The organism is Caballeronia sp. PC1 (assembly GCF_021353155.1).
GTDB classification, from domain to species: Bacteria; Pseudomonadota; Gammaproteobacteria; order Burkholderiales; family Burkholderiaceae; genus Caballeronia; species Caballeronia cordobensis.
This window is the reverse complement of record NZ_JAJUBH010000001.1, coordinates 230,687-284,886: the sequence shown is the minus strand read 5'-3', so window position 1 is coordinate 284,886 and position 54,200 is coordinate 230,687. Positions and strand designations below refer to the sequence as shown.

The 54,200-nt window shown below is 64.6% G+C and carries 58 protein-coding genes and 2 tRNA genes (2 of these 60 running past the window's edge); 29 read left to right on the top strand and 31 right to left on the bottom strand.

Going from position 1 to position 54,200, the window contains the following annotated elements; all coding sequences use genetic code 11:
• The 3 genes in view from LY284_RS01340 to LY284_RS01330 are tightly spaced (each overlapping or abutting the next) and all read right to left on the bottom strand, a layout consistent with a single transcriptional unit that may run on beyond the window.
• Positions 1–216 carry the start of an HAD-IA family hydrolase gene (locus LY284_RS01340; RefSeq protein WP_014191971.1) on the bottom strand. The gene continues 444 nt to the left of window position 1, outside the view, so the window shows 216 of its 660 coding nt (coding positions 1–216); its start codon is at positions 214–216; its stop codon lies beyond the left edge, outside the window.
• Positions 217–1,215 carry a 23S rRNA pseudouridine(955/2504/2580) synthase RluC gene (gene rluC / locus LY284_RS01335; RefSeq protein ID WP_041730549.1) on the bottom strand — a complete coding sequence of 333 codons (999 nt, stop codon included), beginning with the start codon at positions 1,213–1,215 and terminating at the stop codon, positions 217–219.
• Positions 1,208–1,741, bottom strand: coding sequence for a hypothetical protein (locus LY284_RS01330; RefSeq protein WP_041730551.1), 534 nt, complete (start codon positions 1,739–1,741; stop codon positions 1,208–1,210). The genes rluC and LY284_RS01330 overlap by 8 nt, the downstream gene beginning before the upstream one ends.
• Before the next feature lie 384 nt (positions 1,742–2,125).
• Between LY284_RS01330 and LY284_RS01325 the strand changes: the two genes are divergently transcribed.
• The 6 genes from LY284_RS01325 (at position 2,126) to LY284_RS01300 (ending at position 9,710) form a co-directional block, all read left to right on the top strand.
• A complete protein-coding gene (locus LY284_RS01325) occupies positions 2,126–5,470 on the top strand; it encodes an Rne/Rng family ribonuclease (RefSeq protein ID WP_014191973.1) in 3,345 nt (1,114 codons plus the stop codon).
• Positions 5,471–5,707: 237 nt separating this feature from the next.
• Entirely contained in the window at positions 5,708–6,814 is a 1,107-nt protein-coding gene (gene moaA, locus LY284_RS01320; protein WP_014191974.1) for a GTP 3',8-cyclase MoaA, read from the top strand.
• Positions 6,815–6,830: 16 nt separating this feature from the next.
• On the top strand, positions 6,831–7,451 hold the full coding sequence (gene mobA, locus LY284_RS01315; protein WP_014191975.1) for a molybdenum cofactor guanylyltransferase MobA: 621 nt from the start codon (positions 6,831–6,833) through the stop codon (positions 7,449–7,451).
• Positions 7,452–7,586: 135 nt separating this feature from the next.
• Positions 7,587–8,894, top strand: a complete 1,308-nt coding sequence (gene glp / locus LY284_RS01310; protein WP_014191976.1) for a gephyrin-like molybdotransferase Glp — start codon at positions 7,587–7,589, stop codon at positions 8,892–8,894.
• 52 nt (positions 8,895–8,946) lie between these two features.
• On the top strand, positions 8,947–9,222 hold the full coding sequence (locus LY284_RS01305) for a hypothetical protein (RefSeq protein ID WP_008342276.1): 276 nt from the start codon (positions 8,947–8,949) through the stop codon (positions 9,220–9,222).
• Between the two features lie 68 nt (positions 9,223–9,290).
• Positions 9,291–9,710 carry a GNAT family N-acetyltransferase gene (locus LY284_RS01300; protein ID WP_050878366.1) on the top strand — a complete coding sequence of 140 codons (420 nt, stop codon included), beginning with the start codon at positions 9,291–9,293 and terminating at the stop codon, positions 9,708–9,710.
• A 1-nt stretch (position 9,711) separates the two neighbouring features.
• Here the strand turns inward: LY284_RS01300 and LY284_RS01295 are convergent, their stop codons facing one another.
• From LY284_RS01295 to pncB, 5 genes are all read right to left on the bottom strand, one after another.
• A complete protein-coding gene (locus LY284_RS01295; RefSeq protein WP_041730553.1) occupies positions 9,712–11,166 on the bottom strand; it encodes a DNA recombination protein RmuC in 1,455 nt (484 codons plus the stop codon).
• Positions 11,163–12,143: a D-glycerate dehydrogenase gene (locus LY284_RS01290; RefSeq protein ID WP_014191979.1), complete on the bottom strand. Its 981-nt coding sequence runs from the start codon at positions 12,141–12,143 to the stop codon at positions 11,163–11,165. The genes LY284_RS01295 and LY284_RS01290 overlap by 4 nt, the downstream gene beginning before the upstream one ends.
• Before the next feature lie 9 nt (positions 12,144–12,152).
• On the bottom strand, positions 12,153–13,556 hold the full coding sequence (locus tag LY284_RS01285; protein ID WP_014191980.1) for a sodium:proton antiporter: 1,404 nt from the start codon (positions 13,554–13,556) through the stop codon (positions 12,153–12,155).
• 5 nt (positions 13,557–13,561) lie between these two features.
• A complete protein-coding gene (locus tag LY284_RS01280) occupies positions 13,562–14,233 on the bottom strand; it encodes a lactate utilization protein C (protein WP_014191981.1) in 672 nt (223 codons plus the stop codon).
• A 134-nt stretch (positions 14,234–14,367) separates the two neighbouring features.
• Positions 14,368–15,558, bottom strand: coding sequence for a nicotinate phosphoribosyltransferase (pncB, locus tag LY284_RS01275; protein ID WP_014191982.1), 1,191 nt, complete (start codon positions 15,556–15,558; stop codon positions 14,368–14,370).
• Positions 15,559–15,825: 267 nt separating this feature from the next.
• On the opposite strand from pncB, the gene fdxA reads away from it, so the two are divergent.
• The 3 genes from fdxA to LY284_RS01260 all read left to right on the top strand — a co-directional run bounded on the left by fdxA (position 15,826) and on the right by LY284_RS01260 (position 16,512).
• Positions 15,826–16,149 carry a ferredoxin FdxA gene (fdxA, locus tag LY284_RS01270; RefSeq protein ID WP_014191983.1) on the top strand — a complete coding sequence of 108 codons (324 nt, stop codon included), beginning with the start codon at positions 15,826–15,828 and terminating at the stop codon, positions 16,147–16,149.
• Between the two features lie 132 nt (positions 16,150–16,281).
• Positions 16,282–16,357: transfer RNA gene (locus LY284_RS01265), tRNA-Asn, on the top strand.
• A 79-nt stretch (positions 16,358–16,436) separates the two neighbouring features.
• Positions 16,437–16,512 (top strand) — tRNA-Asn (locus tag LY284_RS01260).
• Between the two features lie 62 nt (positions 16,513–16,574).
• Here the strand turns inward: LY284_RS01260 and LY284_RS01255 are convergent.
• From LY284_RS01255 to LY284_RS01245, 3 genes are read right to left on the bottom strand one after another with little or no spacing between them, the layout of a single operon-like run.
• Positions 16,575–17,156, bottom strand: coding sequence for an LUD domain-containing protein (locus LY284_RS01255; RefSeq protein ID WP_014191984.1), 582 nt, complete (start codon positions 17,154–17,156; stop codon positions 16,575–16,577).
• The gene (locus tag LY284_RS01250) at positions 17,153–18,544 is read right to left on the bottom strand and encodes a lactate utilization protein B (protein WP_014191985.1); all 1,392 of its coding nucleotides are present in this window, start codon (positions 18,542–18,544) and stop codon (positions 17,153–17,155) included. The genes LY284_RS01255 and LY284_RS01250 overlap by 4 nt, the downstream gene beginning before the upstream one ends.
• The gene (locus LY284_RS01245) at positions 18,541–19,284 is read right to left on the bottom strand and encodes a (Fe-S)-binding protein (protein WP_014191986.1); all 744 of its coding nucleotides are present in this window, start codon (positions 19,282–19,284) and stop codon (positions 18,541–18,543) included. Before LY284_RS01245 ends, LY284_RS01250 begins: the two co-directional genes overlap by 4 nt.
• Positions 19,285–19,401: 117 nt before the next feature.
• On the opposite strand from LY284_RS01245, the gene LY284_RS01240 reads away from it, so the two are divergent.
• From LY284_RS01240 to LY284_RS01215, 6 genes are all read left to right on the top strand, one after another.
• The gene (locus LY284_RS01240) at positions 19,402–20,145 is read left to right on the top strand and encodes a FadR/GntR family transcriptional regulator (RefSeq protein ID WP_014191987.1); all 744 of its coding nucleotides are present in this window, start codon (positions 19,402–19,404) and stop codon (positions 20,143–20,145) included.
• Between the two features lie 313 nt (positions 20,146–20,458).
• Positions 20,459–20,935, top strand: a complete 477-nt coding sequence (locus LY284_RS01235; RefSeq protein WP_014191988.1) for a CreA family protein — start codon at positions 20,459–20,461, stop codon at positions 20,933–20,935.
• A 74-nt stretch (positions 20,936–21,009) separates the two neighbouring features.
• Complete coding sequence (locus LY284_RS01230) at positions 21,010–21,831, top strand: AraC family transcriptional regulator (protein WP_014191989.1); 822 nt, start codon at positions 21,010–21,012, stop codon at positions 21,829–21,831.
• A gap of 142 nt (positions 21,832–21,973) precedes the next feature.
• Complete coding sequence (locus tag LY284_RS01225) at positions 21,974–22,663, top strand: AzlC family ABC transporter permease (protein WP_233387127.1); 690 nt, start codon at positions 21,974–21,976, stop codon at positions 22,661–22,663.
• Positions 22,660–22,983 carry an AzlD domain-containing protein gene (locus LY284_RS01220; protein WP_014191991.1) on the top strand — a complete coding sequence of 108 codons (324 nt, stop codon included), beginning with the start codon at positions 22,660–22,662 and terminating at the stop codon, positions 22,981–22,983. Before LY284_RS01225 ends, LY284_RS01220 begins: the two co-directional genes overlap by 4 nt.
• Before the next feature lie 165 nt (positions 22,984–23,148).
• Positions 23,149–23,913, top strand: coding sequence for a DUF4088 family protein (locus LY284_RS01215; protein WP_014191992.1), 765 nt, complete (start codon positions 23,149–23,151; stop codon positions 23,911–23,913).
• A 14-nt stretch (positions 23,914–23,927) separates the two neighbouring features.
• Here the strand turns inward: LY284_RS01215 and LY284_RS01210 are convergent, their stop codons facing one another.
• From LY284_RS01210 to LY284_RS01200, 3 genes are all read right to left on the bottom strand, one after another.
• The gene (locus LY284_RS01210; protein ID WP_255724206.1) at positions 23,928–26,093 is read right to left on the bottom strand and encodes an ATP-dependent helicase; all 2,166 of its coding nucleotides are present in this window, start codon (positions 26,091–26,093) and stop codon (positions 23,928–23,930) included.
• Positions 26,094–26,196: 103 nt separating this feature from the next.
• The gene (locus tag LY284_RS01205) at positions 26,197–26,454 is read right to left on the bottom strand and encodes a hypothetical protein (protein WP_041730558.1); all 258 of its coding nucleotides are present in this window, start codon (positions 26,452–26,454) and stop codon (positions 26,197–26,199) included.
• A gap of 61 nt (positions 26,455–26,515) precedes the next feature.
• Positions 26,516–26,965, bottom strand: a complete 450-nt coding sequence (locus LY284_RS01200; protein WP_014191994.1) for a hypothetical protein — start codon at positions 26,963–26,965, stop codon at positions 26,516–26,518.
• 300 nt (positions 26,966–27,265) lie between these two features.
• Between LY284_RS01200 and LY284_RS01195 the strand changes: the two genes are divergently transcribed.
• From LY284_RS01195 to fumC, 4 genes are all read left to right on the top strand, one after another.
• A complete protein-coding gene (locus tag LY284_RS01195; RefSeq protein ID WP_014191995.1) occupies positions 27,266–27,487 on the top strand; it encodes an RNA-binding S4 domain-containing protein in 222 nt (73 codons plus the stop codon).
• 228 nt (positions 27,488–27,715) lie between these two features.
• Positions 27,716–29,164, top strand: a complete 1,449-nt coding sequence (locus LY284_RS01190) for an MATE family efflux transporter (protein WP_014191996.1) — start codon at positions 27,716–27,718, stop codon at positions 29,162–29,164.
• Between the two features lie 329 nt (positions 29,165–29,493).
• Positions 29,494–31,155 carry a phospholipase D family protein gene (locus LY284_RS01185; RefSeq protein WP_041730559.1) on the top strand — a complete coding sequence of 554 codons (1,662 nt, stop codon included), beginning with the start codon at positions 29,494–29,496 and terminating at the stop codon, positions 31,153–31,155.
• A gap of 25 nt (positions 31,156–31,180) precedes the next feature.
• Positions 31,181–32,587: a class II fumarate hydratase gene (gene fumC / locus LY284_RS01180; protein WP_014191998.1), complete on the top strand. Its 1,407-nt coding sequence runs from the start codon at positions 31,181–31,183 to the stop codon at positions 32,585–32,587.
• Positions 32,588–32,612: 25 nt separating this feature from the next.
• On the opposite strand, the gene LY284_RS01175 is transcribed toward fumC, so the two are convergent.
• The 4 genes from LY284_RS01175 to LY284_RS01160 form a co-directional block, all read right to left on the bottom strand.
• Positions 32,613–33,041 carry a type II toxin-antitoxin system VapC family toxin gene (locus LY284_RS01175; RefSeq protein ID WP_014191999.1) on the bottom strand — a complete coding sequence of 143 codons (429 nt, stop codon included), beginning with the start codon at positions 33,039–33,041 and terminating at the stop codon, positions 32,613–32,615.
• Positions 33,041–33,295 (bottom strand): type II toxin-antitoxin system Phd/YefM family antitoxin, encoded by a 255-nt coding sequence (locus LY284_RS01170; protein WP_045450894.1) that lies wholly within the window; start codon positions 33,293–33,295, stop codon positions 33,041–33,043. The genes LY284_RS01175 and LY284_RS01170 overlap by 1 nt, the downstream gene beginning before the upstream one ends.
• 55 nt (positions 33,296–33,350) lie before the next feature.
• The gene (locus LY284_RS01165) at positions 33,351–33,872 is read right to left on the bottom strand and encodes an acyl-CoA thioesterase (RefSeq protein ID WP_014192001.1); all 522 of its coding nucleotides are present in this window, start codon (positions 33,870–33,872) and stop codon (positions 33,351–33,353) included.
• Positions 33,873–34,209: 337 nt separating this feature from the next.
• Positions 34,210–34,353: a hypothetical protein gene (locus tag LY284_RS01160; protein ID WP_167350987.1), complete on the bottom strand. Its 144-nt coding sequence runs from the start codon at positions 34,351–34,353 to the stop codon at positions 34,210–34,212.
• 134 nt (positions 34,354–34,487) lie between these two features.
• Here LY284_RS01160 and LY284_RS01155 point away from each other — a divergent pair, with 134 nt between their 5' ends.
• The gene (locus tag LY284_RS01155) at positions 34,488–35,264 is read left to right on the top strand and encodes a helix-turn-helix transcriptional regulator (protein ID WP_014192002.1); all 777 of its coding nucleotides are present in this window, start codon (positions 34,488–34,490) and stop codon (positions 35,262–35,264) included.
• 8 nt (positions 35,265–35,272) lie between these two features.
• On the opposite strand, the gene LY284_RS01150 is transcribed toward LY284_RS01155, so the two are convergent.
• Positions 35,273–36,244 carry a thymidylate synthase gene (locus LY284_RS01150; RefSeq protein WP_014192003.1) on the bottom strand — a complete coding sequence of 324 codons (972 nt, stop codon included), beginning with the start codon at positions 36,242–36,244 and terminating at the stop codon, positions 35,273–35,275.
• Positions 36,245–36,396: 152 nt separating this feature from the next.
• A complete protein-coding gene (locus LY284_RS01145) occupies positions 36,397–37,776 on the bottom strand; it encodes a sigma-54 dependent transcriptional regulator (RefSeq protein WP_014192004.1) in 1,380 nt (459 codons plus the stop codon).
• Positions 37,777–38,429: 653 nt separating this feature from the next.
• On the opposite strand from LY284_RS01145, the gene LY284_RS01140 reads away from it, so the two are divergent.
• A complete protein-coding gene (locus LY284_RS01140; RefSeq protein ID WP_041730562.1) occupies positions 38,430–38,624 on the top strand; it encodes a hypothetical protein in 195 nt (64 codons plus the stop codon).
• Between the two features lie 88 nt (positions 38,625–38,712).
• Positions 38,713–39,204, top strand: coding sequence for a dihydrofolate reductase (locus LY284_RS01135; protein WP_014192005.1), 492 nt, complete (start codon positions 38,713–38,715; stop codon positions 39,202–39,204).
• 61 nt (positions 39,205–39,265) lie between these two features.
• Here LY284_RS01135 and pmbA read toward each other — a convergent pair whose 3' ends face one another.
• A complete protein-coding gene (gene pmbA / locus LY284_RS01130) occupies positions 39,266–40,636 on the bottom strand; it encodes a metalloprotease PmbA (RefSeq protein WP_014192006.1) in 1,371 nt (456 codons plus the stop codon).
• Positions 40,637–40,849: 213 nt separating this feature from the next.
• On the opposite strand from pmbA, the gene yjgA reads away from it, so the two are divergent.
• Positions 40,850–41,458, top strand: a complete 609-nt coding sequence (yjgA, locus tag LY284_RS01125) for a ribosome biogenesis factor YjgA (RefSeq protein WP_014192007.1) — start codon at positions 40,850–40,852, stop codon at positions 41,456–41,458.
• Entirely contained in the window at positions 41,442–42,050 is a 609-nt protein-coding gene (mog, locus tag LY284_RS01120) for a molybdopterin adenylyltransferase (RefSeq protein WP_014192008.1), read from the top strand. Before yjgA ends, mog begins: the two co-directional genes overlap by 17 nt.
• Here mog and orn read toward each other — a convergent pair whose 3' ends face one another.
• Positions 42,051–42,653, bottom strand: coding sequence for an oligoribonuclease (gene orn / locus LY284_RS01115; protein ID WP_014192009.1), 603 nt, complete (start codon positions 42,651–42,653; stop codon positions 42,051–42,053).
• A gap of 111 nt (positions 42,654–42,764) precedes the next feature.
• Between orn and LY284_RS01110 the strand changes: the two genes are divergently transcribed.
• The 3 genes from LY284_RS01110 to LY284_RS01100 are packed head-to-tail and all read left to right on the top strand — an operon-like array spanning position 42,765 to position 45,276.
• Positions 42,765–44,033, top strand: coding sequence for a M48 family metallopeptidase (locus LY284_RS01110; protein WP_014192010.1), 1,269 nt, complete (start codon positions 42,765–42,767; stop codon positions 44,031–44,033).
• Positions 44,030–44,956, top strand: a complete 927-nt coding sequence (rsgA, locus tag LY284_RS01105; protein ID WP_233384176.1) for a ribosome small subunit-dependent GTPase A — start codon at positions 44,030–44,032, stop codon at positions 44,954–44,956. The genes LY284_RS01110 and rsgA overlap by 4 nt, the downstream gene beginning before the upstream one ends.
• Positions 44,953–45,276 carry a DUF2007 domain-containing protein gene (locus LY284_RS01100; RefSeq protein ID WP_014192012.1) on the top strand — a complete coding sequence of 108 codons (324 nt, stop codon included), beginning with the start codon at positions 44,953–44,955 and terminating at the stop codon, positions 45,274–45,276. The genes rsgA and LY284_RS01100 overlap by 4 nt, the downstream gene beginning before the upstream one ends.
• Here the strand turns inward: LY284_RS01100 and LY284_RS01095 are convergent, their stop codons facing one another.
• The 6 genes from LY284_RS01095 to rpsP form a co-directional block, all read right to left on the bottom strand.
• Positions 45,277–46,215, bottom strand: a complete 939-nt coding sequence (locus LY284_RS01095) for a CobD/CbiB family protein (protein ID WP_014192013.1) — start codon at positions 46,213–46,215, stop codon at positions 45,277–45,279.
• Positions 46,216–46,335: 120 nt separating this feature from the next.
• The gene (locus LY284_RS01090; protein WP_233387123.1) at positions 46,336–46,995 is read right to left on the bottom strand and encodes a CoA pyrophosphatase; all 660 of its coding nucleotides are present in this window, start codon (positions 46,993–46,995) and stop codon (positions 46,336–46,338) included.
• 142 nt (positions 46,996–47,137) lie between these two features.
• On the bottom strand, positions 47,138–47,527 hold the full coding sequence (gene rplS, locus LY284_RS01085; protein ID WP_014192015.1) for a 50S ribosomal protein L19: 390 nt from the start codon (positions 47,525–47,527) through the stop codon (positions 47,138–47,140).
• A gap of 129 nt (positions 47,528–47,656) precedes the next feature.
• Positions 47,657–48,427, bottom strand: coding sequence for a tRNA (guanosine(37)-N1)-methyltransferase TrmD (trmD, locus tag LY284_RS01080; RefSeq protein ID WP_014192016.1), 771 nt, complete (start codon positions 48,425–48,427; stop codon positions 47,657–47,659).
• A 27-nt stretch (positions 48,428–48,454) separates the two neighbouring features.
• Positions 48,455–49,171, bottom strand: a complete 717-nt coding sequence (gene rimM, locus LY284_RS01075; protein WP_014192017.1) for a ribosome maturation factor RimM — start codon at positions 49,169–49,171, stop codon at positions 48,455–48,457.
• Positions 49,172–49,225: 54 nt separating this feature from the next.
• Entirely contained in the window at positions 49,226–49,480 is a 255-nt protein-coding gene (gene rpsP, locus LY284_RS01070) for a 30S ribosomal protein S16 (RefSeq protein ID WP_008342343.1), read from the bottom strand.
• A gap of 252 nt (positions 49,481–49,732) precedes the next feature.
• On the opposite strand from rpsP, the gene LY284_RS01065 reads away from it, so the two are divergent.
• The gene (locus tag LY284_RS01065; RefSeq protein ID WP_014192018.1) at positions 49,733–50,236 is read left to right on the top strand and encodes a TM2 domain-containing protein; all 504 of its coding nucleotides are present in this window, start codon (positions 49,733–49,735) and stop codon (positions 50,234–50,236) included.
• 3 nt (positions 50,237–50,239) lie between these two features.
• Here the strand turns inward: LY284_RS01065 and LY284_RS01060 are convergent, their stop codons facing one another.
• Together LY284_RS01060 and LY284_RS01055 are read right to left on the bottom strand one after the other, a co-directional pair.
• Positions 50,240–51,370 carry a PA0069 family radical SAM protein gene (locus LY284_RS01060; protein WP_014192019.1) on the bottom strand — a complete coding sequence of 377 codons (1,131 nt, stop codon included), beginning with the start codon at positions 51,368–51,370 and terminating at the stop codon, positions 50,240–50,242.
• A 67-nt stretch (positions 51,371–51,437) separates the two neighbouring features.
• On the bottom strand, positions 51,438–51,926 hold the full coding sequence (locus LY284_RS01055) for an Lrp/AsnC ligand binding domain-containing protein (protein WP_014192020.1): 489 nt from the start codon (positions 51,924–51,926) through the stop codon (positions 51,438–51,440).
• Positions 51,927–52,058: 132 nt separating this feature from the next.
• Between LY284_RS01055 and LY284_RS01050 the strand changes: the two genes are divergently transcribed.
• Positions 52,059–53,351 carry a D-amino acid dehydrogenase gene (locus LY284_RS01050; protein WP_014192021.1) on the top strand — a complete coding sequence of 431 codons (1,293 nt, stop codon included), beginning with the start codon at positions 52,059–52,061 and terminating at the stop codon, positions 53,349–53,351.
• A gap of 53 nt (positions 53,352–53,404) precedes the next feature.
• On the opposite strand, the gene LY284_RS01045 is transcribed toward LY284_RS01050, so the two are convergent.
• Positions 53,405–54,200, bottom strand: the end of a protein-coding gene (locus LY284_RS01045; protein WP_014192022.1) for an acyl-CoA dehydrogenase. The gene runs 995 nt beyond the window's last position; the window shows 796 of its 1,791 coding nt (coding positions 996–1,791); its start codon lies off the right edge, out of view — the gene reads right to left on this strand; it ends in the stop codon at positions 53,405–53,407.

Below are 54,200 nucleotides of genomic sequence, written 5' to 3'. Positions count from 1 at the left end.
CAGCCGCGGATACTCGGACGGATCGAGCGTCGGCGCGCAGATCTGCAGTGCGTCCTTCAGGCCGAGGCCGATCACGTAGCTCGCGGATTCATCCGCCGGCACCGGCAGCCCGAGGTCGCGGCACGCGGCCTGAATGCTGCGCGTGATGTGGACGGTCGAATCCATCAGCGTGCCGTCCCAGTCGAAAACGATCAAATCGAATTGCTGCCGCGCCATTTACGATGTCTCTTGGTTTTTGAGTTGCTCGATGAAGCGCCGGCATTCCGCCGGCAGCGGCGCTTCCAGTTGCAACGGCTCGCCCGTCGCCGGATGCGTGATTTTCAGCCGGTAAGCATGCAAAAACATGCGCTTGAGCGACGGTTTCGCGCTCGGCCGCGCGAGTTCCTTGTTCAACGCGAAATCGCCGTATTTGGCGTCGCCCGCGATCGGCAGGCCGATGCTCGCCATATGCACGCGAATCTGATGCGTGCGGCCCGTCTTCAGTTCCGCCTCGACCCACACATAGTCGCGCCAGCGCTCGATCAAATTGAAGACCGTATGCGACGGCAGCCCGTTTTCCTGAATGCGCACGCGCCGCTCGCCATCCGCCGCCACGTACTTGTGCAGCGGCGCTTTCACCGCGCGCCGGCGGCCCCAATCGCTCTGCCAATCGCCGTGTCCGACCGCGTAATACCGCTTGTCGACGCGATTTTCGCGGATCTGCTCGTGCAGATGGACGAGCGCGGAACGCTTTTTCGCGAGCATCAGCACGCCGGACGTCTCGCGATCAAGCCGATGCACCAATTCGAGGAATTTCGCGTGCGGCCGCGCATTGCGAAGCTGCTCGATCACGCCGAACGCGACGCCGCTGCCGCCGTGCACCGCGACGCCGGACGGTTTGTCGATGACGATCAGATGGTCGTCCTCAAACAGGATCGGGAATTCGGCGGCAGGCGCGTTCGACGACACCGGCGCTTCGTCCGCCTGCGCGGTGCGGATGGGCGGCACGCGCACGAGATCGCCCAGCGCAAGCCGATACGCGGCGTCGATGCGGCCTTTGTTCACGCGCACTTCGCCGCTGCGCAGAATCCGGTAAATATGGCTTTTCGGGACGCCTTTGCAGACGCGCAACAGAAAATTATCGATTCGCTGACCGGCGGCGGTCTCGTCGACTTCGATCATCGATACCTGTTCGCTTGCGACCTGTTTATGGGATGTTTTGCCTAACTCATTCATTCTGAATATAATTTGCGAGCAGCCTGAAAAAGTCGCAGCTTACGATCAAGCGGCGGCCGTGATTGGTCAGACTGTAAAGGTGCAAGCGATAAACCATCATTTTACTTGCGCCCAAGGTCGGTTGCTCACCCTGAAATCGAAGAGCGACGAGTTGCACGCACGGCGATATCACCGGCAAGGACGGAGCCCACAGGCGCGTTCGGTCGAGTCGATCGCCGCCGGTAACGGATTTTTGGTCAAAAAGAATTTTTTCGGCGAGAAGCGACGGCGCCCGGCGAACCAGCCAAACGCCCGCCCCGATCTGCCCTGCCATCGAGCGGGAGAAAAAGGCAAGTCGCGGCTCGCCGGATTGCGAACCATCGACGACGTGAATCGCTGCTGCGCTGATTGCTGCGAAGCGCGATACGAAACAAAGCGTCGCAACGAGACGAGACACGGTTGAACCGCTGGCGGCTGAGAAGCCCGCGGTCGAGCCGGCGCGGTCGAGCCGCAAGGCTGAGGGTCGGTAGCGCAGCACCGCGAGCATGTCGCGGCCTGCGCGCTTCCGCCCCCGCTTTGCTGCTGCCGTCGGGAGGAATCAGGCTCTGTTGCAAGAGCGCCCTTGCGTCTAGCGCGTCAAATTTGAGACGCGCGACGCCGCGGCGCCGCCGTTCATCCTCCGTCGCGCCAGACAATCGCGTCGGCGTCTTTTCGATTGTTCGCATGTGCCCCACGGCGCGGCCGGCTCGTTCGCCGCGCGCCTGCTTTCGGCAATTCTCCCGCCAGAAGTCCCGCTCCAGCGTGCTTTGTGACAACACACAAAAAAGCGTGGCACGCCCACCTTCCCGCTTCGAGCGCGTGATCGCGATGCGCGATCACCGACGCCGATTCGCATGACGAGGGGAAGCGAAAGCTGCTCTGGAGCCGTTTCATGAAACGCATGCTGTTTAACGCGACGCAGCAAGAAGAATTGCGCGTCGCCATCGTCGATGGGCAGAAGCTCATCGACATCGATATCGAAACTGCCGGGCGCGAACAGCGCAAAGGCAACATCTACAAGGGAGTCGTCACCCGCATCGAGCCGTCGCTCGAAGCCTGCTTCGTCAACTACGGCGAAGATCGCCACGGCTTCCTACCGTTCAAGGAAGTCGCGCGCCAGTATTTCCGCGACGGCGTCGAGATGCGCTCCGCGCGCATTCAGGATGCGCTGCGCGAAGGCCAGGAACTCATCGTTCAGGTCGAGAAGGAAGAGCGCGGCAACAAGGGCGCGGCGCTGACCACGTTCATTTCGCTGGCCGGCCGTTACCTCGTGCTGATGCCGAACAACCCGCGCGGCGGCGGCGTGTCGCGCCGCATCGAGGGCGACGAGCGGCAGGAACTGCGCGAAACCATGGCGCAGCTCGAACTGCCGGAAGGCATGAGCATCATCGCGCGCACGGCGGGCATCGGCCGTTCGGCGGAAGAGCTCCAGTGGGACCTGAACTACCTGATGCAATTGTGGCGCGCGATCGAAGCCGCGTCGCAGAGTGGCGTCGCCGGCCAGCCGATGCTGATTTATCTCGAATCGAGCCTCGTCATCCGCGCGATTCGCGACTACTTCCAGCCGGATATCGGCGAAATCCTCATCGACACGACCGAAATCCATGATCAGGCGCGCGCCTTCATGGATATCGTGATGCCCGACAACCTCTCGAAGGTGAAGCGCTATCACGACGACGTGCCGCTCTTCTCGCGCTTCCAGATCGAGCACCAGATCGAAACGGCGTACTCGCGCACGGTGCCGCTGCCCTCGGGCGGCGCGATCGTGATCGATCACACCGAGGCGCTCGTCGCCATCGACGTGAACTCGGCGCGCGCGACCAAGGGCGCGGACATCGAAGAAACCGCGACGCGCACCAATCTCGAAGCCGCCGACGAAGTCGCGCGCCAGCTTCGCCTGCGCGATCTGGGCGGCCTGATCGTGATCGATTTCATCGACATGGAATCGGCCAAGAGCCAGCGCGAAGTCGAGCAGCGCCTGAAAGACGCGCTCAAGCACGACCGCGCCCGCGTACAAATGGGCAAGATTTCGCGCTTTGGCCTGATGGAACTGTCGCGCCAGCGGCTGCGTCCGGCGCTCTCGGAAGGCAGCCACGTGACGTGCCCGCGCTGCAACGGCACGGGCCATATCCGCGATACCGAATCGTCCGCGCTGCAAGTGCTGCGGATCATTCAGGAAGAAGCGATGAAGGAAAACACCGCGGCGATCCATTGCCAGGTGCCGGTCGAAGTGACCGCCTTCCTGCTGAACGAAAAGCGCTCGGAAATCAACAAGATCGAGTCGCGCTTCAAGGTCAACGTCGTTCTGATCCCGAACAAGCATCTCGAAACGCCGCACTACAAGCTGGAACGTCTGCGTCACGACGATGCGCGTCTGGACGATCCGCGCGCCTCGTGGAAGATGGCCGTCGAAGCGGCGAGCGAGCTGGAATCGGAAACCGGCTACAGCAAGCGCACCGAGGAAGTGAAGCCGAAGCAGGAAGCGGCCGTGAAGGGCATCACGCCCGAAAAGCCCGCACCGAGCGCGCCGGTCAAGCCCGCGCCCGTCGAGGCCGCGCCCGCTGTGGCGCCGGTGGCGGCGAGCGGCGGTTTCATCGCCTGGATCAAGAATCTGTTCGGCATTCAGCCGGCGGCGCAACCCGCACCGGCTCCCGTCGAAGCGCAACCGGCGACGCGCCCGCAGCGTGAGCGCGGCGAGCGCACGGGCGGCGGCGATCGCAACCGTAACCGTCGTAGCGGCGGCGCTCCGCGCGAAGGCGCAGCGGCCGGCGCGACGCCGGCTGGCAATGGCGCGGGCCGTCAAGGCGCGCGTCGGGAAGACCGCGAGGCGCGCGGCGGCCGGGAAGGCCGTGAACTGCGCGAGGTCCGCGAACCGCGTGAAGCGCGCGAGCCGCGGGAAACCCGGGAACCGCGTGAGGCACGCGAGCCGCGTGAAGCGCGTGAACCGCGCGAGGCACGTGAGCCGCGCGATCGCAACGCGGAACGCGCCGCGCGTCCGGAGGCGGGCGAGCGTCAGGAACGCCGCGAGCGTCCGGATCGAGGCGAGCGCGCCGACCGTCCGGAACGCGCTGAACGCGGCGAGCGCCGCAAGCCGCAACCGGAAGCCGCCGTCGAAGCGCTGACCCAGAGCGAAACCGTGGCGTCGGAGATCGTCGAAACGGTGCAAGTCGACGTCGACGCGCAACAGACCGGCTTCGACGCCGCATCCGCCGATCAAGCGGCCGCGCGCGATGGCGAAGAGCGCCGTCGCCGTCGCCGTGGCCGTCGTGGCGGCCGTCGCGATCGCGATGAAGACGGCATGACCGTGAATCACGCAGCCGACGTCGCTGAATCGGAAGGCGCAGCGGAAAGCGTGTCCGCGCAAGCCGGCGTGTTCGACGCCGAAGCCGCGCAGGAAGCGGCGGCCCGTCGCGAGACGCGCCCTGCCGTCCCGCAAGAGGCCGAGCAGCCTGCCGTCGAAGCTGCTGCTCAACCGGTTGCTCAGCCGGTTGCCCAGCCGGTTGCTCAACCCGTCGCCGAGCCGGTCGAAGCGAAGCCGCAAGCAGAAGCGCCCGCCGCCGCCGAAGAAGCGCCGGTTGCGCGTGCCGCCGAAGCCGAGCCGTTCGAACTGAAGGCGCAAACGCCCGAGCCGACGACGTTCGATCTCTTCGCGAAGCCCGCCCCGGCGCCCGAGGTCGAGAATCCGTTCGGCCCGTCGCCGAAGACCGCCGAGCCGCAGATGGCAGACCCGTTCGTGCCCGCCGTCAAGACGGAAGAGCCGAAGCCTGCCGCCGTCGAAGCGCCGGCCGAGCCTGTCGTGCAAGCGCAAGCACCGGCACCCGTCGCCGTGACGGAACCCGCCGAGCCCGCCGAGCCAGTGAAAACCGCCGCGGTCGCGCCGACGCCCGAAGCGACCGCCGTCGAGCCGGTGAAGCCGGTCGAGCGCACGGAAGCGGAAGTGGAAACGCAAGCGAGCGTCGCGGCCAGCGAACCGGTCGCCGTGGTTTCGGAGCCGGTGAAGGCGGCTGCGCCCGCCGCGCCCGCGACTGCGACGCCGATCGCTGTCGCCGCGCTTCAGCCGATGCTGGAGCGCGCGGGCCTCGTCTGGGTCAACACGGACGAAGGCAAGCTGCGCGAAGCGAATGCAGCCGCCGCGCGCGAGCCGGCGCCGGTGCGCGTGCCGCGCGAGCGCAAGCCGCTTCCGCCGGCCGACACCACGCCGATGCAGCAAGTGGAAACCGGCAAGAGCATCCACTGAGCGCGAGGTGCGTAAGCCGGGTCGCGTGCGCGATCCGGCGGCAGTCAGTCAACGCCATCGATTTTCGGATCGATGGCGTTTTTTATTGCACGGGCAAAACCGTATGACACTGCGGGAAAACCGGGACGCCGTGTCACTGGGGGGCCTACTGCCCGGACGGCGCGGTTCCGCTAAAATGGGATGAATCAACCATCCATCGAACAAGGCCATCGCGGCCGAGGCGAGCCCCGAGTCATCATGTCCCGACGCATCATTCCCCTGGCCGATGTCAGCTCGATACCGGACTTTGCCGGCACCGCGACGTCGCCGTCCGGGCTGCTCACGGACACGCTCGCGCGCCCGCTGCGCGACCTGCGCATCTCGGTCACGGATCGCTGCAACTTCCGCTGCGTCTACTGCATGCCGCGCGAAGTGTTCGACAAGGACTACCAGTTTCTTCCGCACGCCGCCCTGCTCTCGTTCGAGGAAATTGAACGGCTCGCGCGCGTGTTCGTCGCGCATGGCGTTGAAAAAATCCGTCTCACGGGCGGCGAGCCGCTTCTGCGCAAGAACATCGAATTCCTGATCGAACGGCTCGCGCTTTTGCGCACGCCCGAAGGCCGTCCGCTCGACCTCACGCTCACGACGAACGGCTCGCTGCTCGCGCGCAAGGCGCGTTCTCTGAGAGACGCGGGCCTCTCGCGCGTCACGGTCAGCCTCGACGCACTCGACGACGCGCTCTTTCGCCGCATGAACGACGCCGATTTCGCCGTCGCGGACGTGTTGGACGGCATCGAAACGGCGCAAGCCGCCGGGCTCGATCCGATCAAGATCAATATGGTCGTGAAGCGCGGCACGAACGACCAGGAAATCGTGCCGATGGCGCGCCACTTCAAAGGCAGCGGCGCGGTGCTGCGTTTCATCGAATACATGGATGTGGGGGCGTCGAACGGCTGGAACATGAGCGAAGTGCTGCCGTCGGCGCAGGTCGTCGAGCGCATCGGCGCGCATTTTCCGCTCGACCCGCTCGAAGCGCACACCGCCGCCGAAACGGCGCAACGCTGGGGCTATCGCGACGGCAGCGGCGAAATCGGCGTGATTTCCAGCGTGACGCGCGCCTTCTGCGGCGATTGCACCCGCGCGCGCCTCTCGACGGAAGGCAAGCTGTATCTGTGTCTCTTCGCGGTATCCGGTCATGATCTGCGCGGCCTGATCCGCAGCGGCGCGAGCGACGACGAAGTCGCAACCGCCATCGCACGCATCTGGCAGGCGCGCGGCGACCGCTATTCGCAACTGCGCGGGAGCGCATCGGCGCCGTCGCGCGAGGATTCGCCTCGCGTCGAAATGTCGTACATCGGCGGCTGAGCCGGGCGGGCCGCTCGTGCTGAACGTCCATTCATCCTCGAATGTCACCGCGCTCGTGCTTGCGGGCGGACGCGGCTCGCGCATGGGCGGCGTCGACAAGGGCATGCAGCTTTTGCACGGCGAGCCGCTGGCGCTGCACGTGCTGCGGCGCGTCGCGCCTCAGGCAGCCGCCGTGCTGATCAGCGCGAATCGTTCCCTCGACGACTACGCGCGCCTGGGCGCTGCCTTCGGCGCGCGCGTCATCGCCGACACGCGTGCGGACTTTCCCGGCCCGCTCGCCGGCATCGCCGCCGCGCTGCATGCCGCGACGACCGAATTCCTGCTGATCGCGCCGTGCGACGCGCCTTTCGTCGACGAACACCTCGGCGCCGCGTTGATGCACGCGCTCGACGCAAAGCGCGCCGACATTGCCTACGCCGCAACGGTCGATGCCTCCGGCGAGGTCAGCGCGCATCCGGTTTTCGCGCTTTTACGCACCGCTCTCGCGGACGATCTCGACGCCTGGCTCGACGCCGGCGAGCGCAAAGTCCGCGCGTGGTACGCGCGCCACACGGCGGCCGAAGTGCGATTTCACGATGAACGCCCGTTTTACAATATCAATGATTTACAGCAACTCGCCGAGCTCGAACGCCATTGATTGCTGTAGTCCGACCGTTGCAACCCGCCTGTTCGCTCGATCCGCCGTAACGGCATCCGGCGTCCGGACGCTCAACCACCGCGCGGCCTCGTGGCTGCTTCTTCGCCGGGCACCGGCCGCGATCCACGCCGATTCATGACCACGTCCAAGGAATTCTCCGCCTGCGTCGCCCATTACGATCCGAACGCGCTGCCCGTTACCGCTGCGCAAGACATCGTGCGTCAATGGGCCGTGCCGCGCACGCGGAACGCGCAGGCCGAGCGCGTGGGTTTGCACGACGCGCTTGGCCGCGTGCTCGCCGAAGACGTGATCTCCCCCATCGACGTACCCGCCTTCGATAATTCCGCCATGGACGGCTACGCCTTCGCCGGCGCGGCGCTCGCGGGCGGCGGCGCGACGCTGGATCTGGCGGTCGCGGGCACGGCGCTCGCCGGAAAGCCGTTCGATGCCGCCCTGCACGCGGGCCAGTGCGTGCGCATCATGACCGGCGCGCTGATTCCGCCGGGCTGCGACACGGTCGTGCCGCAGGAACTCGTCACCCGCGAGGGCGACGCGATCCGCTTCTCCACCTCGGCGATTCGCGCCGGCCAGAACCGCCGCCTGTCGGGCGAAGATCTCGCGAAAGGCAAACCCGCGCTGATCGCGGGCCGCATCGTGCGCGCGTCGGATCTCGGCTTGCTCGCGTCGCTCGGCATCGGCGCAGTGGCCGTGCACAAGCGCCTCACCGTCGCGTTTTTTTCGACGGGCGACGAATTGCGCTCGGTCGGCGAAACGCTGAGCCCAGGCAGCCTTTACGACAGCAATCGCTACACGCTTTTCGCGATGCTGAAGCGGCTGAACGTCGAGACCGTCGATCTCGGCATCGTCCGCGACGACCGTGCGTCGCTCGAAAAAGCGCTGCGCGAGGCGACCGAACGCGCGGACGTCGTCATCAGTTCGGGCGGCGTCTCGGTCGGCGATGCGGACTTCACCCGCGAGCTGATGAATTCGCTCGGCGACGTCGCCTTCTGGAAAATCGCGATGCGCCCCGGACGGCCGCTCGCATTCGGCCGCCTGTGGTCGGGCGAGCGCGCTGGCACGGGCGAATCGGCGCTGTTCTTCGGCTTGCCGGGCAATCCGGTTGCCGTGATGGCCACGTTCTACTTCATCGTGCGCGAGGCGCTTCTGGCGATGTCCGGCGCGGCGCGCCAGCCGCTCACGGCGATTCGCGCGACCAGCGTCGAGCCGATGAAAAAGCGCGCGGGCCGCACCGAGTTCCAGCGCGGCATCGCCACACGTGACGGCGACGACGGCCGCTGGCGCGTCGTCACCACGGGTCCGCAAGGTTCCGGCGTGCTCAGTTCGATGAGCGAAGCGAATTGCTTCATCGTGCTGGAGCACGCGCGCGGCGACATCGACGCCGGCGACGAAGTCGAGATCGTGCCGTTCGACGGCCTGATCTGACCGAACGCCGCCAGACCATACATTCCTACACCGATAGACGGGGCTTTCTTCCATGAAAAAGCAGATTTCATTCATCGCACCGGGACAGACCGCCAAGGCGCTGATCCTCGTGTATCTGACTTTCAGCGTGCCGATCGTGCTGCTCGGCGTGGTGGTCGCGTTCGTGCGCTACGGCTCGGTGGAAGTGAGCACCGTCACGAGCGCGCTGCTGCTGAACGCGATTCTCGGTTTCATCCTGCTGTGGATCGCGTGCCACGCCTATAACTGGGTGGCGTCGCGTTTCGGCGGCATCGAGATCGTGCTGTCCGACGCGCCGGAGGAAGCGTGAGCGCCGCGAACCGCGCCGCAACGATTCGCGCGGCCACGCCCGCCGACGTCCCCGCGATCTTCGGCCTGATGTTCGAGCTCGCGGAGTTCGAAAAGCTCACGCATCTGTTCATCGCGACTGAAGCGGGCGTGCATGAGGCGCTCTTCGGCGCGCGCCCCGCCGCTGAAGCGCTCGTCGCGGAGCACGAAGGCGAAATCGTGAGCTACGCCCTCTTCTTCCAGAACTTCTCGACCTTCCTCGGCAAGCGCGGCCTCTATCTCGAAGACCTGTACGTGCGTCCGTCGATGCGCGGCAGCGGCCTCGGCACGCTGATGCTGAAGCAGCTCGCAGCGCTCGCGGTCGAGCGCCAGTGCGGCCGCTTCGAGTGGTCGGTGCTCGACTGGAATCAGAACGCGATCGACTTCTACCAAAAGATGGGCGCGACCGTGTTGCCCGACTGGCGCATCGTGCGCGTGACGGGCGAACCGCTCGAACGCCTCGCCCGGTAACTCAGATTTCGTCGTCTTCGGGCGACGTCTCGCCGGGCGCATTCCCCAAAAGCCCTGCGGCCTGTTCTCCCGGCAGCGCCTCGACATCGCGCAGGCGCTTGCCCATCTGCCGCGTGCGCGTCTGCGCCGCGTCGATCGAGCGCGCGACGGTTTCGAGCTGCGATTTGGTCTTCGCGAGCACTTCGCCGAACTTGCCGAACTCGGTCTTCACCGCGCCCAGCACCTGCCACACCTCGCTCGAACGCTTTTCGATGGCGAGCGTGCGAAAACCCATTTGCAGGCTGTTGAGAATCGCGGTCAGGGTCGTCGGCCCGGCGACGCTCACGCGATACTCGCGCTGGAGCGCATCGCTCAGGCCCGGACGGCGCAGCACTTCGGCGTAGAGCCCTTCCGTCGGCAGAAAGAGCAGCGCGAAATCCGTTGTGTGAGGCGGCGCGACGTACTTCTGCGCGATCGACTTCGCCTCCGCGCGCAGCCGCCCTTCGAGCGCGCGCGACGCGTCCTCGACTGCGACAGGGTCCGCGCGCTCCTGCGCATCGATCAGACGCTCGTAGTCCTCGCGTGGAAACTTCGCGTCGATAGGCAGCCACACGGGCGTGGCCGCATCGCCCGGCGCGCCTGGCGCGTCGTGCCGGCCGGGCAGCTTGATCGCGAATTCGACGCGTTCGCCCCGGTTCGGCACCGTCGCCACGTTCTTCGCGTACTGATCCGGCGTGAGCAGTTGTTCAAGCAGCGATTCGAGCTGCACTTCGCCCCAGATGCCGCGCGTCTTGACGTTGGTGAGCACCTTCTTCAGATCGCCGACGCCGGCCGCGAGCGTCTGCATTTCGCCGAGCCCGCGATGCACCTGCTCCAGCCGGTCCGACACCAGCTTGAACGATTCACCGAGCCGCTGTTCGAGCGTCGCGTGCAGCTTTTCATCGACGGTTCTGCGCATCTCTTCGAGCTTCGTCGCGTTGTTCGCCTCGATGTCTTTCAGACGCGCTTCGAGCGTCGCGCGCACTTCGCCGAGCCGCCGCTCGTTCGCTTCGGACAACTGCGCGAGATGCAGCGACATCGAATCGGCGAAGCGCTTCAGCGCATTGCCCTGATCCTCGCGCGCCTGCTGGCTCTGCTGCGCGAGTTGTTGCGCGAGCGCGTCGAACTGCGCGTTCTGCACGTTCGATGTATTCGCGAGCTGCGTGGACAGCGTCTGATGAAACTGCGCGAAACCGCCTTGCGATTCCATGCGCGACACGCGCGCGCTCTCCGCGATATCGCCGCGCAAGCCGCGTTCGAGCCGCTCCTGCGCGCGCGCGTGCGCCTCGCCCATGTCGTTCACGCGGTCGGTGAGCGCTTCGAATTCATCGAAGATGAATGCGTTCGAGTTGCGCCGCATCGACATGACGAGCGCGATAAGCGCGGCCACCAGCGCGATCGCCAGCACGGCGAGCGCGCCAACCAACATTTGCGTCATTTCTTCAGTACGTCCGGATTGATCGGGTTCGGGGGATTGCCGGCGCGCGGGCCTTCACCCAGCGCGGCGATGAGATTGTCGGCGGCGAGATTGGCCATCGCGCGGCGCGTGCCCTCGGTCGCGCTCGCGATGTGCGGCGTCAGCACCACGTTGTCGAGCGCGAGGAAATCGCGGTTGAGGTTCGGCTCGCCTTCGAACACGTCGATGCCCGCCGCCGCGATGCGCTTCTCGCGCAATGCAACGATGAGCGCCGCGTCATCGACGATGCCGCCGCGCGCGATATTGGTGAGCGTCGCGGTCGGCTTCATCAGCGCGAGCTCGGCCGCGCCGATCGTGTGATGGCTCTCTTTCGAGTAAGGCACGACGAGCACGACATGATCCGCGCGCCTGAGCAGATCTTCCTTCGACGCATATTCGGCGTTCAGCTCCGCCTCGATCTCCGGCGCGACGCGCGAACGGTTGTGATACATCACGCGCATGTTGAAGCCGGCCGCCCGCCGCGCGAGCGCCTGGCCGATGCGTCCCATGCCGATCACGCCGAGCGTCGAGCCGTGCACGTCCGCGCCGAGGAACGAGTCGAACGACCACTTCTGCCACTTGCCCGCGCGCAAAAAGTGCTCGGACTCGGTGACGCGGCGCGCCGCCGCCATCATCAGCGCCCAGCCGAAATCGGCGGTGGTTTCGTTGAGCACGTTCGGCGTGTTGGTGCCGAGCACGCCGTGCGCGTCGAACGCGTGCATGTCGAAGTTGTTGTAGCCGACCGCCATGTTCGCGACCACTTTCAGATTCGGCGCGCCCGTCAGTTCCTTATCGCCGACCCATTCGCCCGCGGTGAAGGCGCCGTCCTTATCGGCGAGACGGCGCGCGAATTCGTCTTGCGGGAGCACGTCGCCGGGATTCGCATCGACTTCGAAATACTGTTTCAGGCGCTCGATCACATCGGGAAAAGTGGGACGCGCGACAAGGACTTTCTTCATCGATTGCTCCTAGAAAAATAGCCAGCCCAGAACGGCGAAAAGCGGCAGAAGGATCGCGCCCGACCATGCCATATAGCCGAAGAAACTCGGCATGCGCACGCCGCGCGATTCCGCGATCGCCTTCACCATAAAATTCGGCGCATTGCCGATATACGTGTTCGCGCCCATGAACACCGCGCCCGCGGAGATGGCGGCGAGCGTGGTGGCGTCGGTGGTCATGAGCGTGCGGGCGTCGCCGCCCGCGAGATTGAAGAAAACGAGATAGGTCGGCGCGTTGTCGAGAAAGGAAGACAGCAGACCCGTCGCCCAGAAGTAGGCGATGTCGATCGGCTTGCCCTGCGCGTCCGACACCGCGTGCACGATGCCCGCGAACGCGCCCGCCTCGCCCGCGCGCAGGATCGCGATGACCGGCGCGATGGTGATGAAGATGGCCGCGAAGAGCTTGGCGACTTCCTCGATCGGCGCCCAGTCGAACGCGTTGCCCGCGCGCGCGCTTTTCGGCGTGAGCGCGAGCGACGCAAGCAGCACACAGGCAAGCAGCCCGTCGCGCACGAGGTTCTGCAATTGCACGCGCGTGCCGAGCACGTCGAATTCGACGCCGGGCTTCCAGATGCCGCTCATCAGCACGAGCGCGACGATCGCCGCGAGCAGCGCGAAGTTGATCTTGCCGTCGATGCCGAGCGGCGGGGTGTCGGGCGTCGGATCGAGAAACGGGTGCTTCGCGTCGTGCGTGCGCCAGTAATGGCGGTCGAGCGCGTAGAAAATCGCGAGCAGCGCGACGCAAACGAAGAGCATCGGCAGCGCGAGATGCAGCGTCGTCCAGAAGAAGCCGACGCCGTTCAGAAAGCCGAGAAAGAGCGGCGGATCGCCGAGCGGCGTGAGCGAGCCGCCCGCGTTCGCGACGAGAAAGATAAAGAACACGACGACATGCACGGCGTGCTTGCGGTTGTCGTTCGCGCGCAGGAGCGGCCGGATCAGCAGCATGGCCGCGCCCGTCGTGCCCATGATGCTCGCGAGCGCGGCGCCGAGCGCGAGCAGTCCGGTATTGAGATGCGCCGAGCCGTGCAGATTGCCGCGCACGCAAATGCCGCCCGCCACCGTATAGAGCGCGGCGAGCAGAATGATGAACGGCACATACTCTTCGAGCAGCGCGTGGATCAGCACGCCAGTGGCCGTGCCGGCACCGAACGCGAGCGCGAACGGCGCAAGAAACGCGATGGTCCATGCCGCCGCGATCTTGCCGAAGTGGTGGTGCCACAGCTTCGGCGCGACGAGCGGAAACACGGCGATGGACAGCAGAACGCCGATAAAGGGGATGCCCCACGCGGCCGATAACGAAGCGCCGTCGAACGTCGCGGCCGAAGCGCCGGACGCCGCGGTGCACGCCACGACGCCTGCAAGGAAACGCCGCATCGGACTCACGCCCCGCGCACGACGATCACGTGCACGCGATACGGCCCATGCGCGCCGAGCACGATGGTCTGTTCGATATCGCCGGTGCGCGACGGTCCCGAGACGAAGTTCACGGCGCGCGGCAGTTCGCCCCGCTCGGCGCGCATCAGCGCGAACGCGTCTTCGTGGGCCGCGACGATGCGCGAGGCCGGCACGATCGCGATATGCGTCTGCGGCAGCAGCGCGCCGGATGCGGGCGTGTCCGGCCCGGACAGCAGCACGAGCGAACCGGTTTCAGCCGTCGCGCAAAAGCAGCCGGTGATGCCGACGAGATCGGCGTCGGCGGGCTTGCGCAACGCGGCCCGAATGCCCGCCTCGGCCCACGGAAGTTCGGCGAGCGCGGGCCACGCGACGACATCGGCGGAAAGATTCAGCGACTGGAGATAGCGCGCGGCTTCGGCGGGCGCCTCCGCGAGCGATTGCACTTCGGCGACGGTCGTAGCGAGCCGTTCGGCTTCGAGCGTGAACCGCGCGACGAGTTCGTCGGGCGTTCCGGGCAGCGGCGGACGCGGGCCCGCCGGATGCCGCTCGACGTATTCGCGCGCGGCGCTGTATTCGGCGTCCGTCGGCGAGCCACGGCGGCCCTGCGCGCTGCGAATGCGCGCGAGAATATTGCGGCGCGCGGCCGATGTGTCCATGGGTGCCGTCCTCTTGGTTGCGTGCTCTGGGATCGTGCGCGCCGGATCGATCGACGCGTCCGAATTATAGCGAGCGATGTTCGCGCAAGAACCTCGGCCGAACGGCATAGGCCGCATGCACGAACGCGCGAGAATCAGTCGTCGCCCGCCGGCTGCTCGATGCCGAAAACCTGGCGCAGATAGGCGAGATAAGCCTTGTCGTCGCACATGTTCTTGCCGGGAGAATCCGAGAGCTTCGCGACCGGCTGACCGTTGCAGCGAACCATCTTCATGACGATCTGCAGCGGCTGATAGCCAAGGTCGTTGGTGAGATTCGTGCCGACGCCGAACGCAAGCTGGCAGCGTCCGCGAAAACGCTCGTACAACTGCAGCACCTTGGGAATATCGAGCGCGTCGGAGAACACGAGCACCTTGGTGCGCGGATCGCAGCGGTTTTCCTCGTAATGCCGGATGAGGCGCTCGCCCCAGTCGAAGGGATCGCCGGAATCGTGGCGCGCGCCGTCGAAGAGCTTGCAGAAATACATGTCGAAGTCGCGCAGGAACGCCTTCATGCCGTAGACGTCCGACAGCGCGATGCCGAGGTCGCCGCGATATTCCTTCGCCCACATCTCGAAGCCGAAGATCTGCGAGTCGCGCAGGCGCGGACCCAGCGCCTGGCACGCCTGCAGATACTCGTGCGCCATCGTGCCGAGCGGCCGCAAGCCGTGCTTCATCGCATAGAACACGTTGCTCGTGCCCGCGAACTGCGCGCCGAGCTTGTCCTTCAGCGTGAGCACCACTTCCTCGTGCCACTGCCCGGAAAAGCGGCGGCGCGTGCCGTAATCGGCGATCTTGCAGTCGGAATATTCGGGCGGCGTGGCGAGCAGCTTGATCTTGTCGCGCAGGCGCTCGCGGCCGGTTTCGTACTCGGGCTTGCGCTGCGTGTTGCGGAAATACACCTCGTTGACGATCGCGAGCACCGGAATCTCGAAGAGAATCGTATGCAGCCACGGCCCTTCGATTTCGATATCGATCTCGCCGTTTTTCTTCGGCGACGGCGAGATGCGCACGGACTTCTCGTTCAGATGAAAGAGCGCGAGGAAGTCGATGAAATCGCTCTTGATGAAGCGCATGCGCCGCAGGTAATCCAGCTCTTCTTCCTTGAAGCGCAGATTGCACAGTTGCCGCACCTCGTCGCGAATTTCGTCGATGTACGGGACGAGATCCACGTTCGGCGTGCGGCAACGGAACTTGTATTCGACGTGCGCCGCGGGGAAATGATGCAGGACGACCTGCATCATCGTGAACTTGTAGAGGTCGGTATCGAGCAGCGAATTGATGATCATGGTTCTGACTGGAACATCCACCAAAGAGGCCGCGCGGGCCTTCATGCCTTTAGGGCCATGTTACCCGAATGTCCGCCAGCGCATGACCATGCACTGCCCTTTCTCGAAGCCGCGCATACATACATCACGAATCGATATAAAAGGCGCGTCGCGCCGGTCGCGCCCGCTTTTACCGTTACGCTACAATATGCGTTTTGGCAAGCGCACCTTCGGCCTATGCAGCCGTTCAGGGCGCCACCCCCACGAATTCCGCATGCAGGAGCCTGAATGACTCACGTTGTGACCGAAAGCTGCATCAAGTGCAAGTACACCGATTGCGTGGACGTGTGCCCGGTGGATTGCTTCCGCGAAGGTCCCAACTTTCTCGCGATCGATCCCGACGAGTGCATCGACTGCGCCGTGTGCGTCGCCGAATGCCCGGTGAACGCGATCTACGCCGAAGAGGACGTGCCCTCGGACCAGCAGCACTTCACCGAACTGAACGCCGATCTCGCGCGCAACTGGCCGAGCATCACGAAAACCAAGGGATCGCTTCCCGAGGCGGACGAGTTCAAGGACGTCAAAGAGAAGCTGAACCTGCTCGAACGTTGATTCGGGCATGGGCTCGCGCATCGGTGGGCGCAAACCGGCCTCGTTCGATTGCTAAATTGCGTATCGAATGAAGATTGGGCGTTGACACGTTAGCGACAGCACCCTATACTTTCGCTTCTCTGCTGTAGATGTTCCCCGATAGCTCAGTCGGTAGAGCGCCGGACTGTTAATCCGTAGGTCCCTGGTTCGAGCCCAGGTCGGGGAGCCAAAAACTCCAGCAAGTCGGTTTCAAAAAAACCCAGTCAATCGGCTGGGTTTTTTATCTCAGTTGCACCTGTTTCAGTTGTTCCCCGATAGCTCAGTCGGTAGAGCGCCGGACTGTTAATCCGTAGGTCCCTGGTTCGAGCCCAGGTCGGGGAGCCAAGAGCTTCAGTCAAAAAGCCCAGTCACGCGACTGGGCTTTTTGCTTTTGCACGCTGGATTGCTTAGGCGAGCCACACGACGGTCAGCGACCGCACGCCCTGCGCGCCGCGAATCAGCACGCCTTCGATATCCGCCGTCGCCGACGGCCCCGTCACGAGCACCGCATAGCGCGCCGATTTGAAATCGGGCCGCCGGTACACCTGCTGCAAGCCATCGACGAGCGATGCAGGATCGAGCAGCACGACGAGGTGCTGCGCCAGATAGCCGATCGAATTCACGACGTACTCGTCTTCGCTGAACCACACCGAGCCGGTTTCCGCCACGCCGAAGCGCCCTCTCACGACGCCCACGTCGACATCTTCCAGCGACGCGGGAATCGTCTCGGCCGACAACTCACGATTCCCTTCGACGCCCGCCACCGCCGATGCGATCACCTTCGCGTCCGGAAAGCGCGCGGCGATCATCGCCTGCACATCGTCTAGCGAAGCTGCATCGACGCACGTGCCGCCCATCGCGGTGAGCGCGGTCGTGAAACGCGTCTTCGGATCGCCGCCGGGTGACGGAAAAATGGGCACATCGGGACGCGGCCGCGACGCCGGTTGCGCAGCACGGATCTTCGAGAGAAAAGCTTCGCGGGTCGTCATCGGGCGTCCTTCCGGTTTTTGCGATACCACTCGTGAAATGTCTCGACAGGCGCTTCGGGCAAATCGCGCTGACGTCCCCAGATGTTGAGCGGGTTATAGAGCACGAAGTTGGGCAGGCGCTTCAACGCGCCGCCGAGCGATGCGACCGTCGCGCGATAAAGCGTCGGGCTCGCGAGCAGCCGCCCCGCCATCTTCAGGACTTCCTGCTTCACGAACGGCACTTCGTGCTTCTCGGCGATGACCGCGCGCCACTTGTAGATCTGCTCGTGGATGTTCACCTTCACCGGACACACGTTGGTGCAACTGCCGTTCATCGTCGAGGCGAACGGCAGCGCGCTGTAGCGCTTCAGATCGTAGGTCGGGTTGATGATCGCGCCGATCGGCCCCGAATACGTACCGCCGTACGACAGGCCGCCGCTTCGCCGATACACCGGGCACGTGTTCATGCACGCGCCGCAGCGGATGCATTTGAGCGAGAACCAGAAATCGTCCATCGCGAGGCGCTCGGAACGGCCGTTATCGACGAGGATGTAATGCATCTCCGTGCCCTGCCGCGGCTTGCGAAAGTGCGACGTGTATTGCGTGATCGGCGAGCCGAGCGCGCTTCTCGACAGCATGCGCACGAACACGCCGAGATCGGCGATCGTCGGAATGATCTTCTCGATGCCGATCGACGCGATATGCAGCGGCGGCACGTTCGCCGACAAATCCGCGTTGCCCTCGTTCGTGCAGACGACGACCGTGCCCGTTTCCGCCACCGCGAAGTTGCAGCCGGTCATCCCCGCCGTCTTTTCGCGCACGAAATACGGCCGCGTGTTCATGCGCTGGCTTTCGGCGAGATAGTGGATGTCGCTGTTCTTCGGATCGGTGCCGATGGTCTTGCCGAACAGTTCCGCCACGTCCGCGCGCAGCTTGTGCACCGCCGGCACGACCATGTGACTCGGGTCCTGATGATCGAGCTGCTGAATGCGCTCGCCGAGATCGGTTTCCATCACGGTGATGCCGCGCGGCTCCAGATAGTCGCGCATGTAGCACTCATCGGTGAGCATCGACTTGCTCTTCACGAGCGAGGTCATGCCGCGCGCGCTCATCAGCTCGTAGACGAGCGCGTTGTGCTCTTGCGCATTCGCCGCGAAATGTACGACGACGCCGTTCTTCCCGGCCTCATCGACGAATTGCGCGATGTAGTCCGCGAGATTGGAGAGCGTATGCTCCTTGATGCCCGACGCGAGCTCGCGCATCGTCTCCCATTCGGGGATGCCGTGCGCCTGCGCATCGCGCTTCGTGCGCAAGTCCCACAGCCGCTTGTCGTGGAACGCGACGTGATCGGGCTTTTGCAGGAACGCGCCCGCCGCTTTCGCGTGATCGATACGGACGGTTTTGCTCATCCTCTGGCTCCGTTCAGAACCTGCGCGATGTGAATGAACCTCGCGTCGAGCTTCATGCGCTCGGCGCAGCCTTGCTGATGCATGAGACACGACATGTCGCCCGACACGATGTACTGCGCGCCCGCGCCGACGTGATCGCGCACTTTGTCCTGCCCCATGCGCACGGAGACGGCCTCTTCCGTCACGGAGAACGTGCCGCCGAAGCCGCAGCATTCGTCGGGGCGCGCGGGCGAGACGAACTCGATGCCCTTCACGCCTTCGAGCAGCGCGCGCGGTTTCGAAAACGGCGTCGCCGCCACTTCCGAGTTCGATGTCTCGCGCAGATGCCGCACCGCGCTGCAACTGTTGTGCAGCCCGACGCGATGCGGAAACTCGGCCCACGGAAACTCGCGCACCTTCAGCACGTCGTGCAGGAACTCGACCAGCTCGTAAGTATTGCGGCGCACCTTCTGCACCGCGCTCGTCTGCTCGATCGCGGTGAAATGCTCGCGCACGTGATGAACGCAACTCGCCGACGGCCCGACGACGTAATCGTAGTCGGCGAAATTGCGGGCGAACACGCGCTCCGCGCCCGCGGCCTGCTTGTGTGCGCCGCTATTGGCCATCGGCTGGCCGCAGCAGGTCTGGTCCTGCGGATAGTCGACATCGAGCCCGAGCCGCTCCAGCAGCTCCAGCGTGGCGATGCCGACCTGAGGATAAAACGCGTCGATGAAACAGGGGACGAACAAAGCGACTTTCATGGCGCTCCAAACGTGGGGAATTTGGTAAGCTTGGTCTGACCAAGACTTTAAAGAGATGCGCCTTTCGTGTCAAACTCGGGGCACTCCCATGCATTCACCCTGCTTTCGCGCCAAACGATGACTTTCCAGCCTGTCCATGCCCACTCCTACGCCCGCGTGCGTCTCTCCGATATCGTGTCGGGGCAGATTCGCGAGTTGATCTCGAACGGCGCGCTGCTGCCGGGCCAGCGCCTGCCGGCCGAGCGCGATCTGGCGGAGCAGTTGAACGTGTCGCGCCCGTCGCTGCGCGAGGCGCTCATCCGGCTGGAATCGGACGGTTTCATCCGTGCGGCGGGCCGCGGCGGCTTCGTCGTCTCCGATGTGACGGCGCCGCTCGTGTCGCATCCGCTCGCGGCGCTGCTCGAAGCCCAGCCGAACGCCAGCGCCGACGTGCTCGAACTCCGCCACGGCCTGGAGACGCTGTCCACCGCCTACGCCGCCGAGCGCGCGACCGAGGCCGATCTCGCGCGCATCGCCGCCGCGTTCGACGCGCTGCAGAACGCCGTCGCCGAGAAAAGCACGCGTATCGCGGAAAAAGACGCGGCGTTCCATCTGGCGATCGCGGACGCGACGCACAATATCGCGCTCGCGCACGTGATGCACGGGCTCGACGAACTGGTCCGCGAATCGATGCTCACGTCGCACCGCCTCGTCGATTACGACGACGAAGTCGAAGCGAACTTGATGACGCAGCATCGCGCGATCTTCGACGCGATCGTCGCGCGCGATCCGGCGCGGGCGCGCGAGTGCGCGGGCGCGCATCTCGACTACGTGCGCACGCTCTACCGCGACCGGCTGGCGAAGAAGAATCGCGCCGCGTGACCAACGCCCATACGTCCGATCACATTACGAATTTGTAAGCCGCAAGAAAGTGATGATAGGACTTGGCCTACATGGATTTCGGACGCACACGGCTAACGCGCCCCAACCTTCTTCGCGATACTGAAACCGTCAACAACAACACGCGATGGAGGACAACATGCCTTACCTACTCGGATGGCTGCTCGGTGTGCCGGTGATCGTTCTGGTGATTCTGTATCTGATCTTTCATTGACCGGCAGCGCGGCGATGTATCAAAAAGAGCCAGGGGCGTCGATACAATACGACGCCCTTTCTCTTTTTCCGAAGGAAGCCGATGAAACGCTTATTTCTCGCGCTCGCCGCACCGCTCATGATGATTTCCGGCGCGGGACTCGCGCATGCCGAGGAAATCGCCAGCGTCAACACCAACTTCCGCTTCACCGGCTCGGACCGCGTGACCGTCGAGGCCTATGACGATCCGCTGGTGCAAGGCGTGACCTGCTATGTGTCGCGGGCGCGCACGGGCGGCGTCAAAGGCACGCTCGGCATCGCGGAAGATCCGTCCGAAGCGTCCATCGCCTGCCGCCAGGTCGGGCCGATCAAGATCACGCAGCCGCTCAAGCAGAAGACCGACGTGTTTTCGGCCGGCATGTCGTTCATCTTCAAGACGCTGCATGTAGTGCGCATCGTCGATGCGAAGCGCAACACGCTCGTCTACATGACCTACAGCGACCGCATCGCGACCGGCAGCCCGAAGAACAGCGTGACGGCGGTGCCCGTGCCCGAAGGCACGACCATACCGGTGAAGTGACGCGCAACTGTCCGGTGCGGCGCGAAGCAAAGTTGTAAACTAGGCGGTTCCGTCCGTCCCGAAATTCGCGAACCATGAACGCCGCCCGCTTCCGCAATGCCGCACGCTACTGGCGCTCGCCGCTCGTGCCGGACGCGGACATGGTCACGGCCGAATACTACGATCACGAATTCACGCCGCACTGGCATGACGCCTACACGGTGCCCGTGATCGAAGCGGGCGCGGAATGCTACGACTATCGCGGCGCGCATCACGTGGCCGAAGCCGGCTCCGTGCCGGTCATCAATCCGGGCGAACTGCACACGGGCGCGCGGGCGGTCGATGCGGGCTGGCGCTATCGCGTGTTCTATCTGCCGGTGCCGTTCGTCGAAGATCTCGCCCACGCGATGTCGGCGCAGAAGGCCGCGTCGCCGTGGTTTCCGGTCGATATCATTCGGGATCCCGATCTGGCGCGGCGTCTGGTGATCGCGCATCGGCTGCTGGAAAACGGGGCGGACCCGCTCGCCGCGGAACTGGCTCTCGTCGATGCGACGAGCACGCTGCTCGCCCGCCACGCGCTCGAACGTCCGGCCGTCGCGCCGCTCGCCGCCGACGCGCGCCGCGTCGCAACGATGAAATCGCGCCTCGCCGACGATCTGCTCGAACCGCTCACGCTCGCCGATCTGGCGCAAACCGTCGGCCTCTCGACCTTCCACGCCGCGCGCCTCTTCACGCGCGAAACCGGCCTCGCGCCGCACGCGTGGCGCAATCAGATGCGCATCGTGCGCGCGCTGCCTGCCTTGCGCGCGGGCGCATCCGTGACGGACGTCGCCGCGGCGAGCGGCTTCACCGACCAGAGCCATTTCACGCGGCATTTCAAACGCGCGTTCGGCGTGCCGCCCGGCCGCTGGCGCTGAATTCGCACCCTGAACCCGATGAGCGCAAGAAAGTACAAGCGTCCGATGCGGCGCGTTGCGTATCCTCCGCTTTCATAGGAGGACCATCTTGAACGCATCACCTTTGCGCGAATTCGCCGCCGGCGCGCGCGACACCATCCCGATGATGATCGGCGCCGCGCCCTTCGGCGTGATCTTCGGCACGCTCGTCACCGCGAGCCCCCTGACGCTCTGGCACGGCCAGCTCATGTCGCTCGCCGTGTTCGCGGGCTCGGCGCAATTCATCGCGGTCGGGCTGATCGCATCGCACGCGAGCTTCGCCGTCATCTGGGCGACGACGCTCGTCGTCAATCTGCGTCACGTGCTCTATTCGGCGACGCTCTCGCCGTATGTCGCGCATCTGCCGCGCCGCTGGCGCTGGGCGCTCGCGGGCCTCATGACGGACGAAGTCTTTGCCGTCGTCTACGCGCACTATCAGAAGCGCGCGCCGGGCGAAACCGGGCCGCACTACTTTCTCGGGTCCGGCGTTGCGATGTATCTGAACTGGCAGTTGTGGACGCTCGCCGGCCTGCTGTTCGGCGCGGCGTTTCCCGGCCTGAAGTCGCTCGGCCTCGATTTCGCGATGGTCGCGACGTTCATCGCCATCATCGTGCCGCAGCTCGTCGCAGTGCGCTTCATCGCGGCGGCGGCGGCTTCGGGCGTGCTGTCGTTCGCGTGGCAAGGCTGGCCGTACAAGCTCGGGCTGCTCGCCGCCGTGTTCGTGGGTGTCGCGGTCGGCATGGTGCTCTCGCTCATGGAAAACCGGCCGCAGACGAAGCAGCGCCTCAAGAACACCAAGGAGCGCACGCAATGAACTACGTCTGGTTGATCCTGGGCATGGCGCTCGTGACGTACGTGATCCGCGCCGCCGTCTTCGTGCTGGGCGAGCGCCTGCCGTTTCCGCCGGTCGTGCGCAACGCGCTCTCGTTCGTGCCGGTGACGGTGCTCACCGCGATCATCGTGCCGATGACGGTCTCGCCGCACGGCGACGGTGCCGAAATCACATGGCGCAATCCGCAGCTCGTGGCGGCGCTCGTCGCGGTTATCGTTTGCGTGTTCACGAAACGGCCGCTGGTGACGATTGCGGTGTCGCTCGCGGTGTTTTTCCTGTGGCAGTTCGTCGTGCTGGGCTAAACGTTTCCCGCCGATCCACTGCCGATCGGCTTTCAAAAAGCCTCGAAGAAACCTCAAGTTCCCGGAAATCGCGCCGATATCAGAAACGAATGGACTCCGCCTGAAACGCGGCGCCGCCAGCATTTCCCGCCTCCGGGACACCGGAGAGCGGAACCGGGAACCAACATGCGTCAAATCACCCTGTCGCTTCGCGACGAGACGATCGCTTCGCTGGAACGCGACTTCGAAGCGTTTCTGCGTCTGTCGCTGAAGCTCGATCCACAATTCGTCACGCCGTCGTTCGAGGACTTCCTGCGCGCGAAGCTGCTCGACAACAACACGCCGCTCACCGAGCAGGCCGTGCAGCGCATGCTCACGCACGGCCAGTACGCCTGGGCCAAGCGCGCGCTCGACAAGGAGTTTCCCGACGTCGTCGAAATCCTGATCCGTCAGGCCGCCGAGCACGGCTTCGCGTTCGCGATCCGTGCCGACTGGACCGCGGAGGATCTCGTGAAGGCGTCGCGCGAATGGGCGACGGCGATCGTCACCGAAGCGAAGGGCGACCTGTCGCAAGTGGACATGCTCGCCTCGCAGATCAAGTCGGCGGCGGCGGATATCCGCGAAGTCGAGGAAAAGATGCAGACGCCCGCATGGCGTCTCGCCGATTCGCTGCGCCAGCGCGTCTACGAAACGAAGATTTCGGTGGAAACGAGCGTGGGCTCGACGGCGCGCGAGAAGCTCGGCGAACTGCGCTGCCTGCTGCGTCTGGGCATCGTCTACGGCTCGATCCAGAAGCAGGAAGCGCAGCAGGTGCTGGAATATTTGCGCTCGCTGCGGCCCGAGCTTTTCGTCGAAGAGCCTCACGACGGCTTCACGCGCTTCGCCGCGTGGCTGCGCAGCATCTTCGCGCCGGCGCCGCGCGCGCCGAGCACGTCGCGGGCACAGCGGTAAGCGCTTTTAGTTTTTCAGTCCCACATTCCCTTCAGGCGCGCCGCGATATCGAGCTTCGCTTTCGCGGCCGCCGCGAGCCCCGCCGCTGTCGGCGCGGCGGGCGCAATCACCGGCGGCCACGCCGCCGCCTCGAAGTTCTGCATCAGATGCGGCGGAATGAAACGCGTGCGCTGCGCCCACACGTGCCGGTCGCCGAGATGCGTCTGGTTGTGCACGTAGAAACGCTGCGGCGTGACGATGTGCAGATCTTCCTTCGCGCGCGTCATCGCGACATAGAGCAGACGCCTTTCTTCGTCGATTTCCTCGTCGCTGCCCGTACCGAGATCGGACGGAATGCAGCCATCCACGCCGTTCAGCACGAACACGTTGCGCCATTCCTGGCCCTTCGCCGAGTGGATGGTCGAGAGAATCAGATAGTCCTCGTCGAGCAGCGGCACGCCAGATTCGTCGCTGGTTGCATCGGGCGGATCGAGCGTGAGTTCGGTGAGAAAGCGCTCGCGCGTCGGATACGTCGCCGCGATGCTTTCCATCTGCAAGACGTCGCCGATGCGGATCGCCGCGTCCTCGTGATTGCGTTCCAGATGCGGCTCGTACCAGCGGCGGATCATCTCGAACTCGGCGGGCCAGCCCGACTCGCGTCCGCAGAGCTTCGCCATCAGGCCGACGAAGCGTGGCCAGTCGTCGCTCGCTCGTGCGGGCGCCTGGAACGCGGCAATGGCGCTCGATGCGACCGCGTCCGGTGCGCTCACACTGTCCAGCAAACGCCCCGCAATGGCGGGACCGACGCCCGGCAACAGTTGCGCGACGCGAAAGCCCGCGACGCGATCGCGCGGATTCTCCGCCCAGCGCAGCACCGCAAGCACGTCCTTCACGTGCACGGAATCGAGAAACTTCAGCCCGCCGAACTTCACGAACGGAATGTTCCGGCGCGTGAGCTCGATTTCGAGCGTCGCGCTGTGATGCGCCGCGCGAAAAAGCACCGCCTGCGCCTTGAGCTTCATGCCCGCCTCGCGCGCCTCCAGCACTTTCTCGACGACATAGCGCGCCTGATCGGCCTCGTCCGCGACGGAGACGACGCGCGGCTTTTGCGCCGATGCCTTGTCGGTCCACAGATTCTTCGTGTAGCGCTCGCTCGCCATGCCGATGACCGCATTCGACGCCTCGAGAATCGGCTGCGTCGAGCGATAGTTGCGATCGAGCGTGACGGTTGCGGCGGGCGGATCGAAATGGCCGGGAAAATCGAGGATGTTGCGCACCGTCGCGCCGCGAAACGAATAGATGGACTGCGCGTCGTCGCCGACGACCGTGAGGCCGCGGCCGTCCGGTTTCATCGCGAGAAGAATGGACGCCTGCAGACGGTTCGTGTCCTGATATTCGTCGACGAGCACGTGATCGAAGCGGCTCGCGAGATCCGCGGCCAACGACGGCTCCGCCGCGAGATGCGACCAGTAGAGCAGCAGATCGTCGTAATCGAGCACGCTTTGCGCCTGTTTCGCGCTGACATAGGCGGCGAAGAGGCGCTTGAGGTCGGCTTCCCACTCGCGGCACCACGGATACGAATGGTCGAGCACGCGCCCAAGCGATGCGCCCGTATTCACGACGCGCGAGTAGATCGCGAAGCACGTCGACTTGGCCGGAAAGCGCTTTTCCTTCGACGACAGGCCGAGCTCGTGCCGCACGAGATTCATGAGATCGGCGGAATCCTCGCGGTCGTTGATCGTAAACGACGGCGCGAGCCCGACGAGATCGGCGTAATCGCGCAACAGCCGCGCGCCGACGCTATGGAAGGTGCCGGACCACGTCAGACCCTGCGCGATGGCGCTTCTCTTTCCGAGCGCGTTCATGGCGATGCGCGACACGCGCCGCGTCATTTCGAGCGCCGCGCGCCGCGAAAACGTGAGCAGCAAGATGCGATGCGGGTCCGCGCCCTTGACCAGCAGATGCGCGACGCGATGCGCGAGCGTGTTCGTCTTGCCCGAACCCGCGCCCGCGATCACGAGCAGCGGCCCGCCGCGATGGCCGGGTTCATCGACGCCGAATTCGACGGCCGCGCGCTGCGCCTCGTTGAGCTTGGCGAGATAGTCGGCGGCCTGCTGTGCGGCGGATTCGGCAACGGTGTCGGGAAGCGTGAGCACGGAGAGAGACGGCGGGGGAAAAGGTGACGCACACTGTATATCCATACAACCCGCGCGCGCAAGTCCTTGGCCTGGCTAGGCTTTTGGCCCCAAATGCAACGAGCCCGGTCCGCAAGGGATCCGGGCTCGCATCGTTCTCGAAAACGGGTTATTGCGCCTTCTTCGCGTTCTTCACCTTTGCGTCGGCGGCGGCTTCGTTGGCTTCGGATTGCGCCTCCGTCTTCTTCTTGTCGGCCTTGGCCTGCGCGACGGCGGCGTCCTTGTCGGCTTCGGCCTGCTTCTTCGCGGCCTTCTGATCCGCCTTCGTCGGGGCGTCGCTCGTCGTCTGCGCGATCGATGCCACGCTTACGCTTGCGAACGTTCCCGCGATCAGCGCGGCCAGTAGTGCATGTGCTTTTCGATTCATGATGTCCTCCCTTTCCCAATGCATTGCCGCGAAGCCATGACGGCTTCGCGGCGCTTCACGCTCAGTGCTGCAGGCCCGTGTCCTTCGGCGCGCGCGGCTCCGTCGCGTTCAGTTCCGCGCGGGCGGCGTCCTTGTCCGCCTTGCGGTTGATCTTCGCGTTCTTGACGTCCTCCTTGTACTGCGCCTTGGCCTGCTGGTTCTGCGCCTTCAGTTCGGCCTTCGACGCCTTCTTCGACGCGCTGTATTCGGCGTTCGCCTCCGCGTTCGCGTTGCGGCGCTGGACGAGCGGATCGGTCGGCGCGGGCGCGACGACGTTGTGCTGCGGCGGTGTCACAGGCGCCTGGCCCGCGATCTGCCCGTTTGCCGCGGCATCCGGCGCGGGCTGCATCTGGGCCTGCATTTGCGTCTGCGCCTGCACCGGCGCGGGTTGCGTCGCGGTCTGCGCGTAGGCGCCCGAAGCGGCAAGCGTGGCGATGGCGGAACCGATCAGAAGAATTCGTGCGCGAGTCATGAGCTAGTCCTCTCTTTAGTTGGCGTCGGCGGCACCCGAACGACGTGAAGCAGGCGTCCGCGCGACTTTTGTCGATTGGAAAGATGACCGAAGCTGCATCGATCAACAGGTCGGACCGGCGTGCGATCGGGCGAGTTCGCGAAAACCAGTCATTGTTACTGACGGTTTCATCTGGCTACATTTGCCAATCGACCCGCTTGCGACCGGATTACCGGCGTCCGCACAGCGAACAGCACGGCGCATGCCCGAAGCGGCGGCGGCCGTGGTTTATCATGGAGGCCTTTCCTGTTTCGCCGTCCCATGCCTGCACTGCACTTCACCCTCACGGGCGACTACATCGAGCTTCACAACCTCCTCAAGATCATGGGTCTCGCGGACAGCGGCGGCTCGGCGAAGGCGCGCGTCGCGATGGGCGATGTCACCGTCAACGGCCAGGTCGAGATGCGCAAGACCTGCAAGATCCGCGCGGGCCAGAAAGTAAAGATCGACGGCCAGACCATCCACGTTCGCGCGCCCAAATAGCGTCGCGCGCACTTGCGCGCACACGCCGCGCGCTTGCCAAAACCCGGCCATAAGCGAACGCGTCATCGACACGGCGCGCGCGACGCAATAAGCTAGTCGTCTTTCGTTCTGGTTTCAGCGTCGGTTCCCGTCAGCGCGTCTGCGCTTCGATCTTTGCCCCTTCGCTTTCCAGTCCACGGCGCTCAGTGCACTGACTGATGCGCCGTCATCGTTTCGATCCGGTCAACCATGCAACCGCAAGCCACGCGCGCCACGCGCGCGCATCAAGGACCGCCGAGCCTCTCGCGTCACGCTGTCGATACGGCGCGCCTCGCCGCGCCGCTCGCCATCGCGCAGCTCTCGCAGATGGCGATGGGCGTCACCGACACCATCCTGCTCGGCTCGCTCGGCCCGGACGCGCTCGCCGCGGGCGGCCTGGGCGCGAATCTCTTCTTCGTCGTCGTGACGCTTTTGCAGGGTGTGCTGACCTCGGTGTCCGTGTCGGTCGCGCATGCGCGCGGCGCGAATGCCGACGACCGCGTGCCGAGCATCTACTGGACGGGCCTCGTGCTGTCCGTGCTGCTCGCCGTGCCGGCGTTCGTGCTGCTGAGCTATGCCGAGCCGATCCTGCTCGCGTTCCACGAGCCCGCGACGCTCGCGAAGAACGTCGGCGAGTACTGCGCGGTGCTGCGCTGGGGGACGCCTGGCAGTCTCATCGGCATCGGGATGATGCGCGCGTTCCTTCCCGCGATCGGCGCGGCGCGCAGACTCTTGTGGATTTCCATCGGCGGCGTCTTCGTCAACGGCTTTCTCAACTACGGGCTCATTCACGGCGCGTATGGCATGCCGCGCGAAGGCTTCCTCGGCTCCGCGGCGGCGACGACCATCACGGTCTGGCTGACGGCGGCGGCGCTCGTCGCGGTGCTGCATCTGCGGCCGCGCTACAAGCATTTCGTCGTGCGCGCGCGCCCGCGCCTGCCCTTGATGGGCGAACTGTTCGGCATCGGCTGGCCGGTCGCGATCACGTACGGCGTCGAATCGACGCTCTTTCTCGCCACCGGCATGATGGTCGGTCTGCTCGGCGAAGCGCCGCTCGCCGCGCATCAGATCGCGCTCAACGTCGCGTCGGTCGCGTTCATGGTGCCGCTCGCGATCGGCCAGGCGGCGAACGTGCGCGTGGGCTACTGGGTCGGCGCGGGCGTGCCCGTCGCGGCGCGGCATGCGGGCTTCGTTGCGATCGCGCTGGGCGTCGGCTTCATGATGTGCTCGGGCCTCGTGCTGATCACCGTCCCGCATGCGATCGTCGGCCTCTATCTGCATCTGGACGATCCCGCCAACGCGTCCACCGTCGCGCTCGCCGCATCGCTCCTCAGCGTCGCGGCGGTGTTCCAGATCGTCGACGGCATGCAGACGGTCGGCTCCGGCTGCCTGCGCGGTCTCAAGGACACGCGCATCCCCATGCTCGCCGCCGCGTTCGGCTACTGGGGCGTCGGTTTTCCGACCGGCTACGTGCTCGCGTTTCACTTCGAGCTCGGCGCAAAGGGCCTGTGGTGGGGGCTCGCGGCGGGCCTCGCGAGCGTCGCCGCGCTGATGACCTTGCGGTTCCATCGCATCAGCCGGCGGTTCATCGAGACGGGCGTCGCGCCCAGGCCCGACGACGCCGGCGCCCCGGACGCCGCGCCGCACGGCCACGTTTGATAAGCACCCGAGCCGCGCGCCGATATGCATAGCAGGAATGCTTGGTTGGTGCGCGCGGGGCGCATTGCTAGGATGAACCCGTCTCCTCCTTGAGACATCTGTGACAGGGGTTGTCAGCCCGCTTCAGCCAAGCGGGCTTTTTTTCGTCCCTATGGTTCGTTGCTCTCTACCGCGCGGTGTCGCGCACGGCCATTTCCCGATTTCCCATACAATAAATTCGAGACGCGCCGCGCGAGAACGCTTCTTGCTTGGTGTCGTCCTGAAAACGTGTCGTGACGTACGGATCGCGACCACTAAAAAGAGGAATCGAAGTGTCGGAAAGCCGGGGGATGTGGGAAGCGGCCGGGCGTGACGTAGAGCGCGCAAGCATCGAAGGAAGATTTCGCGCCGCCGTGCGCAATGTGGCCATCGTCGTGATGATGGCGGCGCTCGCCGCCTGCGCGGAGCGCCCGCCCGCGACGGCGTTCGACCGTCCGTCGAGCCAGGCGCTCTCCACGAGCGAAGCGACGCCGCTCGCGGCCGCGCTCGCGCCGCTGGAACAGCAGCATCCGGACGAGTCCGCCGTGCGCCTTCTGCGCACCGGCACGGACGCGCTGCAGGCCCGCGTCGCGCTCGCGCGCGCGGCGACCAGGACGCTCGACATGCAGTACTACATCGCCGAGGAAGACAACACCGGCAAGCTGCTGCTCGGTGCCGCGCTCCATGCGGCGGATCGCGGCGTGCGCGTGCGCATGCTCGTCGATGACCTGAACTTCAAGGACATCGACCGCATCATGGCGGCGCTCAACTCGCACGACAAGATCGAGATTCGCGTGTTCAACCCGTTCGGCAGCGCGCAGCGCAGCTTGTCCGAGCGCACGCAGAACGTCTTCACGAACCTGAGCCACTTCACGCGCCGCATGCACAACAAGGCGATGATCGCGGACAACCAGATCGCGATCGTCGGCGGGCGTAATCTAGGCGACGAGTACTTCAGCGCAAGCCCCACGCTGCAATTCCGCGATCTCGACGTCTTCGCCGCAGGCCCTGTCACGCACAAGATTTCCGCGAGCTTCGACGATTACTGGAACAGCTCGCTCGCGTATCCGTTGCGCGGGCTGAACAAGCAGAAATTCGATGCTTCCGAGCTCGACAAGACCCGCGACGATCTGCGCGCGCACTGGCGCAAGCAGGCCGATCCGCTGAACGCGAAACCGCTCAACGCGACGCCGCTCGCGCAGCAGATCGCGCGCGGGGAAATGGGCCTCGTCTGGGCGCCGACGGAGTTCTGGGTCGATTCGCCGTCGAAGATCGAGCGTCCGAGCGACGACTACAAGAGCCCGCCGATGACGCGCCTCGTCGATCTGCTGAAAGACGCGCAGCGGGAATTCCTGATCATCTCGCCCTACTTCGTGCCGCACGACGCGGGCGTGAAGGCGCTTGGCGATCTCACGAAGCGTGGCGTGCGGGTCGCGGTCCTGACCAATTCGCTCGCCGCCACCGACGCCGTCGCCGTGCAGGCCGGCTACGCGCCGTATCGCGTGCCGATGCTGAAAAACGGTGTCGAGCTGTACGAGTTCAAGCCGATCCAGGCCGAAGGCGAAGCCAGTCCGCGCGCGGGCCTGTTCGGTTCGCAATCGCGCGCGAGCCTGCATGCGAAGGCTTATGTGATCGATCGGAGTATCCTCGTGATCGGCTCCATGAATCTCGATCCGCGTTCGTCGAAGCTGAACACCGAGCTCGCGCTCGTGATTCACGACAAGGCCATCGCCAGCGAAGCCGCCGGTCTTTTTGCCGACGCCATTTCGCCGAAAGTCAGCTGGCGGGTGCAACTCGCGAGCGCGGCGGTCGATGAGGAGATGCGGCGCACGGGCGCGCCGCGGTCGGGCCTCGTCTGGACCGCCGAGGAAAACGGCAGCCTCGTCACCTGGAACTTCGATCCCGAGGCGGGTTTTTATCGCAATCTGATGACGGGCATCTTCACGCTGCTGCCCGTCGACCAGCAGCTCTGATCCAATTTCGAGGGAATCTCAGGCCATGACACAGAACGCGAAGGACGGCGTACGGATGGAGAAGGACACGTTCGGCGAGATCGCCGTGCCGAACGGCAAGCTCTGGGGCGCGCAAACTCAGCGCTCGCTGCAGAACTTCAAGATTTCTACGGAAAAGCAGTCGCCCGAACTCATCACCGCGCTCGCGATCGTCAAGCACGCCGCCGCCGAGGTGAACGAAGGGCTGAAGGTGCTCGATTCGAAGAAGGCCCGCGCGATCATGCAGGCGGCCGAGGAAATCATCGACGGCAAGCATCCCGATGAATTTCCGCTCGCCGTGTGGCAGACCGGCTCGGGCACGCAGACCAACATGAATCTGAACGAGGTGATCGCCAATCGCGCGAGCGAGATCATGGGCGGACCGCGCGGCGAGGAGCGTCTCGTCCATCCGAACGACGACGTGAACCGCGGCCAGTCGTCGAACGACGTATTCCCGACGGCGATGCACGTCGCGGCGGCGTATGCCATCGTCAAACATCTGATTCCGTCGCTGAAGACGCTGCGCGATACGCTCGACAAGAAAGCCAAGGCCTTCGACAAGATCGTGAAGATCGGCCGCACGCATCTTCAGGACGCGACGCCGCTCACGCTGGGCCAGGAGTTCTCCGGCTATGTCGCGCAGCTCGATCAGGGCATCCGGCATGTCGAGGCGACGCTGCCGCATCTGTACCAGCTCGCGCAGGGCGGCACGGCGGTCGGCACCGGCCTGAACGCGCATCCGGAATTCGCCGCGAAGGTGGCGGCCGCGATCGGCAAGCTCACCGGTCTGCCCTTCGAGACCGCGCCGAACAAGTTCGAGGTCATGGCCGCCGCCGACGCGCTCGTCGCCGCGCACGGCGCGCTGAAGACCGTCGCCGCGGGCATGATGAAGATCGCCAACGATATCCGCTGGCTGTCGAGCGGGCCGCGCTGCGGGCTCGGCGAATTGTCGATTCCGGAGAACGAGCCGGGCAGCTCGATCATGCCCGGCAAGGTGAACCCGACGCAGTCCGAAGCCGTGACCATGCTGTGCTGCCAGGTCTTCGGCAACGACGTCGCGGTGAACTTCGGCGGCGCGAGCGGCAACTTCGAGCTGAACGTGTTCCGGCCGATGATCGCGCATAACGTGCTGCAGTCCGCGCGCCTGCTCGCGGACGGCGCGCAGAGCTTCAACGACAACTGCGCGGTCGGTATCGAGCCGAACGAGAAGCGCATCGACAGCCTGCTCAACGAATCGCTGATGCTGGTGACGGCGCTGAATCCCCACATCGGCTACGACAAGGCCGCGCAGATCGCGAAGAAGGCCCACAAGGAAGGCACGACGCTCAAGGCCGCCGCGCTCGCGCTCGGGCACGTGACCGAGCAGCAGTTCGACGAGTGGGTCAAGCCGGGGGATATGGTGGGGAAGAAGTAGGCGCGCGCAAGCGCTGCCCCGCTCTCTAGGCGGGTGACGCGTCCCACGGATTGATGACGCGAAGGCCGCACGGCGCGTAGTCGGCGACGTTTCGCGTCACAACCGTCATGCCGTGCACGATGGCCGTGGCGGCGATGAACGCATCGCGCTCGGGACGGGGATCGGGGACGTGAAGCCTGGCGCATCGCATCGCCACCGTCGAATCGAGCGACAAGGTCCGTTCGGCGAATTCGGGAAGCACACGGGTGCGCATCCAGGTGCGCAGCCGTGCTCCCCGCTCGGCGTCGCGCCGCTCCATGCGAAGAATGCCCAATTCGAGTTCAAACAGCGTGACGGCTGAAATGTAGAAGTCCGTCGCATCCTCGCCCGACAGCCAGGCGATGACGTTGGCATCGGCGCGGCCATCGCCGGCTTTGCGCAGTTCGGAGATGACGTTGGTATCGAGCAGAAACATTATTCGACGTCGGCAGCACGAGGAAGCGCCCGTGAGCGCGGAAATTCGACATCGATGTCCGCGAGTCCGGGCATCGACAGCGCATCGACGAGATTGCGCTTATTGCCCGCAAGCCGCTGATACTCCTCGATGCTCAACAGCACATGCGCCGGCCTGCCCCGGTCCGTAATAAATACGGGGCCGTCCTTCGTCGCCTTTTTTGCACGGGTGACGTCCTGATTGAGTTCCCGGCTGGATAAAGTCGTGATGGTCATGGCGGCGCACTCCCTGCATTCGATGTAGGAATGTTACTACAATCCAGCCGGGCGTTCAAACCCTCCCCGCCGCCACCTCTTCCGGCTTCAGCTCGACGATCGCGTCGAGCGCGTCCTTCACGTCCATCGCGTATTTGGCGAGGCGCTTTTCCTCGTCCGTTTCCGGCACGAAGGACGGCACGGGCGTGGGCTGCCCTTTCTCGTCGACGGCGACGAAAACCATCAGGCAATCCGTCGTCATCTGCAATTCGCCGACTTTGGGATCGCCCGCATGCACGGAAATGTGAATGTGCATGCTGGTGCGCCCGGTCGTGACCACGCGGGCGCGCAATTCGACCAGATTGCCGACGAGAATCGGCCGGCGAAAGCGGATATTGCCGACGCTCACCGTCACCGCATAGCGGCCGGACCACATCGCGGCACAGGCGTAGGCGGTTTCGTCGATCCATTTCATCAGCGCGCCGCCGTGCACCTTGCCGCCGAAATTCACCGACGTAGGCTCGGCAAGAAAGCGGAAAGTGGTTTCGGCGCGGCTTTTCGGCGCAGCGGGAACGGGGGACGAGGCTGGCGTGTTCATGGGGGCGTCATCGTTTGTGGTGTGTGACGCCGATTATAAGTAGCGAGAAAGCCTAGGGTCTGTTCACCTATAAAACGTGCATGCGTTGCCCCGTAAAGGGCCGATCGCAAGGAATGCGACGAAGCTAAGACCGGGCGCCTTCGCGAGGAGCATGACGCGGCGAGCGGCCCTTTACGGGGCAACCCCTAGCTATAAAACCCAATCAGGGGAACGCCCGAAATCGGCCACATTGCGGCGTCGCGCGTCGCTTGTTTGGAGCGGCCAAACGGCGCGCCGCGCTCCTCGCACTGCAGCCGATTTCGGGCGTTCGCATGCACGTTTTATAGGTGAACAGACCCTAGTCGTGCACGGTGATGCCCTGATCGATCGTGCCGTACATCGTGATGCTGCCGCCGCCGCCCGCCGATGACGACGGTGCGCCCGCGCATCCCGCGCAGAGCATCAGCGCGCCGAGCACGCTGGCAAGTAGGAATCTGGACATGTGATGACCTCGGCCGCATTCAAACGCAAAGAGCCATTCTAGCGCCGGCACTGCGCATCGACATTTCGGCGCACGGTGAAACATCGGTTGCGATGGCGCGCTAGCATGAAAGCATCGACAAAAAGGACATCGCCATGAACTCGCTGCTCGACGATACGGACTCGCGCGTCCGCCATTTTCCCGGCCTGTCGCGCATCGGCGCGCTGATCGCCGATCCGGGCCGCGCCGCGATGCTCTGGTCGCTAATGGACGGCACCGCGCGCCCGGCCGGCGAACTGACGATGATCGCGGGACTGTCGCCCTCGGCGGCGAGCGGGCATCTCGCGCGGCTGACCGAAGGCGGCCTGCTCGCGCTCGAAGTGAGCGGACGGCATCGCTACTACCGCATCGCGATGCCCGACATTGCCGCCGCCATCGAAGCGCTCGCGAATCTCGCACGGGCGAGCGCGCCGCAACGCACGCCGGAACGGCCGCCTTCCGCCGTGCCAGTGGAGATGCGCTTCGCGCGCACGTGCTACGACCATCTCGCGGGCGAACTTGCAGTGCAGCTTTTCGACCGGATGATCGCGCGCAACTGGCTCGCGGCGGCCGACGATCGGACGCAATCCCAGACGCAAACGCAAACCCACGGCCCCGCAGCGCTCGACACGACGCCCGAAGGCGCGCGGGCATTCGCAGAACTCGGCATCGACATGAAAGCGCAGCGCGCGCGCCGCCGCCGGTTCGCGTGTACGTGCATCGACTGGAGCGAGCGCAGGCCGCATCTCGGCGGCGCGCTCGGCGCGGCGTTTCTGGAAGCGTGCGAGTCGCACGGCTGGATCGAGCACACCGCGAAGCGCCGCGTGCTGCGCGTGACGCCCGCCGGGCACCGGCATTTCGAAGACTTTCTGTCGGCGCGCCCGGTGCGCTAGCGGCGTGGCTACACCGCCATTGGCGCGGTGAGCGGCTCGTGGTGCTTGTACCCTTCGAGCGCGAAATCCTTCGGCTCGATCTTCTCCAGCCATTCCGGCTCGTAGCGCTTCGTGACCGCGTAATCCGGCACGCGGTCCGAGATGATGAGCTGCGGCGACGGCAACGGCGCGCGCTTCAACTGCTCCTCAAGCATGCCAAGCTGGTTCTCGTAGATATGCGCATCGCCGATGAAATACGTGAACCAGCGCGGCGTGTATCCCGTCAGCCTGCCGACGAGATGCAGCAGCGCCGCGCCCTCGGTCAGGTTGAACGGCGTGCCGAGCCCGACATCGTTGCTGCGGATGTACAGACACAGCGAGATTTCACGCGTCACCGCATTCGGGATGAACTGGTACAGCAGATGGCACGCCGGCAGCGCGATCTCGTCGAGCTTCGCGGGATTCCACGCGTGAAACAGAATGCGCCGGTCGGTCGGACGCTCGATGATGGTGTCGAGACACTGGCGCAACTGATCGATCGCCTTGTAGAGCAGCACCTGCTCGCGCCCGTTTTCGACGAAGCTCGTGACGAGCTGAAAGCCGCGATTGGTCGCATCCGAAATCTGATCGTTCGCGCTGGCGTCGATCAGCTTGTACGCGGGCCACTTGCGCCACTGCACGCCGTAGACGTCGCCGAGATCGTCCGGCCCTTGCCGGTAAGGGTTCTCGAGCCATTGCGGATTCTCGTTCGCGTTGGCGTCCCACACCTTGCAGCCGAGCGCGCGAAAGTCCGCCGCGCTCTTCGACGCGCGCAGAAAGCCCACCAGCTCGCCGATCGCGGATTTGAACGCGAGTTTTTTCGTCGTCACCGCGGGAAAGCCTTGCTGCAAGTCGAAGCGCAGCATCGCGCCGGGCATGCTGATCGTGCGGATACCCGTGCGGTTTTCCTGCCAAGTGCCGGTATCGAGGATCGTCTGGACGAGCTCGAGATACTGTTTCATTCAATGTTCCCTGGGTATGCTGCGCGCCCTCACGAACGGAAGGCGTAAACGGGAGATTTTAGCAAGCAGCGGAGTTGGGCGCTGTAACGCAACGGCACGAAAAAACGGGCGCCTGCAAGCGCCCGTCTGGGTGAAGTTCGGATGATGAAGCGTCAGCCGCGCGTGGCGTGCTCCGACGGCGCATCGACCTCGATATGACGCATGCCGTGCGCCGACAGCAAGCGATACAGCGTCACGCGCGAAATGCCGAGTTCCTGCGCCGCATCGCCCAGCCGCCCGCGATGCCGCAGCAGCGCGAGTTCGATCGCCTGCCGCTCGGCGGCCTCGCGCGCCTGCGCGAGCGACACCGGTGCGACTTCCACATACTCGCCGAGCTCGAGATCGCGCGCGGTGATCTGACGCCCTTCCGACATCACGATCGCGCGCCGCACGCGGTTGATGAGCTCGCGCACGTTGCCCGGCCAGCCGTAGTTGTGGATCGCCGCGATCGCATCGGGTGAAAAACCGCGCAGACGCCGGCTCGCGTCCTTCTTGAAGCGGTCGAGCATGTGTTTCGCCAGCAGTTCGATATCCTTGCCGCGCGCGCGCAGCGGCGGCTCGTCGATCTGCAGCACGCACAGGCGGTGATACAAGTCCGCGCGGAACCGGCCTTCGATCATCGCGGTCTGCATATCGACGTGCGTCGCCGAGATGATGCGCACATCGACGGGCGTCGAGCCGTGTCCGCCGAGCCGCTCGACCTTGCGCTCCTGCAGGAAGCGCAACAGGCTTGCCTGGCTTTCCAGCGGCAAATCGCCGATTTCATCGAGGAACAACGTGCCGCCGTTGGCCGCTTCGACGCGCCCGATCTTGCGCTGATTCGCGCCGGTGAATGCGCCGCGTTCGTAGCCGAAGAGCTCCGATTGCAGCAGATGCGCTGGAATCGCGCCGCAGTTGATCGCGACAAACGGCTGATCGCGGCGCGCGGAACGTTCGTGGATGGCGACTGCGGTCAGTTCCTTGCCGGTGCCGGATTCGCCCGAAATGAACACGGGCGCGTCGGTCATCGCGACCTTGCGGATCGAGCGGAAGAGCGCGAGCATCGCGTCGCACGAACCGACCATTTCGCCCTCGGCGCGGCCTTCGCTGCGCGCGTCGTTCGACGCGGCGTCGTGCAGCGCCACCATGCCGTATGCATGACCGACGGAATCGACGATGCGGTCGTTCGACGTCGGCAACGTCACGTAATCGAAACAGTAGTCGCGAATCAGCCGCCGCACGGCGGCGTCTTCCAGCTGTCCGGCAACGGTGGTGGCGACCCAGCCCACATTGGTCATCGTCAGCGACGATTCGAACGCCGCCAGTTCATGAGATTCGAAATGGCTCGACAGATCCAGCAACCCCCCGGTCGCCAGATCGTTTCGCAATGCCTTGCGCGTGTCGCGCGCGCTCGCGACGATCTCGATGTGCCAGCCGCGCTCCTCGAATCGCGCGCATAGCGTCTCGCTTGGATCGCGAGTCACATAGATGAGTTGCCGCCGAGCGACGTCCATTATTCAGATCCTTTGTTCAACATTCGTTGAAAAGGTCACGTAGTTAGGCTCGCGCTACATCGCAGACTTCGTTGCCCTCGCACGTTTGCGGAAAACGTCTGGAGAGGGACTTGCCATTCGATACGTCGCCCCCGGGACACGGCGCGAAACGTCGCGCACCCTTCCACGAAACCCTTTATGTCTGATTCTGTGCTGTTTTTGAGAGACTACTATAACCCAGAAGCCCCGGAAACAAATATCGCGGGAACCGCCCTATTAGCCACAAAACCTTGACAGGACGGGGCTGACGTGAATTTCTCACACGGTTATTAAAAACTTTGCGCACAATTTAATAAGACAAAATCTTATACCGCTTTCGCGAGAAGTTCATGTTTTTCTGCCTTTGTGTTTCAACGGTGAAACGTTTTTGCCCGGATTGCCGCACCGATGTTCCCCCTGAAAACGAAGGGCCTTTGCCTGGCAAAGGTTCCAGCGCGGTGGCACATAATTCGCTATTTTTAGCGCATCAGAAGGTAAGAAATTCTCCGAGCAGAACGAGCGTTCTGTTTTAGCGTCGCATTCGGTTTTGCTTATTCTTTCTTACCGGCTGCGCGATCACTTTATTTCCGGATTTTTCAGTTCCGGGAATAGTTACCTCGGATTATGTAGTCAGAATGGCTCTCGACAGTTCATTAAGCCGCGGCGATGCATCCGACGCGCATCAAAAAGGCGAGACCGCCGACGAAGCCGGCTGCGCACCCGCCGCGCGTCCGGCGGGATCGGCGATCAGCGTCACGCTGTGGGACGAGGTTGCACCCACGCACGCCCACGGGCCGCCGCCGCTCGACGACGACTCGCCCGAGGCGTGACCCCGCGCGGCGGCTCCGGCGAGCGCGTCGGTTAGAATCGAGGCCCCGGCGGCGCGACCCGCGCGCCCATCTGCCCGACCTCTTTTCGATGACGACGCTGACTCTGATCGTCGCCCGCGCGCGCAATGGCGTGATCGGACGCGACAACCAACTTCCCTGGCGGCTGCCCGAAGACCTCGCGTTCTTCAAGCGCACGACGATGGGCGCGCCCATCATCATGGGCCGCAAGACGCACGAATCGATCGGCCGGCCGCTGCCGGGGCGGCGCAATATCGTCGTGTCCCGCGATGCGTCGCGGCGCTACGAGGGCTGCGATGTCGTCACGAGCCTCGACGCCGCGCTCGCGCTGGCCCCGGCCGACGAAGCGTTTCTGATCGGCGGCGCGCAGTTGTATCGCGACGGCTTCGAACGCGCGGACAAGCTGATCGTCACCGAAATCGACGCGGACTTCGACGGCGACACGCGTTTCCCCGCGCCCGATCCGGCGCACTGGCGGGAGGTGTCGCGCGAGACGCACCGCGCCGCGCCGCCGAACGCATTCGATTTCGCGTTCGTCGCTTACGAGCGCATTCGCGCCTGAAAGCAAATGGCCCCGGACGCGTCCGGGGCCATTGTGTATCACGCGGTGCGTGCTTCGGCGATTACTGCCCCGCGACGGTCATCCGCTCGATCAGAACCGAACCGATTTCCTTCGTGCCGCGCACGACCGTATCCGCGCCGATGGCCTCGATATGGCGGAACATTTCCTGCAACGTGCTCGCCACCGTGATTTCCTCCACCGCGTGCACGATCTTGCCGTTCTCGACCCAGAAACCCGACGCGCCGCGCGAATAATCGCCCGTCACGTAGTTGACGCCCTGGCCCATCAACTCCGTGAGCAGCAAGCCCGTGTCGAGTTTCTTGAGCATCGCTTCGAAATCGTCTTCCGGCTTCGTGTGCGCGCTCTTCATCGTGAGATTGTGCGAGCCGCCCGCGTTGCCGGTCGTCTTCATGCCGAGCTTGCGCGCCGAATACATCGACAGGAAATAGCCCTGCACGACGCCGTCTTCGACCACGTTGCGCCGCTGCGTGCGCACGCCTTCCTCGTCGAACGGCGCGCTGCCCATGCCGCCCTTCACGTGCGGATCTTCGACGATCTGGATATGCGGCGCGAACACCGGCTTGCCGAGGCTATCGACGAGAAACGAGGTCTTGCGATACAGCGCGCCGCCGCTCACCGCCTGCACGAACGAGCCGAGAATGCCGGCCGCGAGCGGCGCTTCGAACAGCACGCGGCACTTGCGCGTGTCGAGGCTTCTCGCACCTAGACGCGCGAGCGCGCGCTCGGCCGCGTAGCGCCCCACCGCTTCCGGCGCGGCGAGACCGGCGGCGTCGCGTTTGGACGTGTACCAGTCGTCGCGCTGCATGTCGCGGCCGGCCGCTGCGATCGGCGCGCACGAAATGTAATGGCGCGAGTACGGATAGCCCGCCATGAAGCCGCGCGAAGTCGCGAGCACGAACTGCGAATGCTGCGCGGAGACGCTCGCGCCCTCCGAGTTGCTCACGCGCTTGTCGACGGCGAACGCGGCGGCCTCGGCGCGGCGCGCGATCTCGGCGGCCTCTTCCGCGTCGATGTCCCACGGGTGATAGAGATCGAGATCCTGCGGCGCCTTCTCCAGCAGGTCTTCGTCGGCGAGACCGGCCGCGTTGTCCTCGGCCGTGAAGCGCGCGATGTTGTACGCGGCGGCGACCGTGTCGCGCAGCGCCTCGCGCGTGAAATCGGCCGTGCTCGCGTTGCCGCGCTTCTTGCCGATGAACACCATCACGCCGACCATCTTGTCGCGGTTGTGCTCGATGGTTTCGACATCGCCGCGCCGCACGCTCACCGACAGGCCATCGCCTTCGGAGATTTCGGCGGCGGCATCGGTCGCGCCGAGTTCCTTCGCGTAGCGCAGGATGTCGGAGGCGATCTCCTTCAGCTCGTCCTGCGTATGCGGGAAGTAGCGTTGCTTGACGTCCATGTCTGCTGCCATTTTGGGTTGCCTTTGGAAGTCGGGCGGCGGGCGCCCGCGCATGTCGTGGTTGCTTCGGAATTCCGGCCGATGCGCCCGCGATCGGGCACGAACCAGCGGGATGGGCCTGTCTCGCGATCATAGCAAGGACGGCGTGCATTCACCCGCCAAGCTTTGTCGCATCGCCGGGCGCGATGCATCGGTCACGATGCACCCGCAAGCTACAATGTCGGGATGAACCGTAAAACCCGCATTCAACCGATCGATTCCGGCCGCGACGACGCGCGCGAGGCCGACGAACACGGCTACGACCGTCCGAGCAAATCCCAGCTCAAGCGCGACATGCACGCGCTGCAGGAGTTGGGCGAAGCGCTCATCGCGTTGCCGAAAGACGCGCTGAAAAAGATGCCGATGCCCGAGCATCTCGGCGACGCCGTGCGCGAGGCGCGCCGCATCACCGATCACGAAGGCAAGCGTCGTCAGTTGCAATACGTCGGCAAGTTGATGCGCTCGCTCGTCGAAGAGGAAGTCGCGGCGCTGCGCACCGCGCTCGATACGCATCGCGGCGTGAACAAGAGCGAAACCGCGCGACTGCACTGGATCGAGCGCACGCGCGAACAGTTGCTCGCCGACGACGCCGCGCTCACCGAATTCATCCGCAATCATCCGGGCGTCGATCCGCAGGAAGGCCGCACGCTGATCCGCAATGCGCGCAAGGAGCGCGAGCAGCAAAAGCCGCCGCGCTACTATCGCGAGCTGTTCCAGTGGATCAAGAACGCGGCGGGTGCGGACGAAGACGATATCGAAGACGACGAGGACGAACTCGATGACGACGGGCAATGAGCTGGTGGTCGGGCTGGTGTCGATCAGCGACCGGGCGTCGTCCGGCGTGTACGAGGACAAGGGCTTGCCGTCGCTGCAAGACTGGCTCGGCGCGGCCCTCGCGACGCCGTTTCGCGCCGAAACGCGCCTGATCCACGACGACGCGGCGACCATTTCCGCGACGCTCGTCGAATTGGTCGACACGCTCCGCTGCCATCTCGTGCTGACGACCGGCGGCACCGGCCCGTCGCGCCGCGACGTGACGCCCGAGGCGACGCTCGCCGTCGCCACGAAGCCCATGCCCGGCTTCGGCGAGCAAATGCGCCAGATCAGCCTGAATTTCGTGCCAACGGCCATTCTTTCGCGCCAGGTCGCGGTGATCCGCGAAACGGACGATCACGCCGCGCTGATCATCAATCTGCCGGGGCAGCCTAAGTCGATTCGCGAAACGCTCGAAGGCCTGAAAGACGCGGACGGCGAGACGACCGTGCCGGGCATCTTTGCGGCGGTGCCGTACTGCATCGATCTGATCGGCGGGCCGTATATCGAAACGCGGCCGGACGTGGTCGCCGCGTTTCGCCCGAAAAGCGCGATCCGCCCGTCGAAAAGCTGATCAGGCAGCGGGCGCCGACGGAATCAGGAAGTGCTCGCGATAGTACTTGAGCTCGTCGATGGACTCGTGGATATCGGCGAGCGCCGTGTGCATCGCGCGCTTCTGGAAGCCTTTGTAGATGGCCGGCTGCCAGCGGCGGCACAGTTCCTTCAGCGTGCTCACATCGAGATTGCGGTAATGGAAGAAGGTTTCCAGCTCCGGCATCCAGCGCGCCATGAAGCGGCGGTCCTGGCAGATGGAGTTGCCGCACATCGGCGACTTGCCGGGCGGCACGTATTGGCCGAGGAAGTCGCGGATCTGGCGCGTGGCCTCGGCTTCGTCCACGGTCGATGCCTTGACGCGCTCCGTCAGCCCCGAGCGGCCGTGCGTGTTGCGGTTCCACTCGTCCATGCGGCCGAGCGCCTCGTCCGTCTGATGTATCGCGAGCACCGGGCCTTCCACCATCTTGTCGAGCGTGGAATTCGTCACCACCACCGCGATTTCGATGATGCGGTCGTTGTCCGGATCGAGACCGGTCATCTCCATGTCGAGCCACACGAGATTCATGTCGCTGCGCACCAAAACAGTTTCGGCGGGTTCGGGCGATGGTGAGATGTCGGTCATGTGAGAAACCTGAGAAATAGGAAAAACCGCTATCGGCGCCATTGCAGGATCTGACGACGGCGGCACAGCCAAGAACCTATAATTCTCGCATAGTCCAATCGGAATTCCCGGATGACCAACTTCACTCTCGCCTTCTCGACGATCTTCGTCGTCGCCCTGGCCGCCATGGTTTCGACCAAGCTCTGGCTCGCGTCGCGGCAGATCCGCTACGTCGCCGCGCATCGCAACGGCGTGCCCGCGCAGTTTTCCGGCACCATTCCGCTCACCGCGCATCAACGCGCCGCGGATTACACCGTCGAGCGCACGCGGCTCACGATGATCGAAGTCGTCACGAGCGCGGTCGTGCTCGTCGCGCTCACGTTGCTGGGCGGCGTCCAGGCGCTCGATCTCGCCATCACGGACTGGCTCGGCCGCGGCTATCTCGGGCAGATCGCGCTGGTGGCGTCGGTCATCGTGATCACGAGCGTCATCGATCTGCCTTTCGACTACATTCGGCACTTCGTGATCGAAGAGAAATTCGGCTTCAACCGCATGTCGAAGAAGCTCTTTTTCGTCGATCTCGTGAAGGGCGCCGTGCTCGCGATCGTGATCGGCGCGCCGCTTCTGCTGCTCACGCTCTGGCTGATGGACCGCGCCGGCACGTACTGGTGGCTCTGGACGTGGATGGTCTGGGTCGCGTTCCAGTTGCTCGCGATGGTCATCTATCCCACCTTCATCGCCCCGCTCTTCAACAAGTTCGAGCCGCTGAAAGACGAAGCGCTCGTCGCGCGCATCACGAACCTGATGTCGCGCACCGGCTTCGCGGCCAAGGGCCTGTTCGTGATGGACGGCAGCCGCCGTTCGGCGCACGGCAACGCGTATTTCACCGGCTTCGGCGCGGCCAAGCGCATCGTGTTCTTCGACACCCTGCTCGCGCGTCTGTCCGGCAGCGAAATCGAAGCGGTGCTCGCGCACGAGCTCGGCCACTTCAAGCGCCGTCACGTGCTGAAGCTGATGATCGTCATGTTCGGCATCAGTCTCGCGATGCTCGCGATGCTCGGCTGGCTCGTGCAGACAACCTGGTTCTACGAAGGGCTCGGCGTGCGGCCGTCGCTCGTGGGCAGCAACAACGGGCTTGCGCTCGTGCTCTTCATGCTCGTGCTGCCCGTGTTCATGTTCTTCATCACGCCGCTCGGCAGCCTGACTTCGCGCAAGAATGAGTTCGAAGCCGATGCCTTCGCTGCGAGCCAGACCGACCCGAAAGATCTCGTGAACGCGCTCGTGAAGCTCTACGAGGACAACGCGTCCACGCTCACGCCCGATCCGATCTACACCGCGTTTTATTACTCGCATCCGCCCGCCTCGCAGCGCATCGATCGCCTGATGCAACACGCCGCATGACGCGCGGTTTCAGGGGTTCCGACGCGGGCGCGCGTCTCGAAGGCACGGTCATCGCGGCACACGGGCGGCACTATCTCGTCACGCCGGAAGACGGCGGCGCGATGCTTCAGTGTTTCCCGCGCGGCAAGAAGAGCGAAGTCGCCGTCGGCGATCGCGTGATTTACGAGCAGTCGTCGGTGGATCAGGGTGTGATCGTCGGGATTGGCGAGCGGCGCAATCTGCTCTATCGCTCGGATCAGTTCAAGTCGAAGCTCTTCGCCGCGAATCTCGATCAGTTGCTGATCGTGCTCGCGACCGAGCCGCATTTCAGCGAAGATCTGCTCGGGCGCGCGCTGATCGCGGCGGAGGCGCACGGGCTGGAATCGCTCATCGTGCTCAACAAGATCGACGTAGAAGGCGCGTTGCCGCTCGCGCGCGAACGCCTCGCGCCTTATCGCGCGCTCGGCTACACGGTGATCGAACTCTCAGCGAAGAGAGCGCCTGGCGACGTCCATCCGCAACTCGACGCACGCCTCAAAGATCGCTCGACGATCCTGCTCGGCCAGTCCGGCATGGGCAAATCGACGCTCGTGAATCTGCTCGTCCCCGACGCGGACGCCGCGACGCGCGAGATTTCATCGGCGCTCAATAGTGGCCGTCACACGACCACGTTCACCCGCCTCTACGCGCTGCCCGGCGGCGGCGCGCTGATCGATTCGCCGGGTTTTCAGGAATTCGGCCTCCATCATCTGTCCGAAGGCCAGCTCGAACGCGCCTTTGCGGACTTTCGGCCGTATCTCGGTCATTGCCGCTTCTACAACTGTCATCATCTGCACGAGCCGGGCTGCGCCGTGCTCGAAGCCGTCGAGACCGGCAAGATCCGCCGCGAGCGTCATGCGCTCTACGCGCAACTCGTGCACGAAGCCAGCCAGATCGTTCGATGAAGCGGCTCACGCGCGCTCCCAACCTGATCACGGCGCAGCATTGGGTGAACGTCCTCACCACCGCGGGCGTGCCGTGCGAGCTGCACAATCGCTATCTGAATGGCGCGATGGGCGAGATTCCGGCGGATCAGTGCGCGCCGGAGATATGGATCGTCGACGATCGCGACGAGGCGCTGGCAATGCGCCTGATCGAGCGCGCGAGAAGCGGACCGGACGCGAACGCCCGGCCGTGGAAATGCAGGCAATGCGGAGAATGGCTGGAGCCGCAGTTCACCGTCTGCTGGCAGTGTCAGACGGCGCGCGATCCGCTCGACGACTGATCACGCGAGCCAGACCGCGATGGTCAGCATGAGCAGCAGCAACATCCAAAGAATGACGGCGCGCCACACAAGCCCGACAGCCGATTGAAGCGTGCGCGGCGTGCAGTCGTCGCCGACCGGCAGCGGGCTCGCATCGCCGACGGCAAGCGCTTCGACCGACAGTGGCTCGGCAAGCGGCCCCGCGAGACGCGCGCCGAGCGCGCCGCTGCCCGCCGCGAGCAGCACGCCTTCGTTGGCGTCAGGCCATTGGCGCGCGTGATTGCGCCACGCGTAGATCGCATCCTCGAAGTTGCCGACGATCGCGAAGCCGAGCGCGGTGAGACGCGCGGGCACCCAGTCGATGATGAAAAACGCGCGCTGCGCAAACGACGAAAACTCGGCGGTGCGCTCGGGATTCGGCTTCGACCAAGCGCGCGCCAGATATTCCGCGATGCGATACAGCACCGCGCCCGCCGGGCCGATCGGAATCAGGAACCAGAAGAACACGCCGAACACGTGCCGATGCGACGCGACCACCGCATGCACCAGCGTGTGCCGCGCGATCTCGCTGACGGGCATGTCGACCGTATCCATGCCGGTCCATTCCGTCAGCACTTCGCGCGCGCGCGGCACGTCGTCGTTGTTGAGCGCGAGATGGATGTCGGTGAAATAGTGGCTGAACTGGCGAAAGCCGAGCGTGAAGTACACGATCACCACGTTCCACAGGAACGCGAGCGCGAAGTTGATCTGGTACAGGACGTAGTAGACAAGGCCGACGGCGAGCGTCCACGGCAGCACGACGACGAGCCACGCGACGAGGCCGTGCTTTTCCTTGCCGGCGTCGAACCCGTGCGCGGCGGATTCCGCATGATAGTGAAGCAACGCCGAAACCGGATTATGCGGCGACAGCGCGCGAACTTGCTCGATGATGAGAGCCAGCAATACGGAGAAGAAAGTCATGCGAAGCGCCGAAACGGTCGGTTTATTTCGAGTTTCGCGTAACGATAGCACAGCGCCTGTGCCGTTTTGCGCACGAAGCAATTGCGCATGCGATCGCGGCCACGCGCACTTGCCGCGCCGTCACGCACGAGCTGCGAGAAAGCGATAGAAATTGCGCAACATGCCGGCCGTTGCACCCCAGATGAAATAAGGAGCCTTACGTTCACCCGGCGAATACGGCATGGCAAAAAAACGACGTTCGCCGCCTTCCCAGCGAAATACGCGCACTTCGTGATTGGCCGGATTCATCAGCCAGTCGAGCGGCACTTCGAAGATATCGGCGACCTCGCAGGTGTCGGCCTGCAGTTCGAAGGGCGGATGGACGAGCGCGACGACCGGCGTCACCTTGAAGCCGGTGCCCGTCAGATAGTCGGGCATCGCGCCGATCACTTCGCAATGCTCCGCGCCCAGACCCACTTCCTCGCGCGCCTCGCGCAAGGCGGTCGCGGCGGCATCGGCGTCTTCGGGCTCGCGTCGCCCGCCCGGAAAGCTGATCTGCCCCGCATGGTCCGACAGATGATCGGCGCGCTGCGTCAGCAGCACGGTCAGCCCGCCTTCGCGCACGACGAGCGCCACGAGCACGGACGCGACGCGCGGATCGCCGCCGATCGCCTTGATGCGCTGCTCGCGCTCTTCCTGCGTCCAGTCGAGCTCCAGCTTGAAGCGCGCACGCAGGCCGTCGGGCGTGAGGCGCTCGGGCGGAACGGGCGGGAGAGCCTCACCCGTCGAGAGGACGGGCATCTTTTCGGGTTCGAGGATGCGGGGAGTTGAAGTCTTGCCGGTGGACACGGTCGGATTGCGGGCTATGGAAGTCTCAATTTGACCACACCAAAGAAAAAAGCACCCGCATGGGTGCTTTTTCCGTCCTGCCTGTTCAGTGGACTTACTCGGCCGAAGCAGCCGACTTGTCCTTGAACACCAGCTTTTCCTTGATTCGAGCCGACTTGCCCGAACGCTCGCGCAGGTAGTAGAGCTTCGCGCGACGAACGTCACCGCGGCGCTTCACGACGATGCTTGCGAGCAGCGGCGAGTAGGTCTGGAACGTACGCTCGACGCCTTCGCCCGACGAGATCTTGCGGACGATGAAGTTCGAGTTCAGGCCACGATTACGCTTCGCGATGACGACGCCTTCGTAAGCCTGGACACGCTTACGCGTGCCTTCGACCACGTTCACATTGACGATGACGGTATCGCCCGGCGCGAAGTCGGGGATGGTCTTCTCGCCCAGAACGCGTGCGATCTCTTCCTTCTCAAGTTGCTCAATCAGATTCATTACTGACTCCTTGTGCCATCTTGCCGGAGTTGTGTGCCTTGAACTGAGTCAGGCCCCGGTAGAGGATGGGTTTGCTTCAGGCGCCGATACGGCTCGACGCCCCCATTTTCCCGCTCGTCCGCCCGAAACCTATGCAGGCTTCGACGCGTCTTTCGCGAGTTCTGCGAGCCACGCCTCGTCGGCACGGCTCAACATCTTGTTTCTTCGCGCCCGCTCGATCAGATCGGGCCGCTTGTCGAACGTATTGCGCAAGGCTTCGCGCCTGCGCCAGGCGTCGATTTCCTTGTGATGGCCGCCGAGCAGCACGTCCGGAACACGCACGCCTTCGTACTCTTCCGGCCGCGTGTAGTGCGGACAATCGAGCAGTACGTCGACGAAACTGTCCTGCACCGCCGATTGTGCGTCGTTCAGGACGCCGGGCAACTGGCGCACGACGGCGTCCATCAGCGCCATGGCGGGCAGCTCGCCGCCGGACAGCACGAAGTCGCCGAGGCTCACTTCTTCGTCTACTTCGCGGTCGATCAGGCGCTGGTCGATCGCTTCGTAACGGCCGCACAGCAGCACGAGACCGGGTTCCTGCGCAAACCGCATCACGCGGTCGTGGTCGAGCCTCGCGCCTTGGGGCGACATCATCACGACGCGCGTCGACGCGATGCCCTGCCCGCGCTGCGCAGCCTTCGCCGCGTAGATCGCGTCTTCGAGCGGGCGCGCCAGCATGACCATGCCGGGGCCGCCGCCGTACGGGCGATCGTCAACGGTGCGGTAATTGTCCGTGGTGAAATCGCGCGGATTCCACGTGCGCAGACCGAACCGCTCCTGCTTCACCGCCCGGCTGGTGATGCCCCAGTCGGTCAGCGCGCGAAACATCTCGGGGAAGAGCGTCACGACATCGAACTGCATCGTGCTCTCTCCTCGCTTCGATGCCAATTAATAGTCGGCGTCCCAGTCGACGACGATACGCTTCGCCGCCCGGTCCACCGTTTTCACATACACGCCGACGAACGGAATCAACCGCTCGCCGGTGACGGGCTTGCCATCCTTGTCGGTTGCCGGATACTCGATCCGCAGGATGGAATGCGCGCCGTTGTCGATCAGGTCGGCGACGCGGCCCAGAGCCACGCCCGCCTCGCTTTCGACATCCAGGCCGATCAGATCGACCCAGTAGAATTCGTCTTCGCTGTCGAGCTTCGGGAAATCGCTGCGCGCGATATGCACCGCGTAGCCTTTCAACGCCTCGGCCGCGTTGCGATCGTTGCAGCCGCCCAAGCGCGCCACGATGGTGTCCGCATGCGCTTTCGACTGCATGCAGCGCGCGGACTTGCGTTCGCGGCCCTTGGTCAACCACCAGCGTCTGGCCGTCAGCAGTGCGTCGCCGCCCCGCTTGCCGTTCGCGTGCGGCATGATCTTGACCCAGCCTTTGAGACCGTATCCATCGGCGATATAGCCGACTTCGACCGCGTCCTCGGGCAACGCATCGACCGCCTCGATGGCGTCTTCGTTCGTCGCGCTCGAAACGTCGACCGCCACGCGACGCGTGCCCGGCTTGCGGACAAACGCGCCAAACGTGGCGGCACCTTCGTCTTGCCCCGGCTTCGGTCGGCTGATGGCGCCGTCGCGGCCGTTTTGTGGATCACGCGAAGACATCAGCGAACCTTTGGGCAGGTTTCGAGCGTTTGTTGCAGCGTCGACTCAGCGCGCTCAAGCAGCCGGCTGGGCTTGCTGAGCTTGCTTGACCAGACGCTCGACCGTCGGCGACAGTTGCGCGCCGACGCCTTGCCAGTACGTCAGGCGATCTTGCGCGATACGCAGCGATTCGCCCTTGGTCGCGACCGGGTTGTAGAAACCCACGCGCTCGATGAAGCGGCCGTCACGGCGGCTACGCGAATCGGTTGCGACGATGTTGTAGAACGGGCGCTTCTTCGAGCCGCCACGAGCCAAGCGGATGATGACCATGCTGAAATCCTTGAAAACCGGGGTTCGGAACAACGAGAACAGGCGATTATAGCTGGAATCAGACGCCCGAACAAACACTTAACGCATTTTTTGGATGAAAGGCGTTTTTCGTGACGCAGGCGCGCCTATTCGCGCATACCGGGTATTGTCCCGCCGCGGCAACGTGACCTTGGTGGAGCACCGGGTCGTCGGCGTAAAATGAGATACCGGCGTCCGGCTCACGGCCGCTTCCCTCCACCACCGCTTTCGCTGATGACTTCCTCGTCCGTCGCCACGCAACCCGGCTCGAAGCCGGCCGGCAAGCAGGCCCCGTCCTATTTCCGCTCGAAGACGCTCACTGCGGCGCTTGCGTTTCTGTTCGGCTCCATCGGCCTGCATCGCTTCTATCTGTATGGATTGCGCGACAAGTACGGCTGGGCGCATATCGTCGGCATCATTCTGGGCGCGTTCGGCTATCTGCTGCTCAAGGAGTCGGAGCGCACGTCGATGCTCGGTTGGGTGCTGGCCTTTCCGGGCGCGATCTCCCTGCTCGCCGCCTTTCTCTCGGCGATCGTCTACGGTTTGCGCCCCGACGCCAAATGGGACGCGCAGTTCAATGCGCATACCGGCCGCAACAGCCGCTCCGGCTGGACGGTCATCTTCGTCGTGATTTTCTCGCTGCTGATCGGCGCGTTCTTGCTGATGACCGGCCTCGCGCTCACGTTCCAGACGTATTTCGAGAGTCAGATCGAAGCGGCGAAGACACTGTCGCAGTGAGGTTCAGAACAGGTCGAGTTGCGGATTCGCAGGCGGCGGCGCGGCGCGCGTGTCTGGCTGCCTGAACTCCGACATGTCCAGAATGCCGCGCTGCCGCGCGTTGAGGCCGAGGCGCTTCGTCGCTTTCTGAAAGCGCTGTTTCAGCATATCGGCCCAAAGGCCTTCGCCTTTCATGCGCGTGGAGAAGTTGGAGTCGTAGTCCTTGCCGCCGCGCATGTCGCGTACGCGGCTCATCACGCGATCCGCGCGATCCGGGAAATGCGCCGCGAGCCAGTCCTTGAAGAGCGGCGCAACTTCCCACGGCAGGCGCAGCACGATGTAGCTCGCGCTTGTCGCGCCTGCTTCCGCGCATGCCTCCAGCACGCGTTCCATATCCGGCTCCGTCACGAACGGGATGACCGGCGCGATGCTCACGCCCACCGGAATGCCCGCCTCGGCGAGCGTGCGGATCGTACGCAGGCGCCGCGACGGCGTGGCCGCGCGCGGTTCGAGCGTGCGCGCGATCTCGGCGTCGAGCGTCGTGACGGTGATGGCCGCCATCACCTGCCCCCGCTCGGCCATCGGCGCGAGCAAATCGATATCGCGCTCGATCAGCGATGACTTCGTGATTGCCGCGAACGGATGCCCGCAGTCGTGCAGCGTCTGGATCACGCGCCTCGTAATCTGCAGTTCGCGCTCGACGGGCTGATACGCATCCGTATTCACGCCGAGCGCGATGGGCTCAGGTTCGTAATTCGGTTTCGCCAGCTCGCGTTCGAGCAATTCGGGCGCGTTGATCTTCGCGTAGATGCGGCTTTCGAAATCGAGCCCTGGCGACAGACCGAGATAGCTGTGCGTCGGGCGCGCGAAACAATAAATGCAGCCGTGCTCGCAGCCGCGATACGGATTGAGTGAAACGGAAAACGGAATGTCCGGCGAGCTATTGCGCGTGAGGATGCTCTTTGCGCGCTCCTCGAACACTTGCGTGCGCAGCGGCGGCGCGCCTTCCTCGTCGGAATCGCCGGCATGCAGCCAGCCGTCGTCGACCCGTTCGCGCTCGTCTTTCTCGTAGCGGCCCTGAATGTTCGTGACCGCGCCTCGCCCCTTCAGCGGAGCGGGCGGCGCGACGGGAAATTCACGATCAGGCGATGGCATTGCGACGAAATCCTACGTTCGATACTGTACAAATATACAGTATCGACGCGTCGTCGCAAGCGAAAAATCACGCCTCGACGAAGATCCTCAGCGTCTCCTTGATCTCCTCCATCACCACATAGCTTTTCGACTGCACCGCGCCGGGCAGTTGCAGCAGGATGTCGCCGAGCAGCTTGCGGTAGTCCGCCATTTCGCCGATGCGCGCCTTGATCAGATAGTCGAAGTCGCCCGAAACCAGATGGCATTCGAGCACTTCGGGAATCTTCTGCACTTCGCGGCGGAACTGCTCGAACATGTTGCCGCTCTTGTGATCCAGCGTGATCTCGACGAATACGAGCAGCGCCGCGCCCAGTTCCATGGGGTTCACGCGCGCGTAGTAGCCGGTGATCACGCCATCCCGCTCCATGCGCTTCACGCGCTCGATGCAAGGCGTAACAGACAGTCCGACGCGTTCGGCCAGGTCCTTCATCGCGATGCGGCCGTCGTCCTGAAGGATGTTCAGGATCTTGTGATCGAGCTTATCGAGCGCACGGACCGGATTTCGCTGTGTTCTCATTGGTTTTTCCTGAAAATCGACCAAATACAATAACTAAAACTGGCTCGATATCAATACTATAGTCGATAACACTAGACGGACAAGCTGCCGCAGCATCGGTGGACTGTCCAGCGAAATCGAATCGGAGATCTCATGCGAATCGTTATTCTTGGAAGCGGCGTCGTCGGCGTGACGAGTGCGTATTACCTTGCTCGCGCTGGCCACGAAGTCACGGTCATCGACCGCGAAGCCGGCCCCGCCCTCGAAACGAGTTTCGCGAACGCCGGACAGATCTCGCCGGGCTATGCATCGCCGTGGGCCGCGCCGGGCGTGCCGCTCAAGGCCGTGAAGTGGATGTTCGAAAAGCACGCGCCGCTCGCCATCCGCCTCGACGGTACGATGAACCAGTTGCAGTGGATGTGGCAGATGCTGCGCAACTGCACGCAAGACCGCTACACGGTGAACAAGGGCCGCATGGTGCGCCTGGCCGAGTACAGCCGCGACTGCCTGCAGGCACTGCGCGCCGACACCGGCATTTCGTACGAAGGCCGCACCGGCGGCACGCTGCAACTGTTCCGCACGCAGCAGCAATTCGATGGCGCGGGCAAAGACATCGCCGTGCTGAAGGACGCCAACGTGCCCTTCGAACTGCTCACCGCCGATGAATTGAAGCAAGCCGAACCCGCGCTCGCTGCGGTATCGCACAAGCTGACGGGCGGCCTGCGCCTGCCGAACGACGAAACCGGCGACTGCCAGATGTTCACCACGCGCCTCGCCGCGATGGCCGAAGCGCTCGGCGTCAAGTTCCGCTACAACACGTCGATCGACGCGCTCGTCGTCGCCAACGGCCGGATCGCGGGCGTGCAGTGCGGCAAGGAACTGGTGACGGCGGATTCGTACGTCGTCGCGCTAGGTTCGTACTCGCCGAAACTGCTCGGCGATCTCGTCAAGATTCCGGTTTATCCGCTGAAGGGCTACTCGATCACCGCGCAAGTCGTCGATGCGAAGCGCGCGCCGGTATCGACCGTGCTCGACGAAACCTACAAGATCGCGATCACGCGTTTCGACGACCGTATCCGCGTGGGCGGCATGGCGGAAATCGTCGGCTACGACAAAAAGCTGAAAGCGGCGCGCCGCGAAACGCTCGAAATGTGCGTGAACGACCTGTTCCCCGGCGGCGGCGACACCGCGAGCGCCACTTTCTGGACCGGCCTGCGCCCGATGACGCCGGACGGCACACCGATCGTCGGCCGCACGCCGGTGCCGAACCTGTTCCTGAACACCGGCCACGGCACGCTCGGCTGGACCATGTCGTGCGGCTCGGGCCAGTTGCTCGCGGATCTCATGTCGGGCAAGCAGCCGGCCATCCGCGCGGACGATCTGTCTGTGCATCGCTATTTCGGCGATGTCGGCGTGAATCGCCGTCCGGGATACGCGAACGCCTGAGTTCGTCCCCGTTCAATGACAAACGGCGCCCCGCGAGGCGCCGTTTGTCGTTTTCAGAACTGGTCTTCGCTCAGCGCGAGCACGCCTTCGTTGCCCTTCGCGCTGACGATCGACGCTTCGATCCCCGGCGCGAGCGACAGAATGTGCTCCGCGAAGAACTCGGCCGTCGCGATCTTCGCCGTGTGAAAGCGCTCGTCCTCCGCGCGCTTCGCGTGCGAAACGAGCATCGCGCGCGCCATCTGCCAGCCGCACAGCGCGATGCCCGCAAGCCGCAGATACGGCACGCTGCCCGCGAACACGGCATTCGGATCGCTCTTGAACTTCGCGACGACGAACTCGATCGAGCGCGCGAGCGACAGGCTCGCCGCACTCAAGTGCCGATGCATCGACTTGAACGCCTGGCCGTCCACTTCGGCGAGCGCCGCGATGGTCTGGTCGATCTGCGCGAGCAGCGCCTGCGCCGCGCGGCCGCCGTCGCGCACCGTCTTGCGGCCGACGAGATCGTTCGCCTGAATCGCCGTGGTGCCTTCGTAGATCGTCAGAATGCGCGCATCGCGATAGTGCTGCGCCGCGCCCGTCTCCTCGATGAAGCCCATGCCGCCGTGCACCTGCACGCCCAGGCTCGCGACTTCGATCGACATTTCCGTGCTGAAACCCTTCACGATCGGCACGAGATACTCGTAGATCGCCTGATGGCTCTGGCGCGCGTCCTCGTCCGCAAGACCGTGCGCCAGATCGCTGTGCGAAGCCGCGACATAGGCGAGCGAGCGCGCGCCTTCGGTGTAAGCGCGCATCGTCGCGAGCATGCGGCGCACGTCGGGATGATGGATGATCGTCACTGGCTCTTTC

What these genes read in the sequence shown, in the direction of transcription:
- rluC (WP_041730549.1), bottom strand. Translation starts at nt 1,215, where the DNA reads ATGAATGAGTTAGGCAAAACATCCCATAAACAGGTCGCAAGCGAACAG.
- LY284_RS01330 (WP_041730551.1), bottom strand. Translation starts at nt 1,741, where the DNA reads ATGCTCGCGGTGCTGCGCTACCGACCCTCAGCCTTGCGGCTCGACCGC.
- LY284_RS01325 (WP_014191973.1), top strand. Translation starts at nt 2,126, where the DNA reads ATGAAACGCATGCTGTTTAACGCGACGCAGCAAGAAGAATTGCGCGTC.
- moaA (WP_014191974.1), top strand. Translation starts at nt 5,708, where the DNA reads ATGTCCCGACGCATCATTCCCCTGGCCGATGTCAGCTCGATACCGGAC.
- glp (WP_014191976.1), top strand. Translation starts at nt 7,587, where the DNA reads ATGACCACGTCCAAGGAATTCTCCGCCTGCGTCGCCCATTACGATCCG.
- LY284_RS01305 (WP_008342276.1), top strand. Translation starts at nt 8,947, where the DNA reads ATGAAAAAGCAGATTTCATTCATCGCACCGGGACAGACCGCCAAGGCG.
- LY284_RS01300 (WP_050878366.1), top strand. Translation starts at nt 9,291, where the DNA reads ATGTTCGAGCTCGCGGAGTTCGAAAAGCTCACGCATCTGTTCATCGCG.
- LY284_RS01295 (WP_041730553.1), bottom strand. Translation starts at nt 11,166, where the DNA reads ATGACGCAAATGTTGGTTGGCGCGCTCGCCGTGCTGGCGATCGCGCTG.
- LY284_RS01290 (WP_014191979.1), bottom strand. Translation starts at nt 12,143, where the DNA reads ATGAAGAAAGTCCTTGTCGCGCGTCCCACTTTTCCCGATGTGATCGAG.
- LY284_RS01285 (WP_014191980.1), bottom strand. Translation starts at nt 13,556, where the DNA reads ATGCGGCGTTTCCTTGCAGGCGTCGTGGCGTGCACCGCGGCGTCCGGC.
- LY284_RS01280 (WP_014191981.1), bottom strand. Translation starts at nt 14,233, where the DNA reads ATGGACACATCGGCCGCGCGCCGCAATATTCTCGCGCGCATTCGCAGC.
- pncB (WP_014191982.1), bottom strand. Translation starts at nt 15,558, where the DNA reads ATGATCATCAATTCGCTGCTCGATACCGACCTCTACAAGTTCACGATG.
- fdxA (WP_014191983.1), top strand. Translation starts at nt 15,826, where the DNA reads ATGACTCACGTTGTGACCGAAAGCTGCATCAAGTGCAAGTACACCGAT.
- LY284_RS01255 (WP_014191984.1), bottom strand. Translation starts at nt 17,156, where the DNA reads ATGACGACCCGCGAAGCTTTTCTCTCGAAGATCCGTGCTGCGCAACCG.
- LY284_RS01250 (WP_014191985.1), bottom strand. Translation starts at nt 18,544, where the DNA reads ATGAGCAAAACCGTCCGTATCGATCACGCGAAAGCGGCGGGCGCGTTC.
- LY284_RS01245 (WP_014191986.1), bottom strand. Translation starts at nt 19,284, where the DNA reads ATGAAAGTCGCTTTGTTCGTCCCCTGTTTCATCGACGCGTTTTATCCT.
- LY284_RS01240 (WP_014191987.1), top strand. Translation starts at nt 19,402, where the DNA reads ATGACTTTCCAGCCTGTCCATGCCCACTCCTACGCCCGCGTGCGTCTC.
- LY284_RS01235 (WP_014191988.1), top strand. Translation starts at nt 20,459, where the DNA reads ATGAAACGCTTATTTCTCGCGCTCGCCGCACCGCTCATGATGATTTCC.
- LY284_RS01230 (WP_014191989.1), top strand. Translation starts at nt 21,010, where the DNA reads ATGAACGCCGCCCGCTTCCGCAATGCCGCACGCTACTGGCGCTCGCCG.
- LY284_RS01225 (WP_233387127.1), top strand. Translation starts at nt 21,974, where the DNA reads ATGATGATCGGCGCCGCGCCCTTCGGCGTGATCTTCGGCACGCTCGTC.
- LY284_RS01220 (WP_014191991.1), top strand. Translation starts at nt 22,660, where the DNA reads ATGAACTACGTCTGGTTGATCCTGGGCATGGCGCTCGTGACGTACGTG.
- LY284_RS01215 (WP_014191992.1), top strand. Translation starts at nt 23,149, where the DNA reads ATGCGTCAAATCACCCTGTCGCTTCGCGACGAGACGATCGCTTCGCTG.
- LY284_RS01210 (WP_255724206.1), bottom strand. Translation starts at nt 26,093, where the DNA reads ATGGATATACAGTGTGCGTCACCTTTTCCCCCGCCGTCTCTCTCCGTG.
- LY284_RS01205 (WP_041730558.1), bottom strand. Translation starts at nt 26,454, where the DNA reads ATGAATCGAAAAGCACATGCACTACTGGCCGCGCTGATCGCGGGAACG.
- LY284_RS01200 (WP_014191994.1), bottom strand. Translation starts at nt 26,965, where the DNA reads ATGACTCGCGCACGAATTCTTCTGATCGGTTCCGCCATCGCCACGCTT.
- LY284_RS01195 (WP_014191995.1), top strand. Translation starts at nt 27,266, where the DNA reads ATGCCTGCACTGCACTTCACCCTCACGGGCGACTACATCGAGCTTCAC.
- LY284_RS01190 (WP_014191996.1), top strand. Translation starts at nt 27,716, where the DNA reads ATGCAACCGCAAGCCACGCGCGCCACGCGCGCGCATCAAGGACCGCCG.
- LY284_RS01185 (WP_041730559.1), top strand. Translation starts at nt 29,494, where the DNA reads ATGTGGGAAGCGGCCGGGCGTGACGTAGAGCGCGCAAGCATCGAAGGA.
- fumC (WP_014191998.1), top strand. Translation starts at nt 31,181, where the DNA reads ATGACACAGAACGCGAAGGACGGCGTACGGATGGAGAAGGACACGTTC.
- LY284_RS01175 (WP_014191999.1), bottom strand. Translation starts at nt 33,041, where the DNA reads ATGTTTCTGCTCGATACCAACGTCATCTCCGAACTGCGCAAAGCCGGC.
- LY284_RS01170 (WP_045450894.1), bottom strand. Translation starts at nt 33,295, where the DNA reads ATGACCATCACGACTTTATCCAGCCGGGAACTCAATCAGGACGTCACC.
- LY284_RS01165 (WP_014192001.1), bottom strand. Translation starts at nt 33,872, where the DNA reads ATGAACACGCCAGCCTCGTCCCCCGTTCCCGCTGCGCCGAAAAGCCGC.
- LY284_RS01160 (WP_167350987.1), bottom strand. Translation starts at nt 34,353, where the DNA reads ATGTCCAGATTCCTACTTGCCAGCGTGCTCGGCGCGCTGATGCTCTGC.
- LY284_RS01155 (WP_014192002.1), top strand. Translation starts at nt 34,488, where the DNA reads ATGAACTCGCTGCTCGACGATACGGACTCGCGCGTCCGCCATTTTCCC.
- LY284_RS01150 (WP_014192003.1), bottom strand. Translation starts at nt 36,244, where the DNA reads ATGAAACAGTATCTCGAGCTCGTCCAGACGATCCTCGATACCGGCACT.
- LY284_RS01145 (WP_014192004.1), bottom strand. Translation starts at nt 37,776, where the DNA reads ATGGACGTCGCTCGGCGGCAACTCATCTATGTGACTCGCGATCCAAGC.
- LY284_RS01140 (WP_041730562.1), top strand. Translation starts at nt 38,430, where the DNA reads ATGGCTCTCGACAGTTCATTAAGCCGCGGCGATGCATCCGACGCGCAT.
- LY284_RS01135 (WP_014192005.1), top strand. Translation starts at nt 38,713, where the DNA reads ATGACGACGCTGACTCTGATCGTCGCCCGCGCGCGCAATGGCGTGATC.
- pmbA (WP_014192006.1), bottom strand. Translation starts at nt 40,636, where the DNA reads ATGGCAGCAGACATGGACGTCAAGCAACGCTACTTCCCGCATACGCAG.
- yjgA (WP_014192007.1), top strand. Translation starts at nt 40,850, where the DNA reads ATGAACCGTAAAACCCGCATTCAACCGATCGATTCCGGCCGCGACGAC.
- mog (WP_014192008.1), top strand. Translation starts at nt 41,442, where the DNA reads ATGACGACGGGCAATGAGCTGGTGGTCGGGCTGGTGTCGATCAGCGAC.
- orn (WP_014192009.1), bottom strand. Translation starts at nt 42,653, where the DNA reads ATGACCGACATCTCACCATCGCCCGAACCCGCCGAAACTGTTTTGGTG.
- LY284_RS01110 (WP_014192010.1), top strand. Translation starts at nt 42,765, where the DNA reads ATGACCAACTTCACTCTCGCCTTCTCGACGATCTTCGTCGTCGCCCTG.
- rsgA (WP_233384176.1), top strand. Translation starts at nt 44,030, where the DNA reads ATGACGCGCGGTTTCAGGGGTTCCGACGCGGGCGCGCGTCTCGAAGGC.
- LY284_RS01100 (WP_014192012.1), top strand. Translation starts at nt 44,953, where the DNA reads ATGAAGCGGCTCACGCGCGCTCCCAACCTGATCACGGCGCAGCATTGG.
- LY284_RS01095 (WP_014192013.1), bottom strand. Translation starts at nt 46,215, where the DNA reads ATGACTTTCTTCTCCGTATTGCTGGCTCTCATCATCGAGCAAGTTCGC.
- LY284_RS01090 (WP_233387123.1), bottom strand. Translation starts at nt 46,995, where the DNA reads ATGCCCGTCCTCTCGACGGGTGAGGCTCTCCCGCCCGTTCCGCCCGAG.
- rplS (WP_014192015.1), bottom strand. Translation starts at nt 47,527, where the DNA reads ATGAATCTGATTGAGCAACTTGAGAAGGAAGAGATCGCACGCGTTCTG.
- trmD (WP_014192016.1), bottom strand. Translation starts at nt 48,427, where the DNA reads ATGCAGTTCGATGTCGTGACGCTCTTCCCCGAGATGTTTCGCGCGCTG.
- rimM (WP_014192017.1), bottom strand. Translation starts at nt 49,171, where the DNA reads ATGTCTTCGCGTGATCCACAAAACGGCCGCGACGGCGCCATCAGCCGA.
- rpsP (WP_008342343.1), bottom strand. Translation starts at nt 49,480, where the DNA reads ATGGTCATCATCCGCTTGGCTCGTGGCGGCTCGAAGAAGCGCCCGTTC.
- LY284_RS01065 (WP_014192018.1), top strand. Translation starts at nt 49,733, where the DNA reads ATGACTTCCTCGTCCGTCGCCACGCAACCCGGCTCGAAGCCGGCCGGC.
- LY284_RS01060 (WP_014192019.1), bottom strand. Translation starts at nt 51,370, where the DNA reads ATGCCATCGCCTGATCGTGAATTTCCCGTCGCGCCGCCCGCTCCGCTG.
- LY284_RS01055 (WP_014192020.1), bottom strand. Translation starts at nt 51,926, where the DNA reads ATGAGAACACAGCGAAATCCGGTCCGTGCGCTCGATAAGCTCGATCAC.
- LY284_RS01050 (WP_014192021.1), top strand. Translation starts at nt 52,059, where the DNA reads ATGCGAATCGTTATTCTTGGAAGCGGCGTCGTCGGCGTGACGAGTGCG.